Source organism: Dyadobacter sp. SRI_021 (assembly GCF_057586235.1).
In genome coordinates this window covers 1-57,671 of the sequence record NZ_JBYCZM010000015.1, presented here as the reverse complement: position 1 = coordinate 57,671, position 57,671 = coordinate 1, and the positions used below count along the sequence as shown (strand labels likewise).

General features: G+C 48.4%; 53 protein-coding genes and 1 tRNA gene (1 of these 54 running past the window's edge). 14 read left to right on the top strand and 40 right to left on the bottom strand.

The features are described from left to right. From AC2YIT_RS29420 to AC2YIT_RS29410, 3 genes are all read right to left on the bottom strand, one after another. On the bottom strand, nt 1-359 hold the 5' end (the start) of the coding sequence (locus AC2YIT_RS29420; protein WP_309988954.1) for a Glu/Leu/Phe/Val family dehydrogenase. Its footprint begins 916 nt before the window's first position; only the first 359 of its 1,275 coding nucleotides appear in the window; it begins with the start codon at nt 357-359; its stop codon lies off the left edge, out of view. Nucleotides 360-656: 297 nt separating this feature from the next. After that, nucleotides 657-2,471 (bottom strand): translational GTPase TypA, encoded by a 1,815-nt coding sequence (gene typA / locus AC2YIT_RS29415; RefSeq protein ID WP_487281547.1) that lies wholly within the window; start codon nt 2,469-2,471, stop codon nt 657-659. 211 nt (nt 2,472-2,682) lie between these two features. Next, nucleotides 2,683-2,952: a DUF2442 domain-containing protein gene (locus tag AC2YIT_RS29410; RefSeq protein ID WP_487281546.1), complete on the bottom strand. Its 270-nt coding sequence runs from the start codon at nt 2,950-2,952 to the stop codon at nt 2,683-2,685. A 100-nt stretch (nt 2,953-3,052) separates the two neighbouring features. Between AC2YIT_RS29410 and AC2YIT_RS29405 the strand changes: the two genes are divergently transcribed. The 4 genes from AC2YIT_RS29405 to AC2YIT_RS29390 all read left to right on the top strand — a co-directional run bounded on the left by AC2YIT_RS29405 (nt 3,053) and on the right by AC2YIT_RS29390 (nt 6,308). Continuing rightward, entirely contained in the window at nt 3,053-4,678 is a 1,626-nt protein-coding gene (locus tag AC2YIT_RS29405; RefSeq protein WP_487281545.1) for a M28 family peptidase, read from the top strand. 84 nt (nt 4,679-4,762) lie between these two features. Continuing rightward, complete coding sequence (locus tag AC2YIT_RS29400; protein ID WP_487281544.1) at nt 4,763-5,623, top strand: TraB/GumN family protein; 861 nt, start codon at nt 4,763-4,765, stop codon at nt 5,621-5,623. 31 nt (nt 5,624-5,654) lie between these two features. Then, the gene (locus AC2YIT_RS29395) at nt 5,655-6,107 is read left to right on the top strand and encodes a DUF6934 family protein (RefSeq protein ID WP_487281543.1); all 453 of its coding nucleotides are present in this window, start codon (nt 5,655-5,657) and stop codon (nt 6,105-6,107) included. A gap of 21 nt (nt 6,108-6,128) precedes the next feature. Continuing rightward, complete coding sequence (locus AC2YIT_RS29390; RefSeq protein ID WP_430849883.1) at nt 6,129-6,308, top strand: hypothetical protein; 180 nt, start codon at nt 6,129-6,131, stop codon at nt 6,306-6,308. A 2-nt stretch (nt 6,309-6,310) separates the two neighbouring features. Here the strand turns inward: AC2YIT_RS29390 and AC2YIT_RS29385 are convergent, their stop codons facing one another. Next, nucleotides 6,311-7,768 carry an NADH-quinone oxidoreductase subunit N gene (locus AC2YIT_RS29385; RefSeq protein ID WP_487281542.1) on the bottom strand — a complete coding sequence of 486 codons (1,458 nt, stop codon included), beginning with the start codon at nt 7,766-7,768 and terminating at the stop codon, nt 6,311-6,313. Nucleotides 7,769-7,850: 82 nt separating this feature from the next. Between AC2YIT_RS29385 and AC2YIT_RS29380 the strand changes: the two genes are divergently transcribed. Further along, nucleotides 7,851-8,516 (top strand): hypothetical protein, encoded by a 666-nt coding sequence (locus tag AC2YIT_RS29380; protein WP_487281541.1) that lies wholly within the window; start codon nt 7,851-7,853, stop codon nt 8,514-8,516. Between the two features lies 1 nt (nt 8,517). On the opposite strand, the gene AC2YIT_RS29375 is transcribed toward AC2YIT_RS29380, so the two are convergent. The 13 genes from AC2YIT_RS29375 to AC2YIT_RS29315 all read right to left on the bottom strand — a co-directional run bounded on the left by AC2YIT_RS29375 (nt 8,518) and on the right by AC2YIT_RS29315 (nt 21,445). Next, nucleotides 8,518-9,762: an alkaline phosphatase family protein gene (locus tag AC2YIT_RS29375; RefSeq protein WP_487281540.1), complete on the bottom strand. Its 1,245-nt coding sequence runs from the start codon at nt 9,760-9,762 to the stop codon at nt 8,518-8,520. A 112-nt stretch (nt 9,763-9,874) separates the two neighbouring features. Beyond that, a complete protein-coding gene (locus tag AC2YIT_RS29370; protein WP_430849875.1) occupies nt 9,875-10,375 on the bottom strand; it encodes a hypothetical protein in 501 nt (166 codons plus the stop codon). A gap of 13 nt (nt 10,376-10,388) precedes the next feature. Further along, nucleotides 10,389-11,711: a signal recognition particle protein gene (gene ffh, locus AC2YIT_RS29365; protein WP_106595514.1), complete on the bottom strand. Its 1,323-nt coding sequence runs from the start codon at nt 11,709-11,711 to the stop codon at nt 10,389-10,391. A 154-nt stretch (nt 11,712-11,865) separates the two neighbouring features. Then, complete coding sequence (locus AC2YIT_RS29360) at nt 11,866-12,678, bottom strand: mechanosensitive ion channel family protein (protein WP_430849873.1); 813 nt, start codon at nt 12,676-12,678, stop codon at nt 11,866-11,868. 216 nt (nt 12,679-12,894) lie between these two features. Next, nucleotides 12,895-13,224 carry a DUF6787 family protein gene (locus AC2YIT_RS29355; RefSeq protein ID WP_019944969.1) on the bottom strand — a complete coding sequence of 110 codons (330 nt, stop codon included), beginning with the start codon at nt 13,222-13,224 and terminating at the stop codon, nt 12,895-12,897. 110 nt (nt 13,225-13,334) lie between these two features. After that, nucleotides 13,335-14,870, bottom strand: a complete 1,536-nt coding sequence (locus AC2YIT_RS29350; protein ID WP_487281539.1) for a PepSY-associated TM helix domain-containing protein — start codon at nt 14,868-14,870, stop codon at nt 13,335-13,337. A 6-nt stretch (nt 14,871-14,876) separates the two neighbouring features. After that, nucleotides 14,877-17,222, bottom strand: coding sequence for a TonB-dependent receptor (locus tag AC2YIT_RS29345; protein ID WP_487281538.1), 2,346 nt, complete (start codon nt 17,220-17,222; stop codon nt 14,877-14,879). A 35-nt stretch (nt 17,223-17,257) separates the two neighbouring features. Next, nucleotides 17,258-17,644, bottom strand: a complete 387-nt coding sequence (locus AC2YIT_RS29340) for a hypothetical protein (RefSeq protein ID WP_487281537.1) — start codon at nt 17,642-17,644, stop codon at nt 17,258-17,260. A gap of 86 nt (nt 17,645-17,730) precedes the next feature. Then, nucleotides 17,731-18,864: a cytochrome-c peroxidase gene (locus AC2YIT_RS29335; RefSeq protein ID WP_487281536.1), complete on the bottom strand. Its 1,134-nt coding sequence runs from the start codon at nt 18,862-18,864 to the stop codon at nt 17,731-17,733. Nucleotides 18,865-18,884: 20 nt separating this feature from the next. After that, on the bottom strand, nt 18,885-19,715 hold the full coding sequence (locus tag AC2YIT_RS29330) for an MbnP family protein (RefSeq protein ID WP_430849862.1): 831 nt from the start codon (nt 19,713-19,715) through the stop codon (nt 18,885-18,887). A 120-nt stretch (nt 19,716-19,835) separates the two neighbouring features. Then, nucleotides 19,836-20,231: a hypothetical protein gene (locus tag AC2YIT_RS29325; protein ID WP_430849860.1), complete on the bottom strand. Its 396-nt coding sequence runs from the start codon at nt 20,229-20,231 to the stop codon at nt 19,836-19,838. A gap of 99 nt (nt 20,232-20,330) precedes the next feature. Then, nucleotides 20,331-20,996, bottom strand: coding sequence for a hypothetical protein (locus tag AC2YIT_RS29320; protein ID WP_430849858.1), 666 nt, complete (start codon nt 20,994-20,996; stop codon nt 20,331-20,333). Continuing rightward, on the bottom strand, nt 20,993-21,445 hold the full coding sequence (locus AC2YIT_RS29315) for a hypothetical protein (RefSeq protein ID WP_487281535.1): 453 nt from the start codon (nt 21,443-21,445) through the stop codon (nt 20,993-20,995). Before AC2YIT_RS29315 ends, AC2YIT_RS29320 begins: the two co-directional genes overlap by 4 nt. Before the next feature lie 142 nt (nt 21,446-21,587). Between AC2YIT_RS29315 and AC2YIT_RS29310 the strand changes: the two genes are divergently transcribed. The 3 genes from AC2YIT_RS29310 to AC2YIT_RS29300 all read left to right on the top strand — a co-directional run bounded on the left by AC2YIT_RS29310 (nt 21,588) and on the right by AC2YIT_RS29300 (nt 23,481). Next, nucleotides 21,588-22,232 carry a Uma2 family endonuclease gene (locus tag AC2YIT_RS29310; protein ID WP_430849854.1) on the top strand — a complete coding sequence of 215 codons (645 nt, stop codon included), beginning with the start codon at nt 21,588-21,590 and terminating at the stop codon, nt 22,230-22,232. Between the two features lie 120 nt (nt 22,233-22,352). Then, on the top strand, nt 22,353-23,033 hold the full coding sequence (locus tag AC2YIT_RS29305) for a MotA/TolQ/ExbB proton channel family protein (RefSeq protein ID WP_019944977.1): 681 nt from the start codon (nt 22,353-22,355) through the stop codon (nt 23,031-23,033). Nucleotides 23,034-23,088: 55 nt separating this feature from the next. Next, a complete protein-coding gene (locus AC2YIT_RS29300; RefSeq protein WP_106595503.1) occupies nt 23,089-23,481 on the top strand; it encodes an ExbD/TolR family protein in 393 nt (130 codons plus the stop codon). An 80-nt stretch (nt 23,482-23,561) separates the two neighbouring features. Here the strand turns inward: AC2YIT_RS29300 and AC2YIT_RS29295 are convergent, their stop codons facing one another. The 9 genes from AC2YIT_RS29295 to AC2YIT_RS29255 all read right to left on the bottom strand — a co-directional run bounded on the left by AC2YIT_RS29295 (nt 23,562) and on the right by AC2YIT_RS29255 (nt 35,014). Then, the gene (locus tag AC2YIT_RS29295) at nt 23,562-24,590 is read right to left on the bottom strand and encodes a Gfo/Idh/MocA family protein (RefSeq protein ID WP_430849851.1); all 1,029 of its coding nucleotides are present in this window, start codon (nt 24,588-24,590) and stop codon (nt 23,562-23,564) included. A gap of 64 nt (nt 24,591-24,654) precedes the next feature. Beyond that, entirely contained in the window at nt 24,655-26,475 is a 1,821-nt protein-coding gene (locus AC2YIT_RS29290) for a TonB family protein (RefSeq protein WP_487281534.1), read from the bottom strand. A 20-nt stretch (nt 26,476-26,495) separates the two neighbouring features. After that, complete coding sequence (locus AC2YIT_RS29285) at nt 26,496-28,094, bottom strand: TonB family protein (RefSeq protein ID WP_430849847.1); 1,599 nt, start codon at nt 28,092-28,094, stop codon at nt 26,496-26,498. Nucleotides 28,095-28,108: 14 nt separating this feature from the next. Then, nucleotides 28,109-28,483, bottom strand: coding sequence for a BlaI/MecI/CopY family transcriptional regulator (locus AC2YIT_RS29280; RefSeq protein ID WP_430849845.1), 375 nt, complete (start codon nt 28,481-28,483; stop codon nt 28,109-28,111). Between the two features lie 163 nt (nt 28,484-28,646). Continuing rightward, on the bottom strand, nt 28,647-29,270 hold the full coding sequence (locus AC2YIT_RS29275) for a Uma2 family endonuclease (protein ID WP_487281533.1): 624 nt from the start codon (nt 29,268-29,270) through the stop codon (nt 28,647-28,649). Between the two features lie 154 nt (nt 29,271-29,424). Continuing rightward, on the bottom strand, nt 29,425-30,864 hold the full coding sequence (gene pyk, locus AC2YIT_RS29270; RefSeq protein ID WP_430849841.1) for a pyruvate kinase: 1,440 nt from the start codon (nt 30,862-30,864) through the stop codon (nt 29,425-29,427). 27 nt (nt 30,865-30,891) lie between these two features. Continuing rightward, entirely contained in the window at nt 30,892-33,387 is a 2,496-nt protein-coding gene (priA, locus tag AC2YIT_RS29265) for a replication restart helicase PriA (RefSeq protein WP_430849839.1), read from the bottom strand. A gap of 42 nt (nt 33,388-33,429) precedes the next feature. Continuing rightward, nucleotides 33,430-34,023 (bottom strand): aminotransferase class IV, encoded by a 594-nt coding sequence (locus tag AC2YIT_RS29260; RefSeq protein WP_487281532.1) that lies wholly within the window; start codon nt 34,021-34,023, stop codon nt 33,430-33,432. Then, entirely contained in the window at nt 34,010-35,014 is a 1,005-nt protein-coding gene (locus AC2YIT_RS29255; protein ID WP_487281531.1) for an aminodeoxychorismate synthase component I, read from the bottom strand. The genes AC2YIT_RS29260 and AC2YIT_RS29255 overlap by 14 nt, the downstream gene beginning before the upstream one ends. Before the next feature lie 126 nt (nt 35,015-35,140). Between AC2YIT_RS29255 and AC2YIT_RS29250 the strand changes: the two genes are divergently transcribed. Then, a complete protein-coding gene (locus AC2YIT_RS29250) occupies nt 35,141-36,148 on the top strand; it encodes a YpdA family putative bacillithiol disulfide reductase (protein WP_430849833.1) in 1,008 nt (335 codons plus the stop codon). Nucleotides 36,149-36,211: 63 nt separating this feature from the next. Here AC2YIT_RS29250 and AC2YIT_RS29245 read toward each other — a convergent pair whose 3' ends face one another. Further along, a complete protein-coding gene (locus AC2YIT_RS29245; protein WP_487281530.1) occupies nt 36,212-37,363 on the bottom strand; it encodes a WD40/YVTN/BNR-like repeat-containing protein in 1,152 nt (383 codons plus the stop codon). A 55-nt stretch (nt 37,364-37,418) separates the two neighbouring features. On the opposite strand from AC2YIT_RS29245, the gene AC2YIT_RS29240 reads away from it, so the two are divergent. Beyond that, entirely contained in the window at nt 37,419-37,721 is a 303-nt protein-coding gene (locus tag AC2YIT_RS29240; RefSeq protein WP_430849829.1) for a YtxH domain-containing protein, read from the top strand. A 69-nt stretch (nt 37,722-37,790) separates the two neighbouring features. Here the strand turns inward: AC2YIT_RS29240 and AC2YIT_RS29235 are convergent, their stop codons facing one another. The 13 genes from AC2YIT_RS29235 to tgt all read right to left on the bottom strand — a co-directional run bounded on the left by AC2YIT_RS29235 (nt 37,791) and on the right by tgt (nt 54,502). Further along, nucleotides 37,791-38,330 (bottom strand): DUF4136 domain-containing protein, encoded by a 540-nt coding sequence (locus tag AC2YIT_RS29235; protein ID WP_487281529.1) that lies wholly within the window; start codon nt 38,328-38,330, stop codon nt 37,791-37,793. Between the two features lie 21 nt (nt 38,331-38,351). After that, on the bottom strand, nt 38,352-40,391 hold the full coding sequence (gene dnaG, locus AC2YIT_RS29230; protein ID WP_487281528.1) for a DNA primase: 2,040 nt from the start codon (nt 40,389-40,391) through the stop codon (nt 38,352-38,354). A 14-nt stretch (nt 40,392-40,405) separates the two neighbouring features. Beyond that, nucleotides 40,406-41,155, bottom strand: coding sequence for a TerC family protein (locus tag AC2YIT_RS29225; protein WP_430849823.1), 750 nt, complete (start codon nt 41,153-41,155; stop codon nt 40,406-40,408). Between the two features lie 325 nt (nt 41,156-41,480). Further along, nucleotides 41,481-42,452, bottom strand: a complete 972-nt coding sequence (locus AC2YIT_RS29220; RefSeq protein WP_487281527.1) for a glycosyltransferase family protein — start codon at nt 42,450-42,452, stop codon at nt 41,481-41,483. Beyond that, nucleotides 42,445-43,836: an O-antigen ligase family protein gene (locus AC2YIT_RS29215; RefSeq protein WP_487281526.1), complete on the bottom strand. Its 1,392-nt coding sequence runs from the start codon at nt 43,834-43,836 to the stop codon at nt 42,445-42,447. The genes AC2YIT_RS29220 and AC2YIT_RS29215 overlap by 8 nt, the downstream gene beginning before the upstream one ends. Beyond that, complete coding sequence (locus AC2YIT_RS29210) at nt 43,824-45,185, bottom strand: hypothetical protein (protein ID WP_487281525.1); 1,362 nt, start codon at nt 45,183-45,185, stop codon at nt 43,824-43,826. The genes AC2YIT_RS29215 and AC2YIT_RS29210 overlap by 13 nt, the downstream gene beginning before the upstream one ends. Beyond that, on the bottom strand, nt 45,149-45,877 hold the full coding sequence (locus AC2YIT_RS29205; protein WP_487281524.1) for an acylneuraminate cytidylyltransferase family protein: 729 nt from the start codon (nt 45,875-45,877) through the stop codon (nt 45,149-45,151). Before AC2YIT_RS29205 ends, AC2YIT_RS29210 begins: the two co-directional genes overlap by 37 nt. After that, nucleotides 45,877-47,022: a UDP-N-acetylglucosamine 2-epimerase gene (neuC, locus tag AC2YIT_RS29200; protein ID WP_487281523.1), complete on the bottom strand. Its 1,146-nt coding sequence runs from the start codon at nt 47,020-47,022 to the stop codon at nt 45,877-45,879. The genes AC2YIT_RS29205 and neuC overlap by 1 nt, the downstream gene beginning before the upstream one ends. Beyond that, nucleotides 47,015-48,028: an N-acetylneuraminate synthase family protein gene (locus AC2YIT_RS29195; RefSeq protein WP_487281522.1), complete on the bottom strand. Its 1,014-nt coding sequence runs from the start codon at nt 48,026-48,028 to the stop codon at nt 47,015-47,017. Before AC2YIT_RS29195 ends, neuC begins: the two co-directional genes overlap by 8 nt. Nucleotides 48,029-48,055: 27 nt before the next feature. After that, nucleotides 48,056-50,314: a GumC family protein gene (locus tag AC2YIT_RS29190; protein WP_487281521.1), complete on the bottom strand. Its 2,259-nt coding sequence runs from the start codon at nt 50,312-50,314 to the stop codon at nt 48,056-48,058. Between the two features lie 150 nt (nt 50,315-50,464). Then, entirely contained in the window at nt 50,465-51,571 is a 1,107-nt protein-coding gene (gene glf, locus AC2YIT_RS29185; RefSeq protein ID WP_430849807.1) for a UDP-galactopyranose mutase, read from the bottom strand. Nucleotides 51,572-51,683: 112 nt separating this feature from the next. Then, nucleotides 51,684-53,141 carry an OmpA family protein gene (locus AC2YIT_RS29180; protein WP_430849805.1) on the bottom strand — a complete coding sequence of 486 codons (1,458 nt, stop codon included), beginning with the start codon at nt 53,139-53,141 and terminating at the stop codon, nt 51,684-51,686. Nucleotides 53,142-53,368: 227 nt separating this feature from the next. Then, nucleotides 53,369-54,502 (bottom strand): tRNA guanosine(34) transglycosylase Tgt, encoded by a 1,134-nt coding sequence (gene tgt / locus AC2YIT_RS29175; protein ID WP_430849803.1) that lies wholly within the window; start codon nt 54,500-54,502, stop codon nt 53,369-53,371. 60 nt (nt 54,503-54,562) lie between these two features. Between tgt and AC2YIT_RS29170 the strand changes: the two genes are divergently transcribed. The 4 genes from AC2YIT_RS29170 (at nt 54,563) to AC2YIT_RS29155 (ending at nt 56,823) form a co-directional block, all read left to right on the top strand. Beyond that, nucleotides 54,563-55,744, top strand: coding sequence for a glycosyltransferase (locus tag AC2YIT_RS29170; RefSeq protein WP_487281520.1), 1,182 nt, complete (start codon nt 54,563-54,565; stop codon nt 55,742-55,744). Beyond that, entirely contained in the window at nt 55,735-56,355 is a 621-nt protein-coding gene (gene rsmG, locus AC2YIT_RS29165) for a 16S rRNA (guanine(527)-N(7))-methyltransferase RsmG (protein ID WP_430849799.1), read from the top strand. The genes AC2YIT_RS29170 and rsmG overlap by 10 nt, the downstream gene beginning before the upstream one ends. Nucleotides 56,356-56,382: 27 nt before the next feature. After that, nucleotides 56,383-56,664 (top strand): hypothetical protein, encoded by a 282-nt coding sequence (locus tag AC2YIT_RS29160; RefSeq protein WP_090381752.1) that lies wholly within the window; start codon nt 56,383-56,385, stop codon nt 56,662-56,664. An 85-nt stretch (nt 56,665-56,749) separates the two neighbouring features. After that, a tRNA-Asn gene (locus AC2YIT_RS29155) sits at nt 56,750-56,823 on the top strand. Nucleotides 56,824-57,671 lie beyond the last annotated feature (848 nt).

Here is a 57,671-nt window from a genome sequence, read left to right as displayed (position 1 = left end):
TTACACGCGACGCCGCCTTTGGCACCACCATAAGGAATATCGACTACCGCGCATTTCCAGGTCATCCAGGCAGCCAATGCGCGGACTTCGTCGAGGTTTACATCAGGATCGAAGCGGATGCCGCCTTTGCTGGGGCCGAGAATGGTAGAGTGGATCACTCGATAACCTTCGAATGTCCGGATCTCCCCGGAATCCATGGTTACCGGCAGGCCGACCGTCACCTGTTTACGAGGCACTTTGAGGATATAATACATTTCTTCGGATATCCCGAGAAGGTCTACGGCTTTGTCAAATCGCTGCATCATTGACTCCAACGGATTGTCTTTATCCTTAATCGGAGCCGGCTCTATGTAAGACATCATTTGATCTTTAAGGTGTTGATATTAAAATAGTTAGCTCAAATGGACTGAGCTGACGATACAAACTACGCTATTTGTTGTTATAAAAACAAAAAACTAAATTTTCTTGAAATAGTAATAAAATATGAGCGAAGTAGAATGTTTCAGGGGAGTGACAAACATTAAAATTATACCACAGGTTTTGACGGGAATCCCAAATTTTCTGGCGGGATCGGGCGAAATATTGAAATGCAGGAAAAATAAAAAAAAGGAGGCAAAATTTTGCCTCCTTTTCGGGTTTGGAATGCCGGACCTTGACTAGGCCATTTCCAGTTTGGATGCGTAACGCTTGCGATCGTTTTCATCCAGGTATATTTTCCGCATACGCATGTTTTGCGGGGTAACTTCGAGGTACTCGTCTTTCTGGATATATTCCATTGATTCTTCCAGAGAGAAATTGATTTTCGGAGCGATACGCAGACCGTCGTCCGAGCCGGAAGCACGCATGTTGGTCAGTTTTTTCGCTTCTTGCAGGTTTACCACGATGTCGTTAGGACGGTTGTGTTCACCTACTACTTGTCCACCGTAAATTTCATCACCCGGATCTACGAAGAAACGTCCGCGATCTTGCAGTTTATCAAGGGTATAGCCTGTTGCAGGGCCTGTGTTTTTCGAAATGATCGATCCGTTCTGACGGCCTGGTATCGGGCCGCGGAATGGCTCGAAGCTTTTGAAACGGTGCGTCATTACAGCCTCACCTTGTGTTGCAGTGAGAACGTTCGAACGAAGACCGATCAGACCACGTGAAGGGATTTCGAATTCAAGGTGCTGTAAATCGCCTTTCGGTTCCATGATCAACAGCTCGCCTTTACGCTGTGTAGCCAATTCGATCACTTTTCCGGCAGTTTCTTCCGGCACGTCTACTACCAATGTCTCGATTGGTTCGAGGCGCTGGCCGTTTTCGTCTTCTTTGTACAATACCTGTGGCTGACCAACCTGCAATTCGTAACCTTCGCGACGCATGGTTTCAATCAATACCGACAAGTGGAGGATACCACGGCCATAAACCAGGAATTTGTCCTCAGTATCAGTTGGTTCTACGCGCAATGCGAGGTTTTTCTCAGTTTCTTTCAACAACCTGTCGCGGATGTGGCGTGAGGTAACGAATTTGCCTTCCTTACCGAAGAATGGCGAGTTGTTGATTGTGAAGAGCATGTTCATCGTAGGCTCATCCACCGCGATGCGTGGCAATGCTTCAGGGTTTTCAGCATCAGCGATCGTATCGCCGATTTCGAAATCTTCGATACCGGTTACCGCACAAATATCCCCAGCGCTTACTTCGCTTACTTTGGATTTACCCAAGCCTTCGAACAGCTGTACTTCTTTGATTTTCACTTTCTTGTTCACACCGCCGGCTTTGCAAAGCGTTACAGTCGATCCTTCTTTGATTGTTCCGCGGTGTACACGTCCGATAGCGATACGACCTACGAATGCATTGTAATCGAGCGAAGTGATTTGCATTTGCAGGGTACCTTCTGTTACAACCGGAGCAGGGATTTGCTCAATGATCGTGTCGAGAAGGAAAGTAATATCTTCGGTTGGTTTCTGCCAATCCGGGCCCATCCAGCCTTGTTTCGACGATCCATACACGGTCACGAAGTCGAGCTGGTCTTCGGTAGCGCCAAGGTTGAACATCAGGTCGAATACGTTTTCCTGAACTTCTTCCGGGCGGCAATTTTCTTTATCTACCTTATTAACAACCACGATCGGTTTCAGGCCGAGGCCGATGGCTTTGCCCAACACGAAGCGGGTTTGTGGCATCGGGCCTTCGAATGCATCGACCAGCAACAATACGCCATCCGCCATTTTAAGTACGCGTTCCACCTCACCACCGAAGTCTGCGTGACCTGGTGTGTCAATTACATTGATTTTCACATCTTTGTAACGCACCGATACGTTTTTGGAAACAATTGTAATCCCACGCTCACGTTCCAGATCGTTGTTGTCGAGGATCAGGTCGTCGAACTCCTGATTGTCGCGAAACAGCTTTGACGCGTGGATGATTTTGTCGACCAAAGTCGTTTTACCGTGGTCAACGTGCGCAATAATTGCGATGTTACGAATGGCTTGCATTGTTTTATGGATCAGTTGTTTACGGTGCTGCTACGAAATGCTCTGAATGCGTGTCAGGACCGATTTGGCTTTTGTCTGGATGTAATTAGGCCAAACAGGGTGCAAAGGTACGTAGTTTTCCTCTGAATAACAGTATTTTACAATTAATTTATTGTTATCCCGTGAAAAACAGCCTTTAAACTAAAAGAAGTGCAAAAAGGGGCTTAAAATGTCAAAGGGTTGAGATTTCTTTTTCCGACATCCGGTAGAGGTTATCCGGATCAAAGTCGACGCCATTGTCCCAGGTAAGCGTCCCGTAGGAATCAAGTTTAACGGTTTTGAAGTAATTCGGATCTGAGAGTTTGCTGATCAAACCATCATTTATCCTTTGGTATTTTTCAATGACTTCTTTTAGATCCACGCTACGTATTTCACCTGTGTTGAACTCGCATGTCACGGCGTGATCATGTATCTGTATGATGTTTTTGATGTAGTGCAGCATAGTCTAGATTTCCGTTATACCGAAATTAGTGAAAGCGTTAGGTTTTGCATTCGCCCACACGTTTCGTTAATTTGTAAGGATTGAAATACCATTAAACCTCATGATGAACAAGAACCTATTGGCTGGATTATTCCTGTCTATCAGTACTTTGGCAGTGGCGCAGGGTCGCCTGCCGCAGGACCGCCTGCCGCAAGACGATGCAGCCAAATATGCGGCAAGCATAACCCCCTCCGATCTCAAAAAACATCTCGTTATTATTGCTTCCGATAGCCTGGAAGGCCGGGACACCGGTTCGCCCGGCCAGAAAAAGGCGGCGGAATACGTCTCAAAGTACTATAAGCAATACGGATTGCAGCCTATTGTCATCGATGCCGATGGTTCCAAAAGCTACTTGCAGAAATACAAGCTTTATAAGCGCAGCTGGGGAGAAGTGTATGTAACGGCGCATGGCAAGAAGTATGAATTCAATAAGGACTTTTACCTGAACGGATTACTGGACGTTCCTGAGGAGGTTACGACCGACCTGGTTTCGGTAGGTTACGGAATTGAAGACGGAAATTATAGTGATTATGCCAATATCAATATAAAAGGGCAATCCGTGATCATGTTCGATGGCGAGCCCCAAACTTCGGGCGGTAAATACGTGATCAGCGGTAATTCGGAGAAGAGTAAATGGAGCGGCCCCGTTTCGTGGCAGGTTAAAGCGAAACTGGCGAGGGAAAAAGGGGCTAAATATGTTTTCATTATTACCGACAAAACCGGTGAAGACCTGGACAAGGAAATCCGTCAGCGTGCGGTAATGGCCCGGCGGTTCAGTGCACCCACGTTGAAACCGGTACAGGAAAACCCTTCCGGGACAGCGGCGTTTGTGTTTTCAGCGAAAGGAGCGGCAGAAATGCTGGGAACTTCGGTTACGAAGCTCATGAAATTGAAATCCGCGATCGATAAGTCGGGTAAACCTGCTTCGGAAAACTTCGCGAATACGGTTTCATTGAAGGTCGGCCGGGTGAGCGAAACGATCGATACCGAGAATGTGGCGGCATTTATGGAGGGTTCCGACAAAAAGGATGAGGTGCTGGTGATCAGTGCGCATTTGGACCATATTGGTATTTCCGAAAATGGGGAGATCAATAACGGCGCCGACGACGACGGATCGGGAACGGTGTCGCTGCTGGAATTGGCGGAAGCATTCAGTAAAGCCAAAGCCGAAGGTAAAGGACCGAGGAGGAGTATTCTCTTTCTGAATGTTACGGGGGAAGAAAAGGGGCTTTTTGGTTCGGAATATTATTCTGAACATCCACTGCTGCCGCTCAAAAGCACAATCGCAGACCTGAATATCGATATGATCGGCCGTGTGGACGAAGCGCATAAGAACGATCCGAGGTATGTTTACCTTATCGGTTCGGATAAGCTTTCTTCCAAGCTGCATGAGATCAGCGAGGAGGCCAACAAAAAATACGTCAATTTTAAACTCGATTATACGTTCAACGATCCGAAAGATCCTAACCGCTTCTACTACCGCTCCGACCACTACAATTTTGCCAAAATGGGCGTTCCGGTGATTTTCTATTTCACAGGCGTTCATGAAGACTATCACCGCCCGGGCGACGACGTGGAGAAAATCCTGTTCGACAAGCAATCCGAGATCGTCAAACTTGTCTTCTACACGGCTTGGGAGCTCGTGAACCGTGACGAGCGCATTGTGGTGGATAGTCATAAGGAGTGAATTTTGGGACAATGGAGGAAAGGGAGGAAGGAGGAAAGGGCGGGCCCGCGTAGGGGTAAGGTTGTTTTAAACTAATTATCGAATATGAAACGGGTTTTGTTGCTGCTGGTTTTTTGTATGTTAAGCATCGCCTCATGGGCGCAGGTGCCGGTGGAGAATTCGCTGCTTTGGGAAATCAGCGGTCGTGGGTTGGCGAAACCTTCCTATTTGTTTGGTACCATTCACCTTATTTGTCCAACCGATTTCTCCCTGAGTGATTCCCTGAAAAGTACACTCTCGCGTACGCAGCAAGTGGCGCTTGAAATGGATATGGACGACCCGGGCATGATGGCCGGGATGATGAAAACAATGAATATGGCTGCCGGTAACGAGTTGAAAAAGCTCGTTACCGAGCAGGAATACCAGCGGCTCGACCGTTTTTTTAAGGATTCCGTACATGTAGGCCTGGCCATGTTCGAGCGGGCGAAGCCGTTCGTGCTGATGGGGCCGCTATTCAACACTGTGCTGGATTGCCAGCCGCAATCTTATGAAATGGCGCTGATGGAACTTGCCGGCAAGCAAAAATCGGAAGTGATCGGGATTGAGACATTGGAAGAGCAAATGGCTATTTTTGATACAATCCCTTATAAGGATCAGGCAAAAATGCTTCTTAACCTGATAGACAGCCTGCCCTCCGCCCGTAAGGAATTCAAAAGCCTGGTTGCTTTATACAAGGCGCAAAACATCAACGAACTCTACGGAATGACGCTGAAAAGCGAATTCGGGATGGAAGGTAATGAAGAAGTGATGCTCTTCGATCGGAACCAGAGATGGATTCCCCGCATACGCAGGATCGCGAGCGCGAAGCCGACGTTTTTCGCTGTTGGCGCTGCGCATTTGGGCGGGGAGAAGGGGGTGATTGCTTTGCTGAGGAAGGAAGGGTTTGTGGTTAGGGCGGTGAAGTAGTTATTTATGATAAAAATTTTTATACACCACTATGCAATTAAATACTTATCCTTTGTTGAAAAACGAAGATCTGAAATCCTATTACTTTTGGAGTACAGGTCCCAACGGTACGATTAAAAAAGTTATTGTTTTTCAGTTGGTTGATCCGGAACAGGCACTGTACAATCTTGCATTCGGAGATCTTTTCGAAGGTGCTGAGATTTTAAATGATCTTGTTATAACCAATAATGGAGATACACGGGTGGTTCTTGCGACCGTAGGAAAGGCAGTGGTCGAATTTTTGGAAGATTTTCCAAATGCTACAATTGTGGCGGTAGGCAGTACGCCAGCGAGAACCCGATTATATCAAATCAATATTTCCCGGTTCATAAATGAAATTTTGCAAGAGTTTGTTGTAGAAGGGTATTTCGATGGTAGTTGGGAGTTGTTTGAAGGCAACACCAATTACGATGCTTTCATGTTAAAAAAGAAAAGATTAAATTAGAGGTAAACAAACTGCACCACTATGGAAACGAAGCAAAAAAGTATCTTTGGCAATGGAGAGGAAATTAAGATAGATCCGGATATGCCCGATTATTCAAATCATCCATTTTTTTTGGAAAAGAAGAGGAGGGCGATAGAATTCTTAGAGAAGCACCCCATCCCGAAAGAGCTTCTAAGTAACTACAAAAAGCCACAAGAGTAATTCTAAAACGCCGAAATCCACCGCGTCAGCCACTCCGGGCTGAAAAACAGCATTAATAACGCCACTAGCAACACGCCGGCAACCAACTTGCCGGAAGCACTGTTATTGGTGCTAACCGCCTCAGCTCTCACGGTTTTGAAAAAGAGGAGGTAGGGTAATCGCATATAATAGGCCAGGGAAATGGCTGCATTCAGAATGCCGCCAACGAGCAGCCATAGCATCCAGGTCAGTTCCTGGTCATGGTAGCTTTCCCAAAGCGCCGAGAATACCAGTAATTTGGAAGTGAAACCACCGGTAGGAGGCAAGCCTGCCAATGCGACCATCACAACGGTCAGAATGCCGGAAATCCAGACGTAGTTGCGGCCGAGGCCTTCGTAATCTTTGAGTTCGGTTTCTTGCCTTGGCTGCAAGAGGTCGACGAGGAAGAAGGCAGCGAGGTTGATGACCAGATAGGCTGCGGTGTAAAACACAGCAGCTTCGAACCCGAAACGACTGTATGCAGCAATACCGACGAGGAGGTAACCAGCCTGCGCGATAGATGAATACGCCAACAGGCGGCGTGCATTGCTTTGCCAAAGGGCTGCCACATTGCCGATGGTCATGCTGATCAACGCGATTCCCCCTAAAACCGGGAAATATTGCGCCGGTAAAATGCCTGCCAGGCGCATTAACACGAGGATAACTGCGGCTTTGGGCGCCACGGAAAGGAACGATACCAACGGTGTGGGTGCGGCTTCGTAAACATCTGGCGTCCAGATGTGAAATGGAACAAGTGAAAGTTTGAAAAGCAGGCCGGCAAGCGTTAGTACAATGGTAACCGTTACGACGAGGTCGGAGTTATTGCTGAGGCCGACGGTCAGGGCGTCGTTGGTGATGTCGAGCGTGCCCGTGAGACCGTAAATGAGCGAAATGCCATAAAGCATGACAGCCGAACTGGCGGTTCCGAAAAGCAGGTATTTAATGCCGCCCTCGGCTGCTTTTTTGTAAGGGGACAATGCTACTAGCAGGTATGAACTAATAGAAATCAGTTCCAGCGAGAGGTAGATCGACAGCAGGTGTGTGGACATTGTCAGCAAATGCATGCCCGCCACGGCGGCGATCAGTAATGCGTGGTATTCGGCCGGGAAGTCGTATTTCAGAATGCGGACGTGCAGTAATGTGAATATCCAGGCAAGTGTGATCAGAATTTTGAAGAACACTGCCTGCCTGTCGAGGAATAGCAACGGTTGGAACCTGAATGACGGCTCCGCATTCCATTGACCGATAACTAGCAATAAGGTGATTAAACTCCCTGCAAGCGCTACATTTAGCAAATAGGATGGTGATTTTTCTTTACCGAAACGCTTGGTGAAAATCAGTTCGGTGAGTAGAAACAGGCAAAAGAATACGGCCAGAAAAATTTCAGGGATGATTCCGCCGAGGCTCTGGCGTATATGTATGAGCTGGTCGTTGATATCCAAGAGAGCAGGTACAATTTTTGTGCAAAAGTACGGAAACAACGGCTTCCAAACCTCGAACTTATCAAATTAACCAACTTAAATCATGAAATATCTGCTAAGAATTTTCTCGCTGGTATTCTGCACCATGAGCATTCAGGCGCATGCACAGGATTCGACGGGACTGGCGGGAACGCCTTATCAGGAAACACAACTAGCGACAGGAGAAAAGTCTCCTTACCTTTTAAAAGAATGGTATTCAGGGGCGGTCCGTACCAGTGACGACCGCGTTCATGACGGTGTCCAGCTCCGGTATGATTATCAGAAAGACGAAATAGAATACAAAGCGGGCTCAGGCCTGTACCGCGTTTCGTCCGGCGTAACGGAATTCACCATTCCGAGTGGGGTCGAGTTGTATACTTTCAAAAGTGGTTATCCTGCCACTGGCAATTACACCGAAAAGAGTTTTTACCGAGTACTGTACGATGGAAATACGAAACTTTTGAAAAAATACACGAATCCCATTAAAGTGGAAAAAGCCAGCGCCACAAGGGAAATGGACGCCGGCGCAAAATTATTTCTGTTGAAAGATGGCAAAATGAATCCGGTGCAGCTCAATAACCGCAACAGCTTCCTGAAATTGCTTACAGATGAGCGCAATAAGCTGAACTATGTTATCAAAGAGCAGCAACTGGATTTTGCCGGTGAAGACGACCTGGTCCGCCTCCTCGAAGAATACGATTCTTATAAAGCCGGACGAGGCGGTAACTAGCCTAGTTTTCCACAATCCAGCGGTTCACACTATTATATTTCCCTTCAAGCACGATCTTGAAAAAGCCGGAAGGATATTTTGAGATATCTATTTCGGCTTTTTCATTGGTCACATCCACCTCGTCCATCAGGTAGTAAAGGTCGCGGCCGCCCTTCTCGAAATGGTTTGTAGTGGAAAGCCAAACCTTCACTTTTCCCTCTTTTTCAACGGCTTTCCAGGTAATGCTGACTTTGCCACCTGATTTTTGCAGCACCGGCGCTGTGACCGAAAGCTTGCCGGTAAACGCCACGCCATCCACTTCAAATGCCTGTTCTTTTGGAATATTGATGTCCATATGCCGCGCCACAGTTGGGAAAATGTCGACAATGCCCGGTGTGGCATTGAAGCTTGCGTTCAAACCTTTCGCATTGGTGACGATCCAGGTGCTGCGTTCTCGGTCGCTCTGGCCGCCGTGGCCCTTGCCGCCCTTGGCGTCGCGGCCATGGTCGGTGGTGACCACCATTAGCCAGTCTTCATTGAAGCTTTTTTCGCGGTAATTAATGGATTTCCAAATGCGGCCCATCTGGTCGTCCATCATCTGAATAGCTTTATGAAACTGCTCGCTATCGCCATACTTGTGCCCCATGTCGTCGGTGTATTCGAGGTACACCCACGACATATCCGGCCCGTTGTCGTGAATGTAGGAGGCGGCTTCGTCTACGACTTTTTCATCGATTTTGTGAATGTATTCGCTCTGTTTGTCGTGTCTGAAATGCACGGTATCGAGCTCAAAACCGTCGAATGAGTAATCGATTTGCAGTTTGCCGGTCTGCGGCAGATTGGTACCTACGAGTTTGGTGCGATTATCAAGCCAGGTCGAGAAAATGGCGCTGCGTTTTTGCGGATATTGCTCTTCCAGGAACCGGAAAAGCGTCCAGTAATTGTAGTTCGGGTCTTTAATATCGTTATCCCAAACATTGTGCTTGTTTACCCACGTGCCTGTGAGCAGGCTGTTGTAGCCCACGGCGGAGATAGTCGGCGTTTGCGAGTACGTGCCTTTACCCCCGCCTACATGTGCGCGCGTATACCCGCCCACCTCCGCGATCGCGTCCAGGTGCGGCGTCGCGATCTTTTCCTTACTGTCGCTGGAAATGCCGTCTACGATCACAAACACGACCTTTTTAGTTTTACTAACCTGGGAGAAGGCGTCAGGGGCAATGAGGGCGGCCGACATTAGCCATAGCAGAAAGGAAAAACGGGTTTTCATAAATTGAATGACTGTTTAATAAAAAATCCCTCAAATTAACGGCTAATTCGCCGAATTTGAGGGATTTTCAGACTAAGAAATTGTTATTAATTCAAAATTTCTTATTCGTTTTTTAGGGACTTACCGGCTGTTCCGGCGCTGCGTCTGTTTTCTTCTTTTTACCAAATGCATACACGATCCCGAAGTGGCTTTTGAGCACACCGCTATCGAATTTGTCCTTCACATACGGATTCAGTTCCAATGCAAGCATAATGCGACGATTCATCGGAAGCGGCGCAATGCGCACACCCACGTTCACTGAGTAGCCATCGATGGTGATCAGGTCTGCGTCGGCATCCGCAATGCGATACAACGGATTTAGCCTGAGGCCACCACCGATGTACCATTGCGCTACCTCGCCCCTTTTGAGGTTAATCATCGGAAGCAAATCGATGCTCAGGCTGCTGAACAGCGAATTGGTTTGCAAGCGGGTGTCCAGCCAGATCGCCTTTTTCGCATTCGTGCTGACGGTCAGCAGGCTGCTCCAAGGGTAGTAACCCACCGTTGCCTGCGCCCGCAGTTTTCCGAAACTTGCGATCAGCATCAACGTCAGCACAAAAAGAACTCGTTTCATCGAGGAGTGTTTATTAACGGCGCATTGCTTTTCCAAGTTTGCCTGCCGCCTGCATGGTATTCATTTTTTTCATCATTTTCCGCATTTCATCAAACTGTTTGATCAGGTTGTTGACTTGCAGAATGGTGGTGCCGCTACCATTGGCAATGCGTTTTTTACGGCTTCCGTCGATAATATCCGGGTTTTCACGCTCCTTTTTGGTCATCGACTGGATGATCGCCTCGATAGGCTTGAACGATTCGTTATCGATATCGAGGTTCTTAATTGCCGAGCCCATTCCGGGGATCATTCCGATGAGGTCTTTTACATTACCCATCTTCTTGATTTGCTGCAATTGGCCGAGGAAATCGTCAAAATCGAATTTATTCTGACGCATTTTGGCGTTAATGCGTTTCGCCTCGTCTTCGTCGAATGCTTGCTGCGCACGCTCAACGAGGGAGATCACGTCACCCATGCCGAGGATCCGGCTTGCCATACGATCGGGGTAGAAGGAGTCGAGCGCCTCCATTTTTTCCCCGGTACTGATGTATTTGATCGGTTTCTCCACCACCTGACGGATCGAAAGCGCCGCACCACCGCGGGCATCACCGTCGAGTTTGGTTAGAACGACACCGTCGAAGTCGAGTCTTTCATTAAAGGTCTTGGCCGTGTTCACCGCATCCTGACCCGTCATCGAGTCGACCACGAAGAGGATTTCGGAAGGTTTTACGGAAGTTTTAATGTCTTCCACCTCCTTCATCATCACCTCGTCCACCGCCAAACGGCCCGCTGTATCGACGATCACTATCTTCTTGCCGGACTTTTTCGCGTGAGCCACCGCATTCTGTGCAATGCTTACTGCATTTTTGTTCTCAGGCTCTGAGTACACTTCTACGCCGATCTGCTCACCGAGCACTTTCAGCTGGTCGATCGCCGCGGGGCGGTACACGTCGCAGGCAGTAAGAAGCACCTGGCGACCTTGTTTTTTAAGCAACGAGGCGAGTTTTCCGGAGAAAGTCGTTTTACCCGAACCTTGCAAACCTGCGATGAGGATTACCGCCGGGTCGCCTTTGATATTGATCCCCTCTGCATTGCCCCCCATCAATTCGGTGAGCTCTTCCTGCACGATTTTGACGAACATCTGCCCTGGTTCAACAGAAATCAGGATTTTTCTGTCGATAGCCTTTTCGCGGATGCGGTCGGTAATTTCTTTGGCTACTTTAAAGTTTACATCGGCATCGACCAATGCTTTGCGGACTTCCTTGGTAGTAGCGGCAACATTTATATCTGATATGCGATCCTTTCCTTTTAGTGTGCGAAAGGCGTTATTAAGCTTGTCCTGTAAGTTTTCAAACATGGAATAATATCTATGAATCTGAACCTGAATTTGAAATAAAACACAAAGGTATAAATAAAATGAGGAGTACGGGAAGGTTACCTCCTGTACTCCTCAATATTCGGTTGGTTCGAAGCTCCCGCTCCCGCTCGTTCGAAGCTCCGCTTCGGACTCGTTACTGCTTCACCGCAACACTCAATTCGGCCGGTTTGGGTGCCTGAATGCCGTCGATCGCGAACTGGCGGCTGATGCCCTCGTGTACGTCGTAATAAGTTTCCCAGTAGGTCGCGCTGGGCGTCCATACACGTACATCGAAGAAAATGGCGTTTTCGGTAAGCTTGGTTACCAGGATATCATGCTGCACATCTTTCAATGCGGTAGGGCAGGCGTCGACTACCTTTTGTACCGATGCTCTAATCTTATCGACTCCATTCTGGCTTCCCGCAGCGAACACCATATCGACGCGGATCTTGCCTTTTCCTGAGATATTAGTGATCGGCGAGGTCGATAATGCGCCGTTCGGGAGGATAATGGTCTTGTTATCCGGTGTTACCAGGATAGTATTGAAAATCTGCACACCTTCTACCGTTCCGGTAAATCCCTGGGCATTAATGAGATCACCGACGCGGTAAGGCTTGAAGATGAGGATCAGCACCCCTCCCGCAAAATTGGCCAGGCTGCCTTGCAATGCCAAACCTACTGCCAAACCGGCCGCACCGAGTACCGCAACGAATGAGGAAGTTTCGATGCCTACAATGCCTGCAATACTCAATAGCAGCATTACATTGAGCAAAACGACGATTAGTGAGCTCAGGAACGGCTGTACGTCACGGTCGACCTTGCGTTTTTCCATTACATTGCTGAGCATCGTGCTGATTTTGCCCACAATGAAACGGCCGATGATAAATGCCAGCAGAGCGAGCAAAATTTTGCCGCCATAGAGTGTCGCCAGCGTCCAGATCTGCGCTTTGATAATGTCAAAATTCATGTTGTAGAGATTTTGTTGATAAGATGTGATGTGTGAAACGTTTGTGACTTCAAATTGCATTCAATTGCAAAGTCACTCATTCCGCAGACATTAGCAATGGGGTGGGTAAAATCTTCGAGTAGAATTTGTTCTATTTGAGGTAGTAATATCATGAAAAAAGGGCGAGCAATGGCTGATTACCACTTGCCCGCCCTTTGGGGTTACTTTGTATTGCGCTTATTTCTTGAATTTGGCGGCGATCCAGCGGAACATTTTCTTTTCCTTTTCCCAGAAAAATGAGAACTGGCCTAAGAGAAAACCGTACAACAGCAGCAAGCTTTGGTAAGTCGGGAAAATGAACAGAATGTAGGTAATCGTTTTGAGCCACATTGGCGTCGTGTCGTCATACCCCAGCAAATAAAAGAGCCCTTTGCGGAGCCATACGACCGACGAACCCGACAAACTGAAAACTGCAAGTACCAATAAAACCTGCCTGGTTGTTTCCAATCCCCATTTTTCCTGCATTTTACCCAACCAGGGCTGTGCATTCTTTTCTCCGCTTTGCATATGTTACTGTATTGACTGCGACTGAATTTCCTGCAAAGAAACAATGCGAATCGCAAAAATCCTTGGTTTTAATGAAGGTTTAATAGTTGAGTTCGTGAAAGGCGGGTCGTTTATTTAATCTTCAAAAACACCAGTAACCCCAGCACACTCACCACCAAAACACTTGCAGCCGCGGCCGTCATCACACCGTCGCGCACATTCTTGCCGAGGAAGTCCAGCCCGCTGTATTTGTGCAGGAATGCGAAGCTGAAACCTTCACGGCGATCGCGATCTTCCACTTTCGTTGAAAGGCGACTGGTAGTGGTTTCGATATAATACGTCGTATGATCGGGTGTATCGTAGGCCAGTTTTACCACCGGCAGCCGTTTGTTCACAAAACCATATTCACCGGCGAAACTGGTTACGAGTGAAGCTTTATCTACTTCTGCATCCGAAATGGGCGAAGAAATCTGGGCTTCCATCAGGTCGCAGCAACTTTCGGCGTTGCGCTCCTCCTGCGCGGCGAACTTGCGCGCAAGGTATTTCGCGAAACGGATATTGCCGTCTTCCAGCTTTTTACCATCTTGGATGTTAGTGTAATCCACCACTGTTTTGTCGGTTTCCCAATCCTTTCGAACGGTTTGCCAGAAAATGTTCTCTCCCCATTTGATCAGCCCGATGTTGGTAACGCCTTTGAGATCGATCATCGACGCCTGGGCTATTTCCTCCGTTTTGATGACCGGGTCGTACACATATTTCTGCCGCTGGTCGGGATCGAGTTTCTGGATGGCGTGGTAGGCGCCCGAGAATGCGAACGTGAATGTGAAAATGCTGCACCAGATGCCGATCGAACGGTGGTACTTACGTAGAATGCCCCGCTGGTTGCCCGAACGGCCGGTTTTGAACTTTTTCCACATTAACCCATACACCAGCACTCCTGCGACTGCCGAAAGAATAATGAGGCTCAGGAAAGTCACCATTACCGTAATGCGGATGGTATTGTTGGTGATCATGTCCATAAAACCCCAGTTATGAAACGTGCTGAATATCCAGATGAACGCTTTACGCCCGCTATCGTTAAATGTAGCAAAGCGGCTCTGGCCGGTTTCGACATAAATATCCATCTTCCGGCTGTCGTCGAAACTGATTTTCCACACGGGCAGAAACCGGTTCACATACTTGTATTGATCGGTAAATTCGGTCAGCAACGTGCTGGAAATAATCTTCGATTTCGGCTCGCCAAGCATGGAGCGTGCCATGTGTTCGGCATATTTCTGGTCGCCGTCAGGGAGTTCAGAGCCGTTGGTGGTGCTGAAATACCTCAATTTATTATCGACGCCCTTCACCTGGTACCATGCATTCCCGTCAAATTTGATCAGCCGGAAATTTTTGAATTCCGCGATTTTGTTTTGGGTTAAAACCTGCCCGAGCTGTAATGTTACGTCGGCGGGCGCCACTGGTTCGGCTTTGTAAAACTCATGGGCAATGGTGGTTTTGAACCAATGCGACATGAACGGGTGCATGACGCCCGATGCGGTCCAGAAAATAGTGGGAACAAGTGCCAGCAGCCCCAATATCCGGTGCCAGCGATAGATGTTTCTGCGGATCGTCTTTTCGGCCTTTGCCTTGAATGACTCTTTGGGTTGAATAGCAATATCCTCGATCATAACCTGTTATTTTTTGCCGGTGAAAGTGTATTGCACGCCGAAAACGAATGTACGCGGTGCCGCAGCATTGTAAGTCGTGCGGTCGGTAGCGTTGTTGCCGCGGGTTGCATTGGTGGCGTAAAGCACATCGGTCAGGTTGAGCACATTCGTGAAGAGCTCAATGCCTTTCCAGTTATATCCCAGTCTCAGATTCAGGATGTCATAACCTTCGTATCGGACGGAATTGATCTGATTCTGATAATAGGAAGCCACATGCTGCCATTCCACCGACGACCGGAGATTTTTAAACCATTTGGGATAATAGCTGAACTCTGTGTTCCAAAGCCAGCGCGGCGAGGAAGGCATATCCTTGCCATTGACATTCTTCACGGCGTCGGACTCGCGGTTGCTCAAAATGAACTCCTCGTACCTGTGAATGGCCGTAGTACCGCCAAAACGGAGGAAAAACTCCTTCGTCGGTTTGTAGGTTACTCCGAATTCCGCGCCGCGGTGCAAAGTCTTTCCGGCCGATTGGTAATCGTACGAGTTGTCCGGCAGCCGCACATTCAGCAGCTCGTTGCGGCCATTCATTTGGTAGAATGCCAGGTCGATGTAAACCTTGTTATCGACCAGGGATGCCCAGCCGCCGATTTCTGCATTGTTGAATTCAGCTGGTTTCAGATTGTAGTAGAACAAATCACCGTTTTCCACCGGTATGGTACGTTTGCGGAACACCGACGTCAGTCCAGGAGGAGAAAACCCTCTCGAATAATTGGCATAAATCCCTTTTCCTTTACCTAAATCATAAGTAGCCCCGATTTTTGGCGTAACCTTACTGTACGATTTGCTGCCCGAAGTATTATCGAGGAAATTGGCGTAGGTAAACGACATCCGGTCATAGCGTACCCCTGCCGATACACGAAGTTTCGGCAAGAGTTCGAAATCATATTGTGTGTATGCCGCTGTGTTCTTGATATCCGCATCATAATCCGCATTTCGAATGTCCGGCCGCTCTTGTACGATGGTATATTTCTCCACCGACTTTCCGTCCGGGCGCAGTTGGGCTGCCAGGTCGATCTGATAGGACCAGTAGTTGGATGGTGAGAAATCGAAAACGGCACCTGTGATCAGTTTGGAATTAAGGAACCTAAACCGCTGGCTGTGCTGGGCGAGTATGCCAATGCTTTTGAAGTCGCTCGAATTGATTTCGCCCCTGGCTGTTGTTTGCCCGGAGGTCCAGCGAATGCCGTAATTCGGGTTCTGGCCGTGTTCATTTTTTCTTGCAAAAGCGGTCACGAATGTCTGTGAGCCATTTTTCCAATCTTTTTCAAGGGTAAGCCGGCTGCGCAGCGAGCTCACTTTACGGTAGGTAAAGTCGGTAGTACTCACATACTGGCGGGAATAAAATGCAAGGCTGTCCACGCTGCCGCTCGTTTGCGAATCATATTTGCTGTAAGCCAGCGTGTAAATCAGGCGCGTCGACGGTGTGAAATGATATTCCAGCCGTGCATTGATCGCGTTTTTGTCATAATCCGAGCTTTTCATCCAAGCGTCGCGCTGATTGGCGACGAATCCGCCCACGTAAACGCCGAATTTCCCGATCATGCCGCCCGCGCCATACTGAATGCGCTTATAGCCCCATTGATCAGCCTGCACGCCGATTTTGGCAGTCGGTAATATCGTAGGTCGCTGCGTGATAAAGTTGATCGCACCACCCACGGCTTCCGGGCCGTATATAGAGGAAACGGGGCCTTTCACCACTTCCACCGAGCTGATTGCAAACTGGTTGAATTCCAGAATGGAGTTATGGTTGAAAACGCCCATCGGCCGGATCGGCACGCCGTCTTCCATGTAAAGGAAATAGGCATTGGTGGTAAATGGCTGGCGGATCGCCATCGAATGCTGCTCGTTGCCGAGGTTCACCATCATCACGCCGGGTACTTTGTTCACGATTTCGTACATGGCCGTAGGTTTGGCCTCGTCGATCATCCGTGGGGTCAGTTTGGAAATAGCGATGGGGCTCTCGGTACGCAAAGTTGCCTCGCGGTTGCCCGTCACAACGACCGATTGCAGGTTTTCCGCAGCCGCGTCAAGCCCGATCTTAACGCTTTTACCATTTTCGATCTGGACTTCTCTGGCAGAGAACCCGATGCTGGAAATGCGGAGTATTGCATTGGAAACCGGACTGTTGAATGCAAAATGGCCGTTGTTGTCAGTGGTGGTACCGAGGTTGGCCGAGACGATCTGCACCGTGGCTCCGGGAATGGGCTCTTTGGTCTGGGTATCGAATACACTGCCTTCGATGCCCTGCGCGACAGCCGCGTGCGCGCATACATACAGGAATAGCGCCTGTAAAAATATTTTCAGGTTCATTATAATGGCTTAAGAGATTAAAATTCAGTTAGGTATCATGAATTTGATCTCCTGGGCGGGCGCAGCAATTTGCCGATTGGCGCAGAGTAAAAAAGTAACTGGTGGAAGAAACGAACCGGTTCCCGGAATTCTGTGGTCCCCGGTTCAAAGTTGTAAGAATAGGGTTGTGGGGTAAATAGTTGGATGACTGGGATGTTGTGAACTTTCTCCGAAGTCTCCTTGTCCTGCTTTTCCTTTTGCTGTTTGAGCTTTTTCGCCAGGTAACATTTGCCGTCGCAATGCAGCTCGGGACGTTTTCGGTTTTCGCAAAGTACCTTGGCGATGTATTCCCGGTTCAGTTTAAAATAGGCGATCGTTCCCCACGGACTGAGCGTGGGTAGCATAATAGCTGCGAGCAGTATGTAGGCTATAACGGAGCGCATATTTTACTTCGGCTTTCGGCTTTCGGCTGTCGGCTTTTTTGTCCAAACGAAAGTTCGAAAGCCGATAGCCGACGGCCGAAATACATTTAAAACGATGTCCCTACGCCGGGATCGGAAAAACGTTTGTCTTTGATGAAATCATCGTCATTCAGTGTTTTCAGAAATGCGATAATCGATTGCTTTTCGGCGCTTGTCAGGCTAATCCCGCGTTTTTGGCCCGCTATATTCAGCAATGGGTCTAATGTGGGCGAAACATAAATACTATCCTTGTTGCCGGGTTTGTCGTTCGCGTAATGATCGAGTACCTGTTCCAGCGTTGTAAAACGGCCGTCGTGCATGTAAGGCGCGGTCAGGCCCACATTCCGCAGGCTCGGTACCTTGAATTTCAGCCGGTCGCCGTCATTCAAAGTAATGGCATACCTGCCCTGGTCGTTGATCCGGTTGGGTACCAGTCCATTGTTTCTGAATTTCTGATCCGTAAAAAGCTCACCGGCGTGGCAGGAAGCACATTTTTGTTTAAAAACAGATAAACCATCCTTCTCCTGCGCGGTGAGCGCGGAAGCGTCGCCTTTTAGGAAATAATCGTACCGGGACGTAGCCGAAACCATGGTCATCATAAACTGCGACAGCGCCTTCATCATCCGGTCGGCGGTAATGCTATCGCTACCGAACGCCGCTTTGAACATTTTGGGATAATCCACCTGCTTGGCGGCACCCGTTACCGGCGTTTTTTTCAACTTCTCAATCACATTACCGACCCGCTCGTCCATCTCCACCTTATTTTGAATGGGTACCGGCGGCACCATATCCATATCATGTACGCCGCCATCCCAAAAGAATGAAGTATTCCAGGCCATATTCTGCACCGACGGCGCATTACGCGTGCCGATCTTATCATCCACGCCGTGGCTGAGGTCGTGGCCATGGTGCGTAAATGCAGCCTGTTGCTGGTGGCACGTCCCGCAGCCGATATTGTCGGTCCGTGAAAGGATGCCATCGTAAAACAGGAATTTTCCCAATTCGACGCCTTCGACGGTCAGTGGATTTTTAGATAAATCATAAACCGGATCAGGGAAATAGGAAGGCTTTGTCCATTGCAGTGGCGTAGGCGTATTGTCTGTTGGCTTAGGTCCCGGCTCGTCGGTGCTGCTTTTTTTGCAAGAAACAGCCAACGCCAGCAGCGCCGCCAAAAAAACCAATATGCCCGTAACCTTCCTCATTTTGTTTGTTAGCGCGCTGTTTAGTTGATCTTTATTTCCTTGACATTAAACATTCCGGCATAATTGTCGGCGACATACTTCGAAGAATCGGTAAACATCAGTGATGAGCTTTTTTTGATGCTCAACTGTGTGGAACCATTGAAAATTTTCTGAATATCGGCCTGGATCAGCACATTGGAGACAATGCTTGTCGTAACGATTGCCTTTTGGCCAGGGAAAGCCAGTTTGACAGTCCTGAGATTGTTGATGGTCTTTTCCGTTCTGCCCCCGAAAAAACCAATGTGGTAGTAGTACTTGCCATTGGCAGTCGTTGCGGAATCGGAAGAACCTTCCAGTTTCAGGAAAATGTAGCCCGGGTTCCAGTCCCAGTACATGGCCTCTTCATTGGTAGGGCCTGTATATATGTCGAGAATACCCTTTCGCCCAGGCGAATCCGGTTCCATTACGCTACGTACGCTATCGACTCCTACCATAAACTCGATGCCGGTATAATCACCAGTCAGCACATTCCGGATCGTAAGTTTTTGCGACTCCTTATTCGCCTCGCGGATCAGGAAGTAGCTCGAATCCTGAGGCACCGCGAATATGCTGCCATCCAATTTGATGAGTTTGATATTTGAAATGTAGTAGTTGAGCTTGCTGACTGTGAAATCCTCGCCCACCGCATTTATATATCGTGTGCTGTCGAGCTGCAAATCCTTGTCACCTACGATGTTATCGAATTGCAGCTGAATGGTGCCGGTTTCAATCGGATCGGTATCGTCGTCTTCGTCCGGGAAAGAGCAGGAAAACATCAGTAACCCCGAGGCCAGTGCCCAGGCAGACAGCCATGAAAATGTTCTTTTCATCATGTAGTTTTTGTAAAATGAAGTTTGCACACAGCCCATAGGCGTGCTTTAAGCCGGCAAAATGGCAAACAGAATTTGTTCCAGCTAATGATAGAACTGTAAACGGGGTGATTTTATGCTAAATCAGATGAGCGGGGGATGAAAAATATCGTCCGCCGCAATGCGGGGTGTGAAGGAAGAGGTAAGAGAGAAAACCGCCTGTGGCAGCAGTTCGACGACAACGGGTTGTTGCGCAAAGGAAAAATCCGCACGCTGGTCCATTACCTGGTCGATCAGTCGCGACATATAAGTTTTTTCGGCCTGGCGTTTTTCCTGTTCATCCAGCGCGGCAATGCGTTTGGCGAGGTAGCATTTACCATCGCAATGCATTTGCGGCCGGTTCCTGTTTTCGCAGAGATTCGCAACGATGTATTCGCGCCGGATCTCAAAATCGAGGTACAACAACGGAATCACCCATACTTTGACCAGCAGAAGGCCAAGCAGGCTGAGGGATATCCATTGTTTTGCAGAATTTCTCACGATATCAAAAACGAACAAACCGGTTGAAATGGTGTTTGCGCACAAAGGTAATGATGAATGCACAGAAACGATCGAATTATTGAATGATCCTGCCTCCCGTTAGCGGATTTTATAATGAATTTGTAGCGATAATCCACCGGAATAGAGAAATCGGTTATTGAATCCCTCAGGGGTGTAACCAAACCCGGGGAAGTACTGAACATAAGTATCTGCCTTTGTCCGCCGCCCCATTACATTTCTGAAGGTTAAACGCAGGAGCCAGTTGCTTGCCAGGTTGAAATCAAACCCGAAATAACCTTCGAATCCCAATGCGACATTGTTTGTTTCCTTGAACCGGCCTTCATAATCACCGAATGTGGGGCCCTTAAAGCGGTAGCTCCCTTTATACCCAGCAATGGAAATGACCGGACCATAGCCGGCGTAGAGGATCCTGCGCGTACTGCGCATTCGCCTCACCTCATATGCGGCGCGCAGATATGTGCCTTTGAATGCCTGCGAAGGATTGAAGTCGTTGTATTGTCGCGTGTCGCCACTGGCAAAACCTGCTCCAAAGTACAAGCGCCGGCCGGGCTTCTTCAAATCGAGCAGGTAATAGGGTTCTGCAATGAAAGTATTGCGGATGTAATACTTGTTTGAAAAAATGAATGAGGGCACGCTATTGATTACGTCGAGGCCCATGTAGGAAGATCTTTTGACTAGCGTGTCCTGCGCTTGCGAAACGAACGACACGCTTACAAAGATCATTAATATTGAAAATCGTTTCATGGCTTGATCCGTATTGTGATTCCTGCACCGGGTTCAGCATTTAACCAGGGTTGCGGGCCGGGGTTAACATAGGGGTCGAAGTAAATATTCGTTTCAGTGAAAGTGGAATAGTATTTGTTGACCGTGGTTGGCTCTTGCGCATCGGTGATAAAACCGCAGCCTCCTTTGTATCGGAATACGCGTTGATAGTAGATAGCAAGTGTATCGGTGCGTTCGGAAAACTGGAACACGTAAGTAGTGGTGTCGGAAACGAGTGAAATGGGTAGAGAGATGGAGTAGTAATGTTGGGGTGTAAAGTTGTCTGTTTGCTGCCTGATGGCCTCCTGGCTCACCGCATTCAGAGCGTAAATCGAATCTAATATCAGGGAATCTTCTCCAAAATAGATTCTTGCGGACAGTTCCGCTTGCGGCCCGCAGTCGATGCAGCTTTGGACGCCGACTGCTGACAATATGAAGATGATGAAGATGCTTCATCAAAACGGTCCGGAAGGTTTTAGCTAACCGGTGAGACACATTTTCCTAAAACATCGTTGCCGCCGCAGGATAATCGCACTTTAAATCAGTACTTAGTGTGGGACATTAAAAGTATATTTGAGAAAAAAGGCACACTATACCATGGCAGCACAGGCATTAGCAATTTCACAACCGACCATGTATTCAGAAGAGGAATATCTCCGCATTGAAAACGACGCGTTTGAAAAGAGCGAGTATTTTCAGGGGCAGATTATCAAAATGGCCGGAGCTACACCGAATCACAATCGTGTGAAGGAGAATATAGTTGGGGAACTCTATTCGGTTCTGAAAAAGGGGAAATCGTGCCGAAGTTCTTCAAGTGATCAACGGATTCACATTCCGGCCAATTCGCTTTACACCTATCCTGACATTGTTATCGTCTGCGGGCCGAACAAATTTTCAAAACTGGATCGCATTACAATCACCAATCCATCAGTGATCATCGAAATCCTTTCTCTTTCCACGAGTGAGTACGACCGAGGTGAGAAATTCAAATTGTATCGTGACATTGAAACTTTACAGGAATATGTGTTGGTAGATTCCCGCAAACCCTACGCGCAGGTTTTCCGCCGGATGCCCGATAATCAATGGATATTAGCCGACGACGCATTCTCCCTTAGCGAATCAATTACGATTCAAACAATCGGTGCTGCGCTGCAAATGGCCGATCTTTATGATGGTATCGAGAATGTAAGCAGCCTCTTATCCCCGCCCGAAGAGTAATTTTCCTATATTTGCCCTTTAAACAATAAGGGGCTTTTTGCTCCGTTTAAGATCAAAATTGTTTTTGAATAGAATCGACCTCTGTTTCATTCGCTTAACCATTCACTTTTTATTTCTGATATGATGCTTCTGCAAGCACTTACTGACTCTACTGCGGCTGCACCCGTCGCTGAGCAGGGCCTTTCTGTAATCGATTTGCTCGCCAAAGGGGGGTGGGTAATGTTGCCACTGGGATTGTTGTTCCTGGCGACGCTATTCCTCATTATCGAACGTTTCCTGGGTATCGGCGCCAATGGTAAGATCGAGCCGCAATTTGTCGACAATGTGAAGGATTTTATTCAACAGGGAAATTTGAAATCGGCGGAGTCGCTTTGCAGAAACCAGCGTAACGCCGCCGGCCGCATTCTGGAAAGGGCGATCGGCCGCATTGGTTACCCGATCAAAGACATTGAAACAACGATTGAAAATGCCAGCCAGATCGAGATCCAGCGTATGGAAGGAAATCTGCCTTACCTGGGGGTGATCGCGGGTATCGCGCCGATGCTCGGGTTCGTGGGTACGATTTCCGGTATCATCCGTATTTTTTACGATATTTCGATCTCCAACGACTTTAATATCAGCACTATCGCAGGGGGTATGTATGAGAAAATGATCACTTCCGGTTCGGGTCTGATCATTGGTCTGATCGCCTACGCGGGTTACCACTTGCTGAACATGAAAATCGACCGTTTTGCATTGCGCCTGCAAATGGCCGCATCCGACTTCCTGGATGTGCTTTCAAAGCCGGTTGCTGCAAAATAGCTATTGATAACCAGGCAGGGTTTCAAAGTTGCCCGGTTTAAACCTCATTATAGATATGAAAATACGTCGGAAGAGCCGGTTTGCCCCGGAGGTGTTCACGCACTCGCTCAACGATATCATGTTCTTCCTGTTGCTGTTCTTTTTGATCATCTCCACGATGTCCAATCCGAACGTAATCAAACTGATGCTGCCCAAAGCATCGGCGACGCAACAGATGTACAAAAAACAGATTACGCTCTCGGTCGATGAGCATAAGGCCTATTTTATTGATAAAGAGCCTGTTCCTTTTGATAATCTGGAAACGCAATTGCAAAGTATTTTTGCCGGTGTGGAAGAACGAACGGTGGTGCTGCGGGTAGATAAGAACCTCGCCGTGCAGGATCTCGTGGACGTGCTCGAAATCGGGGCCAAGAACGATATCAAGATGGTAATGGCTACGGCTAAATAGATTTTTAGGGAGAAAGGAGGAGGGAGAGAGGAGAATGGAAAGGGTTTGAAGGTTTTGATCTTCAAACCCTTTTGCTATTTCTAATGGTTAGCAGCGCTTTGATAGATTTGCTCCACGATGGATTGCAGGATAGCTCCTTGCGCTCCGTCGCAAATGTTGGCAGGTTTGCCGTCGCAGAGATCCATGAATGCGAGGGTGTTCCGCAATTGAGTGTCGATAGCACCCAAATGTGGGAAGCGGATATCGGCCAGCTCGCCGGCGATTTCGGTGTATACCGACAGCGGAAATAATTTGGCACCGCCTTTTGTCCCGAAAACTTCCAGATTGATCGTCTCCTCCTGCTCCATATTCAGAGCAAATGAGGTAGATAGCGCAATGCTGACATTGCCGGGAAATGACAGATGTGCAAAGCAGGCATCCTCCACTTCGAATGTAGCAGGGTTCCAGGCGCCTTTCAGGCCTTTTCCACCGGTTTTACCGATGAAATCGTACGTATTGGCTACAATGCGCGTGGGAAGCTGGTAGCCTGTCAGGCCAAGGGCTAAATCGAGAATATGGACGCCTAGGTCGATCAATGCGCCGCCCCCCTGGATCGTTTTGTTGGTGAAATTACCCCAGCCCGGAATGCCACGGCGACGCAGATAGCTGGCCTTGATGTGGTAAATATCACCCAGGTTGCCGAGTGCATGATAATTTCTCAGCGTCGAATATTCCGGCGCATGACGGCGCTGGAAGTTGTAGGCCAGGGTTAATCCCTTCTTTTGAGCCAGATCGGCCATTTCGCGCGCCTCGCGGGCATGCATGGCCGGCGGCTTTTCACAAAATACATGACAGCCATTTTCAAGCGCCTGCATGGTAAACGGGTAATGCAGGTTATTGGCCGTGCAATTGATCACAATATCCGGCTTGCCTTCACTGCGGTACATTTCGTCGGGGTTGTCGTACGCAAACGGCACACCGTGCTTGTCGGCCAGGGTCTGGGCTTTATGGATGTCACGGCTGCATATCGATACGACCTTGACGCGATCGGGCAATAGGGCTAATGCCGGAAGGTGGTTTTGGTCGGCAATGTGCCCGCCGCCGATGATAGCGGCTTTCAGGATTGACATGAATCGGAAGAATAAGTTAATTATTCTTCCAAATATCCGGATTTAGGACAAGAAAACAGGTAAGTCAGGGTTCAATTGGTTTTTGATACTTCCAAACAGCCTTCTTGATTTTCAGGTCTGGGTCGCTGTAATTGAGATGTCGGTATTTGCCGGCCTGTTCGTCGTCGGTAGCGTTCATCGAAGGTGTTCTCGGAAGAAGATTCCATGACCAGCCATAGGCAATATCCGGAACTCTTCCGGATTTAGACAAGTTGAGCGTTCCATGGAGAAAAGAACCGATTTCTTCCATTGTGGGAGTAGCAAGGAGGTTTTTAGAGCCAAAATTCAGAAACCCCTGCCGTTTGTCCTGATCCTCTTTGTCCAGCTTAAAATTGACTTCCAAAGTATATTCCATTTCAACCGGCTTGCCGTTCTGTACTGCGGGACTCCATTTCGGCATTTCATTTACGACGCGCAATGCTTCCTTATCGATGCCGTAACCAATGTTTTTCAGACTTTTCGCATTGCGGATATCGCCATTTTTATCCACAGTAAAAGACACCAGTGCGATCGCTTCCACGTTCGTTTTGCGAGCAGCTTCCGGATATTGCAGGTTTTGAAGAAGGTATCGCATCAATGCCTCGTTACCGCCAGGAAATGAGGGCCGTTGCTCAGCTATTTTCATATTATCGCTGACCGGCGAAGAAGTAGCAGCCGTATCGCCGTCGGTGATCGGTTGACCGACAACTACCGGGCCGGTAATTTGATTTACAGCCTTTTTGACGATCACTCCGAGCTCCTGATTATTATCCGTCAACTTAAATTCCTGTGTTTCATATGCAACGTGTGTGATAACGAGCCTGGAATTGGCGGGTACATTTTGCAGCTCAAACCGGCCATTGTGATCAGTAGTTGTGCCACGGGTGGTTCCGGCTATGATGATGGTTGCATCTTCGACCGGTCCGTCGGTTTCGTCCACGATGAGTCCTCTTACACGTATCGTCTTTTCAGCCTCCGTTTTAAGCCGATCGATAGCCTGCAGCGGCGACCGGGAGGCTGAGATGCTAACCGAACATGCGGCTGCCGGCAGGATCATCAAGTATTTGGCCAGTAGCCATCTCGAACTGCGTTGTTTGTAAATCATCTGAATCCGGCGTTTTAGCAATGATGCATTGAAAAAATGGTTGGCAATCGTAATGTCAGGGCTGCGCATCGCGTAGGCGACCAGGAATGAGGCGTAACCGTTCCGGTTTGGCACCGACTCGTCGGCCAGGTATTCGTGGACGGTTTCCATAGAGCGCTTGTAGAGCCAGACAACGGGGTTAATCCAGAAACCTATTTTCAGCAGTTCGATCAAAAGGATATCTGCGGTGTGCCATTGCCGGATATGCTCATACTCGTGCCGGATGATCGTGTCGGAATTATGGCGGTAGTTATGAGGACTTAAAAAGAGCCAGCGAAAGAATGAAAATGAGCTCCCGTTCCGACTACCGGTGTTTTCGGGCAACATCACCAATGAATAGTTGCCCATTTCGATCCTTTCGTTCCGACTGGCCATTTTGAAAAGCCTGAAAAGATTCGAAATGAATTTACAGGCCAGGATCAATACGCCGGTTGCATACAGCCCGAAAATCCAGCGCCATAGGTCAATCCGTTTTTCAGGTGTTTGATCGGCGATTACGGCAACGGAGATCGTTGCCTTCTGGTAGACGGTCTCCGGGACGTGGATTGTCGTGACCGGCTCCGCAAAATGGATGGCAGGCAATGCAAATGCGATCAGTAACGTGCCCAGCAGATAGAAGCGGTTCCAGTAAAAAAAGGTATGTTTTCGAAGTAAAAGCCAATAGCAGGCATAAAATAGCAGCCAGTATGCATTGACTTTTGCCAGATAGAGGAGTGTTTCCATGCAGGGCAGCGTTACGCTTGTTATTTGCTTTTGGTGATGATCGAAACGACACCGTTCGCACCACGAGAGCCATAAATTTTCGTCGATTCAGGGGCTTTGAGTACGTTGATACTTTCGATGGTATTGGGATCCATTGTTTTGATCAGGCTGCCATCTTCCAATGCTTCACCGTTCAGTATGTACAAAGGCTGGCTGCCGGCGCGAGTTGATTCCTCCCGCCCACGGATCTGTATTTTTGACTCAAATTTATCGCCTGTGCGCATTTCGGGTTGTGCTTCGAAAGTTTCACCTTGCAGTATGGTTCCCTCTTTCGGTTTTTGAATAACTGGTTGTGCGGCAGGTTTGAATCCGACAACTGTTGTCTCTTTCGCTTTGTCGGCGCCGACAGTCGTATCGTCGCCTATTTCCGCTAGCATGAAGTTGATAGGCACTGTGAATTTCGTACTGACTGCTTTCCCGTCTTGTTTGCCAGGTGTCCATTTGGGAAATTTAGAAACGACGCGGGCCGCTTCTTCATCGCAGCCATAGCCGATGCCTTTCAGAATTTTTACATCTTCAATATCACCGGTAGAAGTTACCACGAAGCTGACGAATACCTTGCCTCCTACATCAGCTTTGGAAGCTCGCGTGGGATACTTGATATTCCGGGCCAAAAACTTGAACATTTCAGCATTTCCACCCGGGTACTCCGGTGCAACTTCGACGGCCTCCAAAACGGGGCTGGCTTCCAAACGTTCCCCCGATTTTATTGCCTCATTTTCCTTTGAAACCTGACTCTCGCAGCCGGCCACAAGCAATGCGCTGGTTCCGATCATCGTTGCGGCAACCACGTAGGTGCCCAGCATCCATTTGGATGTGCGGTTCTTATAGATCATCTGAATACGGTTTTTTAATTGAGATGGTTTGAAAAAGTGATTGGTCAGCGAGGCAACAGGCGCATTAAGCGCATACGCGACGAGGAACTGAGCGTAATAATCACGGTTCGGGGCTTGCGCATCGGCCAGGTACTCGTGAATTTCTTGCAGTGACCGCTTGTACAACAGCAGCACCGGGTTGAACCAGAAAACGGTCCTTATGATTTCAATCAAAAGAATATCGAGGCTATGCCGCTGTTCGGTATGCACCATTTCATGCCGCAAAATGGCATCGAAATGGTTTTCATAGTCGTTGCGGTTGATGACGATCCATTTCAGGAATGAAAAGGAGCCTACCTGGTTGGAGTCGATCAGGATCACCGTGCAATCTTCCAACTTAATGCGCTCGCCCGAACGTAGGTATTGCTCCAGCTGGACGATGTTCCTGGCCAGTTGCGTAGCGGTGATAGTCAACCCCGCGATGTAGATCACCGTCAGGACTTGCATCCACGTCCACGCTTCCGGCTCTTCGCGTGCCTTACTGATCACCGAGAATGCCGAAGCATTCACTTCGTATATCACAGGCAGTTCGGGCGCCGAGGCCGGATAAATGATCTCCGGCAACGCGAACGCGATAAGCAGCGAGCCCAGCAGGTACCAGCGGTTCCATTGGAAGAATGTATGCTTGCGAAGCATCGACCAGTAACAGAAATATAGCAACACCCAATAAAGGCTAACCTTGCCGATGTATATGAAATTTTCCATGGCTAACAGACGGTTTACTGGTCGTTTTTGTGTTGGTTGATCAGCTTCATGATCTCATCCAGATCTTTGGTATTCAGATCGTTATCCTTCACAAAAAAGGAAACCAGGTTGGGTAGCGAATTGTCGAAGTAGTTGACCATCAACTGCTTCATTTCGTGCCGCTTATATTCTTCTTCCGAAATGAGCGGGTAGTATTCGTGTGTTTTCCCGTACGCGTTGTAGCCTACCACCTCTTTCTTTTCGAGAATACGGATGATAGTAGATACGGTGTTGTAGGCTGGTTTGGGCTCGGGCATTTCCGCCAGAATGTCTTTCACAAAAGCCTTTTTCAGTTGCCAGAGAATTCTCATGACCTCTTCCTCTGCCCTCGTCAGGTTACGCATTTCCATAATGTTTCTTTCTTTAAAATGGGTTATAAGTAATGGGTAATTCAAATATATGACTATTTAATTAGTTTTAAAACTATTTTATTAGTTATAATGAAAAAATAAAAAACCGACACTGGAAATGTGACGGTTCATGCTTGATTATCAGTGCTGGAAAAGGAGGTTGCTAGGCGAATCTTGAACCTTTACTGCGAAGAAACTGGCCCACATTACATAGCGCGCCGGGCATTAACACAACCTCATGATCCCAGCCGAACGTTGTCCAGTTACCGGGCGTGGCGATCATGATTTGTTTTGTTTCAGTAAAAAACCAAATAACTTTCTCTACACCGAATTCGAGGAGCTTCATCGTTTTCAATGCCACATACTTGCTCTCGGTGACGTCTTCCAACTCAATCCGCGTGTCCACTTCGACGGATATTACGGGAGGAACTCGTGCGTAATTCAGATTGATCTGATCGATTGTCAATACATTATAGTCAAAAACCAGAATGTCAGAAGCCAGATTGTTTCTTTTATCGACGTGGAGACCGGGTTCATTAGTAGCTACGAGACATCTGCTTTCGTCAATCGAACGAAGAAGAACACGTACCAGATAACTGACGATGAATGACTGTAAACTACTGCAACCCATGACACCCTCTTCATTGACATTGCCCGCAAGCACTTCCTGGTAGCCTTTATAGTAATAAGGCTTCCCATCGATAATCTCACGGATGAGCGATGTCGGAATGCTTTTTTCCAATGCACTTTCAGGAATGTCGAAGCCAGGTTTTGGTGAAGCTATCATAGGTTGAATCGTTTAGCTCATAACCCAATATACAAAAAATTTCTGCTGATATTCAAAACGATGTACAACATAACAGGCTCGATGAGCCATCGGGAAAAACAAAGGGCGACGGAATCAAATCCCGTCGCCCTTGCGATATGAATGTCCGCAATGTTTACTCCACCACGCTCAACTTCACCGTATTCGTCTTGCGCTGTCTTGAAACCGGCATGCTCAATGTGTTGATGAACACGTCGCCTTTCTGCAATTCGCCTTTTTCAACGAGAAAAGTTTTGATGTCCTCGATGAGGTCGTCGGTTGAAACGCCCTGGTCGCGGTCGTAATAGAAGACCTTCGTACCCCAGTACAATGCCAGCTGGTTCATCAGCATTCTGTTGGATGTGAAGATCAGTAAGTTGGCTTTTGGGCGGTGGTGCGACAGGCGGAAAGAAGTGTAGCCCGAACGGGTAATGCCGATGATCGCCGCAGCTTGTGTGTCACGTGCGAGACGGCATGCGCTCATTACCACGTTGTCATTCAGTTTATATGCACCAGGTGCGTCGTTAACGGCTGCGTGATGTCTGAAATAGATGCTATTCGTGCTGGCTTCTACTTTTTCAATGGTGCGGCTCATGCTTTCTACGGCCAGAATCGGGTACTTACCGGAAGCAGTTTCAGCTGAAAGCATTACGGCGTCCGCACCGTCGAGTACTGAGTTCGCCACGTCGTTCAGCTCGGCGCGGGTTGCGCGCGGGCTCTCGATCATGGATTCCAGCATCTGCGTAGCCACGATTACAGGCTTGCCGGCACGGTTACATTTCTCAACGATCATTTTCTGGATCATCGGAACCTCTTCGGCAGGAAGTTCAACCCCGAGGTCACCGCGTGCTACCATGATAGCGTCCGTTGCTTCGATGATCTCGTCGATATTCAGAATAGCCTCAGGCTTCTCGATTTTCGCTACAACGCGGGCTTGTTTGCCTTTGTTGGCGATGTATTCTTTCACTTTTGCGATTTCCTCAGCCGTGCGTACGAACGACAATGCGATCCATTCTACATTGTTTTCCAGCCCGAAGTCCAGGTCCTCGTAGTCTTTTGGCGTTACCGAAGGCATCGAAACCTTTGTATTAGGCAGGTTAACGCCTTTTTTTGATTTTAGGTAGCCTCCATAAATAACCTCGGTAATCACATCCGTACCTTCAATACCTGTTACCAGTACTTCCAGTTTACCATCATCCATCAACACGCGGTCACCGATCTTCACATCATTGTACATTCCGTCGTAAGGCGTGCTCACTTTCTCGGCGGTACCGAGTACTTCAGTGTTGGAAAGGATGAGTTTTTTGCCAGGTTCGATCAGAACACCGTCTTTTTCAGCCACCAGACCAATACGGATTTTAGGCCCTTGCAAGTCTTGCAGAATAGCGAGGTTCAGGCCGTGCTCTTCGTTGATCTCGCGGATGTTGGTAAGTCTTTGCAGGTGGTCGGCGTGGGTGCCGTGGGAGAAGTTGAGCCGGAATACGTTCACTCCTGCTTTGGCCAATGCATATAATGTTTCTTTCGATTCCGAGGCAGGGCCTACGGTTGCAACAATTCTGGTTTTTTTGGAAGACATAAAGTTAATGTGCAGTAAATGATGTTTTTATAAACAATCCACGTCGATCACGACCTGGATGCTTTTTAGCGTCTTGTCAGTCAGAGTGTCAATTACTTTTTCCTGTATAAATGACTTTGCCGCCTTAAAATTAATCTTTTCTCGTTCAAGTTTGATGAGAATATCGAACAAAAACTGATTTCTTACTCTTTCGACCAGCGGCGGCTGCGGCCCCAGAACCCGGCTGGCCCCCAAATGCGCGGTCAATTTTTCGGCCAGCGCTTTCGCGGCCCTCGCGGCGGTACCCTCGTCGATATGCTTTACAGTAACCTTAATGAGCCGTGTAAATGGCGGATAACTGAACCGCTCGCGCTCCGCAATTTCGGTCTCATACATTCCCTGGTAGTCATTATTGATGATCTTTTCGAGCAACGGCTGCGACGGGTTAGCCGTTTGTATCAAAACCTTCCCGGGCTTGTCCGCGCGCCTCCCTGCGCGCCCGCTCACCTGCGTAAGCATCTGGAATGCCCGTTCCGAAGCGCGGAACTCGGGGAAGTGGATAATACGGTCGGCATCGAAAATGCCCACCACGCTCACATTGTCGAAGTCGAGGCCTTTACTGACCATCTGCGTTCCTACCAATATGTCAATGCCTCCCTCTTCAAAATCCGAGATGATTTGCTGATAGGCGTTTTTTGCACGCGTTGTATCGAGGTCCATGCGCTGCACGCGGGCCTCCGGGTACATCACATTGATTTCCTCTTCGATTTTTTCTGTTCCATATCCCATCGTTTTGACTTTGGGCGAGCCGCAATGCGGGCAAGTCCGCGGCACTTCCTCCTTATGACCGCAATAATGGCAGCGCAGCTCGCGCGCCTTCATGTGGTAGGTGAGGCTCACGTCGCAGTTGGCGCATTCCGAAATCCAGTTGCATTCCTCGCATTGCAAATAGGGCGAGTAACCGCGGCGGTTCTGGAAGAGAATGGTCTGCTCCTTATTTTTAAGATTGTATTCCAAATGGCTGAGCAACACGGAAGAAAACTCGTTCTTCATCTGCTTCTGGCGCTTTTCCTTTTTGGTATCGATTAGTTCAAAGCGCGGTAGTGCGGCATTCCCGAACCGTTGTTTCATTTCTACCAGCCCGTACCGACCACTTTGTGCGTGGAAATAGCTTTCCAGTGAAGGTGTCGCCGAGCCGAGCAGCGTTTTACCCTTGTGCATGTACGACATGATCACGGCCACGTCGCGCGCATTGTAACGCGGTGCGGGATCGTGCTGCTTGTAAGAAGTTTCGTGCTCTTCGTCCACGATAATTAAACCGAGGTTATCGAATGGCAGGAAAATGGCAGAGCGCACGCCGACTACAAATTGAAACTTGCCATCCAGAATGCCTTTCCAAACTTCTACCCGCTCATTATCTGAGAATTTGGAATGGTAAATCCCCATTACATCGCCGAAAACTTTCCGGAGCCGGACCACAATCTGCGTCGTCAACGCGATTTCAGGAAGCAGGAACAATACCTGCGACCCGCTTTCAAGAGCCTGTTTGATCAGCTCAATGTAAACTTCGGTTTTGCCGCTGCCGGTAATGCCATGCAGGAGCACCACTTCTTTTTCGAGGAACAGTTCATGTATTTGCCGTGAAGCTTCTTTCTGTGTTTCAGTGAGCGTAATGGTGCCCATATTACCCGTAGGAATATCGTCGAAACGCGAAACGAATATTTCGAACTGTTCGAAAATGCCTTTTTTTATAAGCGTATTCAGGGAAGCATCCGAAATGGTATCGTCCTGGCTGAACACCGATTTATCCAAACCCTTGTAATTCAAATCCGGATTGTTGTAAACCGGAATGAAACTGAGGTATTTTAATAGGATTTCCTGCTGTTTGGGCGTTTTGTCGAGGTCCGCAGCCAGCTTTGAAAGCGCTTCATTGGTCGTATAGGCAGCCGTCAGCCTGATTTTCTTGACGACTTTCGGCTTATAGCGCTCTTTTACTTCTTCATACAAAATCACCGCCCGTTTCCCGACCAGCGATTTGATAATCGAGGTTATATTGGATTTTTGCAAAAGCCTTTCCACTTCTTCGTAGGAAAGCGTCTGGTGCTTTTTGATTTCTTCGATAACAAGAATCTCCTGGTCAGTCAGGAGCTCTTCGTGTTCAAATTCAGGATTTAACTGAATTCTCGACTGGCTGGTAATTTTCAACCCCGCGGGTAACGCCACATTCATCACCTCACCGATATTGCACAAGTAATATTCAGCCACCCAGGCGAAAAGTTCGAGTTGTTGCTGGGTAACGATAGGCTGTTCGTCGAGCAATTCCAGGATATACTTTGCCTGGTATTTCACAGGAGGATTGGAATGCAGCTGGGCCACCACGGCCGTAATGACCCTTTTCTGACCAAATTGCACGATTACTCTCGCCCCGACCCTGATCAGCGAGGCCATTTCCCGCGGGACCCGGTATGTAAACAGGTTCGGAATCGGTACCGGAAGGATCAGATCGGCAAATAAGGTGATTTCTTCCTCAAAAAGGGAGGTCATTGGTTCAATGCTTTAATTCGGGCGCAAGTTCGGAATTTGTGGTCAAGCAATCAACGAAACATCAAGCGCGGCGGCGTGCGCCCAGTCGACCATTGCATTGAAAAGCCGTATCTGGCTGAATGATCCGAGGTCGCTTTCATGGATGTCCGCAGTTTCAATAATGCCCTGGTCGAGCAGCAACGCACGTTGGGTGCCGGGCAGGAGCGGACTCGCGGGCGTGAGCCAGCGAGTGCCGTCGAGGAATGCGACATTGCAAAAGTTTGAGTCGGTTACCAGTCCTTTCCTGATGATTAATATTTCGTCTGCGTCCCCGCGTTGCGCATAGAGCGTATTCAGGGTATCGCGGTCATCGTATTTGTACCGGTAGTCGATTTCATCGTGATAAACCCGTCTGATTTTGCGGATTATACGGCGGGAGTAAGGTTCCCACCTAACATTGTCGACCGTTTTATTGTAGGCAATGCGGCATTTGTACATTGTGTCGTCGATGAGATCGGGAATATGAAGCAATTCCGCTAAATTCCAGTTATCATCGTAACCCCATAATTCCCGGCGGGTTTTGTTCAGGCGTGCTTCGTGGTACGACAGGTTTTTCAATTGCCGGTTTTCGACGCAAATGGTTTCAAAGCACAGCATGCGGGGTGTGGCTAAATGGGAGATAAACTTTGTCAATTACTTCCTGGTACTCACTTTTTGCATTGCTCAATGCCGTTATTCCGCCGCCGCTTTTGAAAACCAGTTGTTGTCCCTGTTCTTCGATAAAACGGATCATTACCGCGCTTTCAAAGTTTTCCCCATCAAAATATCCCATTACGCCGGTGTAATAACCACGGTTATATTCTTCGGCCTCCTGAATGATTGCCAGCGTACGCGGTTTCGGCGCGCCGGTAATGGAGCCGGCAGGTAGCAGCTTTTTCAAAAGATCGCCATATTGGCCATCGAAACCTGCCGGTAATATGCCTGCAATTTCAGAACTAACCTGCAAAAGGGTTTTATCAGAAGCCTGAATGCGATCAATATAGCGATAGCGCTCCACCCACACCTTTTCGGCCACCATACTCAAGTCGTTTCTAATCAAATCCACGATCGTAGCATGCTCGGCAGCTTCCTTGTAATCGGAAAGTATGACTTGCTCCGCATGGGGTACCGAGGCGTTGATAGTGCCTTTCATTGGGAACGAAGCAATGCGATTGCCCTGGATGCGCACGAAAATTTCCGGAGAGAAGCAAACGAACCGGTTTTTGAACAAGAGCCGGTAAGGCGCTTCACTGTGCCGGAATATCTGTTCCAGCGTGAGGTTGGTGTCAACTGGCGTCGGTACTGAAAGATTGACGAGGAACGAGTTGCCGGCATTCAAATGACGCAGTACACAGTCGAATTTGGGCTGGTAATCTTTAAAAGCGAGCGGATGTTTATCGAACTGAATATGCTCGGGAAGATCGTCGCTGAACCCGGTAACGTCGTTGGTAAAACCATTCAAATTGAAGAGGATCTCGTTCGGATCGACGTCATCGAGCTTCCAGGCAAGCGGTTTTTGGAATTGGTAGTCCACCAAAAAAAAGAACGGGGTTTTGTTTTTGCCCCATTCATTCAGTTTCTCCGTAAAGTCCCCGGCCGCGTTTTCCAAGCTAAAAAGTGGTATTATCAGACTTTCTGAACAGTTAGCTAATTTACAAAGTTCAGAAACCAATAGCTAAATTAGAGGGTTAAAAGACTAAGGGCGGCCGCAAGCAAAAGGCCGACAGACCATACAATGCACATTTACGACGCAATCATTATCGGCGGTGGCCCTTGTGGCCTCGCAATGGGTATAGAGCTGGCCAAAAGCGGTCTCGACTACCTGATCCTCGAAAAAGGCAACCTCACCGAATCCATTCGCCGGTATCCGCGACGGATGAAGTTTTTCTCTACCGCCGAAAATATCGAGATAGGCGGCATTCCTTTTGCGATTTCGGACGTAAAGGCAAACCGCAATGAGGCTTTACAGTATTATCGGAAGGTAGCGGGGTATTATCACTTGAACTTCAGGCTTTTTGTGGATGTGGATCGGACTGAAAAGCAGGCAGACGGCACTTTTCTGACTTATTCGAATGATGGTCAGGTATTTCAATCCAAAAATGTGGTCCTGGCGACGGGCTATTTCGATGTGCCGCGTATGTTGAATGTGCCGGGAGAGAACCTGCCGCATGTTTCACATTATTATGATGAGCCGTTTAAATACTCTTACACCAATGTCGTGCTGGTGGGTGGGTCCAATTCCTCGGTGGAGGCTGCTTTGGAGCTGTATCGCCATGACGCGAAAGTGACGATCGTGCATAAGGACGCCGACTTCCGCACAAAAGTGAAGTACTGGCTGGTACCGGATGTGAAGAACAGGGTGAAGGAAGGAAAGATCCACACACGTTTCAATTCGGTGACGCGGGCGATCGAGCCGGGACGTCTTTTGATCGAAAATCTCGAAACGGGCGAACAGGAATGGCTACCGGCCGATTTCGTTTTTCTATTGGTAGGTTATCTGCCCGATGAGCATTTACTCGCGCGTTGCGGCGTGACGCTCGATCCGGTTACTAAGGTGCCGGAGTACGATAAGGAAACATTTGAGACAAATGTGGCAGGGTTGTATTTGTGCGGGACTGTACTCGCAGGAGTATTTACAGAAAAGGTATTTATAGAAAACGGCCGCGAGCATGCGGCAGCTATCGCTGATCATTTGGCTGGCCGCGAAGTCCGGAAAGTAAAGGAGTTGATTGACCGGATTTGATGCTACAAAGGCACGGCTGCGGCCGACCGAGAATGAACACGAATTAAACTGCAAGAGAAGAAGCTACTGCTCCACCAGCACCAGCTTCTTCTTTTTCTTTTTGGAGGAGATCTTCTCGATTTTACCAATTAAACCATTGGCTCCAACTCCGTAGCCCACATTTCCAGCGAAACTTAGTGCATGAAAACCCTCTGTGCCGAGCGAAATCCAGCTTTTCCCTCGGTCCAGGGAGACGCTGTTGCCGGAAGGGCCGGAGGCCACCAGTGCATAGTTGTCCGAGCGGATTTGTGTGTCGCCGTTCCAGGTCGCGTTGGTTTTGTGGTAAATGGCTACTGATTCTTTCAGGCCGGTGGGTTTGGTCATGCCTGATAGTGTCCATGTAACGCCACCGTCCGCCGTGAGAAGTACGTTTTGCGTAGAGTCGGTGGTCTTTTTATAATCTCCGCCTACGGCTATTCCATTTTTTTTAGACCAAAATCTCAATCCGAAAATGCCGCTTGTCGGTCCGGCGGGTAGTGGCGTGGAGGATACTTGCCAGCTCTGGCCGTAATCTTCTGTTCTGAAGACCCGCGCCATTTTGCTGCCGCCGGTGCCTATGAAGGCCACGCCTTTGCCGTTGGTAAGGATGGATGTACCGCTCGCCGCAAAGCATGCTTCGCCGGCCTCGGCTACCGGGCGTTTGTCGAGCGGGAGTTCCTGCCAGTTGTTACCGCCGTCTTCAGTTGTGAGAATGAACAGTCTGCCCTGAGTCGGGTCGCCGAGGCAAATGCCTTTATTTTTATCCCAAAAGTCGATTCCATCCAGAAAAACCCCATTCTGTGTAGTTTGGTACACAAGCTTCCAGCTTTCTCCGCCATCCTCTGTTTTGTAGATTTTCGCTTTGTCTTTTTCCGATTCACCGGCGCTCATTGCGATCGCGACCTGCTTATCGAATGCGTGGATGTCGCGGAAGTCGAGCGAGTCGGCGCCGGAAACTTTGTAGGTTGTCCAGGTATGCCCGCCGTTGGTAGTCTTCAAAACAGTGCCCCGTGTGCCGCCAATCCAGCAGACGGTAGGCGATACCGCGTGTACTGCACGCATATGGATCTTCGTTTTGATATCGATGACCTTCCATTGCGCCGTGCTCTCACCCGCCGTAATCAGTAATAGGGACGAAAGCAGGAATGTGAAAATGCCGTTTGTGGAAAATCGGCGCGCTGACTTGCGAAGTGGCACAGTATTTTGTTATTTTCAGTTCTAATGTTTTATCAACACAAAATAGGGAATTCGTATGAACAAGAACCAAAAATTTTTGATTGGCTCGATCGGAGCACTGTTGACAGGCATCGCGATTGGCCTTTTGGTAGCTCCTAAAAACGGAAAAGAAACCCGCAAATTGATCAAGAATAAGGCAAATGACCTGGGCGGAAACGCGAAGGATAAATATGAGAAAAGCCTTGAAGAACTGTCTCACCTTGCCGACAGACTTAAAGACGGGTTCCTGAAAAACGTAAGCAGCGCGAAAGAAAAAGCAAATGGTGTGGCCGATAGCGTAAGTGAAAAAGCGCGCGGTGTAGTCAACAACAATGCTTAGTAACTCCGATATTCACGACATTGAAAGGGTTGTTTCCGATAATGAAGCGACCCTTTTTATTGCCCTTAATTAAGGTATTTTGGCTATTATTTCGCTGACTACCTGGTTGATATCCTGAGCAAAGCTCTTCGTCTTTTCAGGAATAATGCCGCTCGCTCCTCCTTGCCATACCATCCGGTTATTCGCAGCGTCCACCAGGTCGATCACAATGGTACCTTCACGGTATTTGCCGGTTACGACTTCTTCGCTCTTCCAGGAATAGCGTCGTTGGCCCATGTAGCGCGGCAGGCCGTCGGTGCGGAAATCTGTTTGCCGGGTTTGCAATTGTTCTTGCACATTCAATGCAATATTGATTTTCAGGCTGGGGTCACGGGCCTCGTCGAGTCCGCGGGCTTGCAGGTTTTTGGCAATGGCTTCCTTGATAATGTTCACGTTTTTTTCAAAGTTTTGGGAAACCGTATCGCCTTTGGCTTCGATATCATAGAAGCCGTAAGTAGGGAAGTCAGAGAGCTTGAAGGAGTCTTCTTTTTTTACTTTCAGTAATTTATAGGATGGACTGCACGCGGTAATCAGCAAAAAAAGGCACAAGAAGGCCAGGGTATTTTTCATGACAGCGAATATTTAGGTTGATTATCCGATTACGCTTCCCAATTCCTTGGCGGCTGCCATGCTAATGCCTTTGTAGAACATAAATTCCGTCATAATGGCATGTTGTTCCTCTTCCGTCTGCGCGTGTACCGCTTGTTGCAGGCAAACCTTCATTTTCTCTTCAACGAATGCTTTTTTTAGCCTGAGAATATTATTGAATGCCGTTTTGTCCAGCACGTCTGTCTCAAACGGCACGTAAATCTCGTATTTCTCCTGCCACAGTTCGCTGAGTTCGTGTTTCTGAGTCAGCCACTCGATGGTCAGGTTCCTGATATCCGCTTCGTGGTGTTGCAGGAAGTAGTCGGTGGTCAGGACATGGTTCCGGGTGAAATTTTCACGGAACAGGGTCAGCAAGTGGCTGAAAACAGGGTCTTTCAGCTCGATTCCCTCGATTTGACCTAGCACATACTGACAAACTGTAATGCTCGGCTCCAACTCGCGCGCGCCGTGCACGACGAGCAGGCGCACGAAGGCTTCCTCCTGGTAATGCAGCTTCGTCCGCTGGAATGTTTCGGGAGCAGTTTCTTCCGGCACGAACGGATTGGCATCCGGCTCGCCCGCAAACGGCCCGAATCCATCGCTGAACAATGCGTCCAGGTCGTTCGGCCCTTCCGGGACGGACCGTTCCGGAGGTGCAAACCCCGGACTGGCAAGCCCTGAACCTGTATTGCTTTGCCGGGGTTGCCGTTCGGTTGATTTGGCAGTCTGCTGCTTTCGCATCAGCTTATTGCCTTCGGTGATCAGCATTTGCTCGTCCACCCGCATCATTTCCGATGTGCGGTGGAAAAACACCTGCCTTTTTATCGCATCGGGGATTTTGACGATGCTGTTGACGACTTCCTGGATCACCGCTGCCAGCCGGAAAGGATCGTTGCCTGCGTCCTGCAACAGAATTTCCGTTTTAAAAGTGATGAAGTCCTTCGAGGCTTTTTTCAAATGCGCTTTGAATGCCTCGGCGCCAACTCTGCGGACGTAGCTGTCGGGATCCTCATTGTCAGGAAAAAGGACGACATTTACATTCAAACCTTCTTCCAAAACCAGGTCCAGACCACGCAGAGCCGCTTTGATACCCGCCATATCGCCATCATACAAAATGGTGATGTTGGGCGTAAAACGACCGATCAGCCGGATTTGCTCGACAGTGAGCGAAGTTCCGGATGAAGCGACGACGTTCTCGATCCCCGCCTGGTGCAGGGAGATAACATCCGTGTATCCCTCGACCAGATAACAATGTTCCAGGCTGCGGATGGCGTTCTTAGCCTGGTAAATGCCGTAAAGGACTTCGCTTTTGTGGTAAACTTCCGTTTCGGGCGAGTTGAGGTATTTCGGCTGATTTTTATCAGTCTTTAATATCCTTGCGCCGAATGCGATCGTCTTACCCGCGATGTTATGGATCGGGAAAATAACCCTGCCGCGGAAGCGGTCGTAACCGGCCGTTTGGCTACCTTCCTTATGGATTAAGAGGCCCGCTTTTTCAAGAATTTCGGCCGAGTAACCCTTTTCTAATGCTTCTTTGGAGAAAGAATCCCAGTTATCAAGACTGTAACCCAGCTCGAATTTCTTACGGATTTCATTCGTAAAACCGCGCTCCCGGAAATAGCTCAGGCCGATCGCCTGGCCTTCCTCGCTGTTGTGGAGCTGGTGCTGGTAATAGTTTTTGGCATAATTGAGGATGATGTACAAACTCTCCCGCACATTCTGCCGGATAGTTTCTTCGTCGGTCAGTTCCTCTTCCTCAATTTCGATATTGTACTTACCGGCCAGGTATCGCAATGCTTCGCCATAGCCGATACCGTCGATGTCCATCACGAATTTAATGGAATCGCCAGCAGCCCCACAGCCAAAACACTTATAGATCTGCCTTACAGGGTTGACGTTAAAGGATGGCGTTTTCTCATTGTGAAACGGGCAGCAAGCCGAATAGTTGGCGCCCTTTTTTTTTAAGGACACAAAATCCCCTACCACTTCCACAATATCCGCAGCGTGCTTGATCCTCTCTACCGTTTCGGGGTTAATGCGCATAATTTTATAAATGGTCAGTTCACGCGATCGCGCAGCTTCACCGGATTTTTCTTCTTATCCAGCCTCATATTGAGCAATTCTACGAAGAACGAGAATGCCATCGCGAAATAGGCGTAGCCTTTCGGAATTTCGTAATGAAATGCTTCTGCCACGAGCAGCGTGCCAATCATCAACAAAAATGACAGCGCTAAAATTTTGATGGAAGGGTGATTATTTACAAAATCTCCGATTTTGGCTGCAAAAGCAATCATAATGAACGTGGATGCAATCACGGCAATGATCATAATCGGAACCTCTTTCACCAGACCGACGGCCGTCAACACGGAGTCGAACGAGAAGATAATGTTCAGCAATGCGATCTGAACGAGGGCGCTGCCAAACGACATCGATTTTTTATCCGAAATATCGCCCGATGGCAGGTCTTCCGGCTCACCTTCGAGTTTGTGGTGAATTTCCTTGGTGGTGCTGTAAAGCAGGAAAAGCCCGCCGCCGAGCAGGATCAGGTCACGTCCGCTAAAACCATGGCCAAACAGGGTTAGAACGTCCTCTTTGAGCCCGATGACCCACGAAATGGCAAATAAAAGCGCGATCCGCAGCACCAGTGCGATGAGCAAACCATTGTTTTGTGCTTTTTTTCTTTGATTGACAGGCAGTTTACCCGAAACGATTGTGATGAAAATTACGTTGTCTATCCCAAGGACGACTTCCAGCAACGTCAAGGTTAGTAAACTGATGAGTGCGTCGGTGGTAAAAAGTGATTCCATGAATGAGTCGGTGAGTGTTAATTGTACGAAAGTAATCAGGCAGAGTAGTTTGAGCAATAATTACGCCAATTTTCCGTAATTTTGAGGTACAAGGCATTCAGTGAGAAAATTTTTAAGGAAATGTCCATTATTTTCTGAGGAGAATTTAGAAATTCGCATTCTAAAGTTTTTTTCTGATTACTTTAGTTTGTTATTTTGCGGTAATGAAATTCAATTTGAAATTTATCTGAGCGATATATAGATATTAAAAATATAGTGTGTGTATAGTGTGAAACAGGGCATGGAAATTTTTCTATGCCTTTGTTTTTTATAGGCTGTTTATCAGTTAATTAGTATCACTTCCCTCAATTTCGCGATACAACTCAACAAGCGTGGCTACTACGTCGGGTGATTCGCAGGGTACGGCAATCAGCCGTTTTGCTTCTTCCAGTTTTGCTTCCAAATCGGTTCTCGAAAAGTTATTGAAAACACTGCAAAATGGTGGCCTCTGTACTGCCGCCGATGCCAGGACGGGTATTCCCAGTTCGCGGGCCTCGTGAACCGACAAGGATACGCCGTCGGTAGTAGTATTTCGGATAAATGCCTCGGAGAGCAGCAAAATACTTTTGAAATCGTGTAAGTGGTTGATAAAAAACACATTGCTTGGAATGTGTGTAGCGCATTGTTCGATATACGATCGGTATCGGCCGGATGGATCGGATACGAGAAGTTGATACGCTGGGCAACGTGTGAAGCGTTTGACCATTTCGGAAATGCCGTAGATCTCCCGGTCGTTTTTATCAAATGTCACATTCCAGGCATTCGTGCAGAAGGTCGCGCGGTAATACTTGCGACGGGATGTTAGTATTGCTTGCAAGGGGCCGGGTAGCGGTTGTATTTCGTGGTCAGCGATGTAAGTTGAAATCTCGCGTGTGCGAGGGTTGTAGCGTAACGCGTGAAGCAGGCTCATGCGCTCCTGTACAATCGGCACATGCGCGAGGCGTACTGATAATTTGACTGCCCAGTTTCCGGGAGCCCGGTATCTGTCCCAGCATCCGTGATAGGTGATGATCAGTTTTTTGCCTGTGAGCCGGCACAAAACGGCCAACACCGCTTGCGCCGCGGGGTTCGAAAAATGGATGTGAATGGTCCTATGTGTGGCTATTTTGAAGAGAATTTTCAGTGCCGAGGTCCTTCCGCAGTCGCAAAATTCGAAGTTGAATCCCATTTGCCGCAGACGCCGTATAAGTCGCTGCACGTGTATACTCACGCCTCCGATCGGCGGTGGTGTTTTTCCGATAATCAACAGTTTAGCCATCGGTAGGAACAGATTTGTTTTTGATGCTTTTGGAATAATAATAAATGCAGACAAGCAGTATAGGTGCAATGCAATTGATTGTGAGGCTTTTGGCGGGTATGATTACAAAGACATATCCAACCGAATGGACAAACCCCAGGTAGACACTCAAGGCCATAGGTAGTATCCGGTATGGGCCCGCTGTCGCTTTGACCAGATAATAGCCCAATGCCGAGAACAGCCCATACAGATACAATATCCCGATTAGCCCTTGCTCCGCCAGAATCGTGAAAAACATTGAATGCGCTTCGCGGTAGCCTGGGCCGAGCAGCTCGAAACTCCCTGTCCCATGCCCAAAAAGCGGACTTTCTAGAAACAGGTCGTATGCCAGCCGTCGGATCTCGGCTCTTCCGCTAACCTCCTGAATCTTTTGCAAATCGGGCCCAACAGTTCGAAAGTCCGCAAAACGCAATTGCCATGAATACGCCAGATCCGAATTAATAAGATGAATCAGATTATTGAAACCTGCGCTGATTACAACAACTAGCGTCACAAACCGAAGCTTGTGCTTCCAATCACTCACAGCCCAAATTGAAGCGAGGAGATAAGGCAGCACAATAAAGACCGCGCCGCGTGAAAAGGACAATATAACCACCAGCAGAAAAAGAAGAATCAATAGTGGTGCTGCGAGCCAGGAATGTGCCGAGCGCATAGCGTAACCTATCGCAAATGGCCAAAGAAGTATGAAATAGGCCATTGTTACGTTGGTATCTGAAATGTTACGGGTTACCAAAAGGTTGCTCGCGCCTTTGTATTGTGCACCGAAATACACGAGGCCCAATGTCCCGATAGCCAGCACGATGAAGGTGAGACAAAGCGATCGTTCCAGATTGACCGGAAACGCCGGATGCCGCGAAATAATGCTGAGATATAGGAAATACAAGGGAATGGTGACGAGGAGCAAAGTAAAAGCGCCGGTGATGATTCCTGCGAGGTTCGGAGAAATAGCGACAGACAGGAAATTAAATGCCACCCACGATGCTGTCAGGCTCTTTTCAGCCCTCGTAAGGTTCGCTTTAAACCGGATCAGGACGGATAAGATGTAGAGGTCAGCCACTAGAAAAGGAAGCAGCCGCCATAGTGAATTGGCTCCGGCAGGGAAGTCATATTTCTGAAACAGGTGTAAAAACTGGCTCAGAACCGGGATGCTTAGCACATAAAAAAGTTTGTGTTCCGATGGGACGATCAGTACGGCAATGCAATAAGTATAGAAACCGAAGACGAATACAGTTTGAAATGTACTTCCACCGAAAATGCGCAATGAATCGAACAGCAATAGGATAATCCATCCAATGCCGATGGATAGCAAGCCTATGGTTCCCGCCGCGATGATCATCCTAACCATTCCCGGATGCATTGGGTGGTTATTTGCACAGCATCGGGTGTAGCTTGGTGAATCGCTGGTTTTACCACATTTCTGAGGTTGCCGCGAACATTGTGGCCCAGTGATATTTCATCCAGTTTCTTAAACAGCTCCCGACGATGGTAAACGGTTTGCGCTTTCAGATGATCAGGAAGCAGCTGTTGATGGGAATAATCGTAAAACCGTTTCACCGATCTCGCATAATGCACGCCTGTATGTGCATCATAGGCGATGCTGATGCTGGGTTTGTTACAGGCCAGGGCGTCCAGCAACATAGTGGATGCGACCTGCACGCATACCGCGCAGCTTGCCAATTGCGAGTACAGTATTTCAAGGAAATCGGTGGGCGGTATCTGATTTTTATGATGACCAAATGGTTGGAAAAAGCGAACGTTTTCAATATCGCGGAAGTGATCGTACCGCCTCGGATCGTCACCCGGATGGCATCTTACCAGAATCACAATGTCGGCGTGCTTTTCCGCGTAGTCGAGAAGGTCGTGGATAATGTAGTTTTGACAGGAATGGTGTTTGGTAGCGCCTGTCGCGAAAAGGATGACTCGTGTCGGCAGCCCGATCGCTGATATATCGACGGAGCGCTGACTTCGATACGATACTTCCCGAAAGTAGGTGTCGAATCTCGGGACGCCGGTAATGCGTATCAGCGTACGATCTCCCAAAGTGGTGTAGAACCGGTCATATTCGAAAGCGATCTGTTTGTTCCAAACCAGTACCATGTCAGATTTAGCATTGATGACGCCTTTGGAAGTCAGGTTATCCCAACTGATGATGATCGATATGCAGGGGATTCCATGCGCTTGGAGCGAATTGGTCACAGTATTCTCGCGCAGATCGAGTGGGGAAGTTGAGATCAATGCCTGGAAGTGATATTCGGCAGCCAAGGTACCAACACCCGGCAACGTGGTGCGACGAATGAGCCAGTTCCTGATAAAGCTCAATAGCGAGCCGCTGAGAAATGTGAGTGTGAGGCTCCTTTGGGAAATGCAGAAAAGCCGATGAGCGACCAGACTCCGTTCCATGAGTTTGATACGGATGGTTTCCAGATTAAAATAATGGCCAAAAAGCAGCATCTGGATGCTCCTAAGCCATTTTAGAGGCTTTGAAACGGTCGGGACCGGCAACGGCAGCAGGTTCATATTTAACCGGAAATGCCTATTGAACCGCTCGATATCGGCGGTTGTCAGTAAATCCGACATAATGGAAATCCTGTAATGCTCTTCAAGCGCGGCCAACAGCCCGGAATGAATTACATTGATGATCGCAAAAGGGTTGGTTATTAGTACGAGAATATGTTTTTGGTTAGCTCTTTCCATTGTTGAACAAGGTTTTCTGCCAGTGTCCAGTCGACTGGCGTGTCGATATTGATCCCAAATGCATGATTATTCAACCAGGTCGCTGTTTTACCACCGGTAATCAGCCCCTCGCAAATGAGTGACGTGCGCGTAATGTAGATCTCACCGTCGCGGTGATAGGTCGCGGGGAGATCCTGCCGTCGGGTAAATGTTGGATGTTCGGATACTCTTTCAAGCCCGTTTTCCCCGAAAGCATACGCCCAGTAGGGGTTGAAGGCATCGGGGATTTTTCGCAAGGTGACGAGGCTGTCCGCATTTTGCTGGACGATGTAGCGGACAGTGTCGTCGATAATGCCTGGTGCGCGGAACGGGCAGGTGGGTTGGAGTAATACGATGTATTCAAAGCAGCCTCCATGCTCTTCCGCATAATTCAGCGCATGGGTAATCACATCGATCATAGGCGAGTAGTCCGTCGCCAGGTTCGCCGGTCGTAAAAACGGCGCGGTTATTTTGGCAAAACAATTGGCAAAGAATGCGGTTTCCGGGCAATCTGTTGAAACCAGGATCGTATCCAGCAATTGCGACCGCTCCGCTGCTTCAAAAGTGTACTGGATCAGCGGCATTCCGTCAAGCAACTTCATATTCTTGCCGGGAACGCCTTTGGACCCCATTCTCGCCGGAATGAGGCCCAGGACTTTTTGAAATGCCGTCATTAGGTAGTGAGAAGGTGTTTTTTGAGGATAAATGGAATCGTCGCGAGCTGCCGGGCAATCTGCTCTCCGGCGTTGCCTTTCCCATATAGCGTTACAGGCGCGAAAGGCCCATGCGCAAGCTGGCGCCGGACGGCGGATATAATAATCTCGGTTTCCGGTATGCAATCCGTAACATTCGGGCCGCGTTCGCGGCCGTTTTGCCTGCTTCCGATGTTCACCGCCGGCACACCCAATGCGCTGCATTCTCGTATCCCGACACTGGAATTACCAACAAAGCATGCACATTTTCTGAGCAATTGCATGAAGTGAGCAGATTCCATGTTTTTGAAAAAATGAAAGGGAAGACCGGGATACTGCTCTCGAAATGCCCGTATGCCCCGGGCGGTACCAGCGGTTCCAGAGTCGGCATTGGGCCAGAACCAAAGGACGGGCATATTCAGAGCTGCCATAGCATGTAAGGTATTGTCGATCTGCCATTTGGAATGTGCTGCTTCTGTGGTTACGGGATGTTGCAGGACCATCAGATACGGGGCACTCAAATCCGGTTTTGATCCCACACCTCCATAGGTTGCGTACGGGTTGAAATCAAGATTTTTATGTTGATATACCAGGTCTATTGATGGGCAGCCGGTGTGGTAAACCTTGTGCGGTAAAAGCCCCATGTGAATGAGACGTGCCCGCGCACTTTCGGTCGCTGTAAAATGCAGGTCGGCCAGTTGGGAAATGCTGTTTCTGATCCGATCGTCGATGTTGCCGGTAATTTCGCCGCCCTGAATGTGAGCGAGCGGGATGTTCATATTGACAGCCGCAATAGCCGTTGCGATGGTTTCGAACCGGTCGGCGACGGTAACCACCACATCCGGACGATGATTGGCAAAAAACGTAGCCAGTTCGACGACAGCCAGTCCGGTTGTTTTGGCGGAGGCGGTGTCGCTTTCCACATCCAGCAGGTTTGGTATAATGGCTGAAACCGGTAAGTTCTCCGCTTCCAGTTGCGGAAGAATGTTTCCAAACCTATCTATTAAAGCACTGCCGGTTACAACAATCTGTAATAAAAGGTTAGGATGGGCGTGGATGGCCGTCAGTACGGTTTTAACCCGGCTGTAACTGGCCCGGGCGGTGAGTACAACGCAGATTTTACGCATGGCAAAGATGGTTTTCGGTGAGGAACTCCCATTTCGCGATATCCTTCACGAGTGTTTTACCCAAAACCTCCTGGTACCTTGCTGCCGGCATTCCGAAGCCAGCCGGCTTTTTAGTTTCGAGATCCGAGCATTGAATTTGCTCGCCCTTCCGCAAATCTCGGTTAACGGCCAGTGACTTGCCAAACATGCTCTTCATCCTTGAAAAAGCGGCATTTGCATCCTTATTTACGGGAAAGTTCAAGGCAGTTTCGATTTTACGGACGCCCGCGATCAGGGTGGCTGCTTGTCGCAAAGTCAGTGACGAAGAGGCATCGGGATTGCTCATTCGCTTATCGAACGTAACGTGGAATTCGAGCAGGCGCGCGCCGAGAGCAGCCGCGGCGAGGCATGCGAAAATATCGCCTGAGTGGTCGGAGAAGCCCACCGCAACCTGGTAGCGCTGGCTCATTTCAAACATGACGTTCAGCCCCCATTGATGTGGCTTGGTGGGATAAGCCGTTGTGCATTGAAGGATGGAAACCGGCGTTCCGCGCGATTGCAGAAAATCAACGGCCTGGTCCAGCTCTTTCCATGAGCTAAGCCCCGACGATAATATGACGGGCTTTCCGGTGCCTGCTACCTTATCGAGCATGGGTAGATTATCCACTTCCCCGGAGCCGATTTTAAAACCGAACACTCCGATTTCGTTGAGTAATTGTACTGCGGCCAGCGAGAACGGACTTGCGAGAAAGTCCAGCCCTGCTTTTTCGCAGTGTTTTTTGAGTCCGTCCCATTCATCCGGGCTGAATTCCATGCTTTTCCAGTAGTCGAAACGCGAGCCGTTTTGGTAGGGCATTTTGACCCGGAAATCTTCGTAAATACTGCTCTCCGCGTCGGCAATGTGGACCTGGAACTTAGCGGCATTGGCTCCTGCGTGGGCGAGCGCGTCAACGTACGCATGTGCGAGACCGATGCTGCCTTCGTGCGCCTGGCCAACTTCGCCGATAACATAAATGTGTTGTTTCATAGGTGTGTTTAGTTGATTAAATGGATATTAATAGTAATTGTATTGATATGGAGGCAAGCTGCGGGCGCCATTAAGAACGATATGTACATCAGGTAGAAGCGACTGATTACGAGTCCTTTGTATTTCAGCGAGTTGACGAATGAAGGTGAAATGCTGCCGGACGATGTATAATGTCATATCGGCATGTGCGCCGAGGAGACGGGCATCGGCTACCAGGCCGACAGGCGGGCTATCCAATAGTACATAATCATAGGCGATTTTAAATGTTGAAATAAGGTCGGAGATTTTGGGCGATAGCATTATTTCGCCCGTTCCCGGATGTTGCTGCCCGGCTGCGAGGAAGTCAAAAGGTGCTCCGGGCGCGTTTCGTTGAATGAGCGGCTCGTCTCCCAATGCGATACATTCTGCAACGCCTTCGGGTTGTAAGTTTAACAGAATAGCCAGGGACGGTTTTCTTAGGTCGAAATCGACGAGGAGTACCTTCTTGCCTGTGAGTGCGAGTGAATGCGCGAGGTGCATGGCAACGAACGATTTTCCCTCGTTGGCCATGGCGGAGGTCAGCAATAGTACCTTATGTTGCTTTGCGCCTGCCACAAACTGGATATTTGTACGTAAGGAACGGAACTGCTCCCTGACAAGACTGCGATTGCCCTCTATTTTTAGCAAAGTAGCCCGGCTTTGATGGCTGATTTCCCCGAGTATCGTCACATCGCATTGCCGTAGAATATCCTCCTGCGAAGTGATCTTATTATTGAAGATTTGCCTGGTATACAGTATGCCGGCAGGCGCCAGGATGCCTGCGAACACTGCTACAAGAATGGTCAACTGGCGGTTAGGATAGGCGGGAAGCCGGCTGGCCTTTGGAGGATCGATAATCCTTGCATTAGCAATGTTTGCCGAGCGGGAGATCGCCGTTTCCATGCGTTTTTTGAGCAGGAACAAATACAGCTCTTGCTGAATACCCTGCTCGCGCGATTGTGAGAGAAATGCGCGTTGACGTCCAGGTAGTTGGTATACCCCGGCCTCCGAATTTTGGGCATATTTGCGGATAGCGGCAGCGCTCAATGTGAGTTCCTGTATTTGATGCTGAATTGCGTTGAATAGGTAGCTTCTCAAGACATCTATTTGCCTTTCGAGCGATCTCAACTGAGGATGCTCCGGTGCCAGTGTGGCGAGCGCCCTGATCCTTGCCAGCTGCATCTCATTGTATTGTCCTGCTAATGCTTCAAAATTGCTTTCCTGTGGGTACAATGCGGAAGGAATAACGACAGCCGGCTTTTCGCGCAAATGCGTTTCCAGCAATTGAACGATTTTCAAGCGGATAGCCAACTCTTTTTCCTCCGTTGCGTTAACAGCGGCTGTTTGAAGCGCCTGGCGGCTGTCTTCCGCCATGTCGATAACCCTGTGACGTTTGCGAAAGCGTTCGATGTCTGTCTCAACCTGGGTTAGTTCGTGCGACACGCGAGCGAGGTTGGTATTAATGAAGGCAATGGTGTTATCGGCTACTTTGTTCTTATCCCCGATACTTGCCTTTTGGTACCGTGCAATGAGTTGCTTCAAAATGGCTTCGCCTTTCACAGGCAAGACGTCCTGCACTGTCAGATTGACCAGACTAGCCGTTTTGTTGGGCGCCTGAATGCTCAAAACGCGGGAATAATGATCGAGTACCGCTTCGGTTCCTAATATTTTGAAAGAATATCGATAATCCGAAGCGGGTTCGAAGCCGGTGATATCGACGACCGCGGTCCCGTGCGGGAGTTCTAACTTCCTGCCAAAATACCCTTTGTAACTACCGTCAGGCGTTTGAAGCGTAAATGTGTTGCCGGCTTGTCGGTTGAGGTAATAGGTTTCTGGCTTTGACGGGCGAAATTTGATAAACCTGATTCTGTAAGGTGTTTTCTCGTACAATTCGGTTGTTTTGAGATGACCGGAAGCGAAATATTGAGTGGTTAAGTGCAGGTCCGCGATAACTTGGTTCAGCAGGGTCCGGCTTTTGAGTATTTCAATTTCGTTTTCCACACTGCTGGTAGCGGTGAGTAACCCGAGTTCTTCCAATAGGGCAGTTTCATGAAAATCACTGCCTCGAGAGTCGTCCTGGACTAATAAGGACGCGGTGATAGTATAATGCGGCGTTTTGTATCGCAGGAAAGTTAATCCGACGAGTACTGACAGCGTCGGTGAAATGAGGAACCAGTACCAACGGAATCGGATCGCCTTCCAGAGTGGGTGGTCCGCCCAATCCTGAAATGCTGCGAAATCTGCAATTTGAATTGTGGATGCCAACATTGCCTGCACGTTTTAGGTGATAGCATTTAGACGCTGGCTTGTAATTTTGGTAACGCGACTTCTACAAAAAATTTTTTAGAATTTTCCTGGAAAAACAAAAAAAACCTGTTTCAGAGGCTTGAAACAGGTTTTTGTTAGTGAAAATATTTTTCAGGAATCGAAGTGTACCTTCACTTTTTTTAGCGCTGACGCTACCACCTGGTGCATATCGTAGTACCGGTATTCGGCAAGCCTTCCACCAAAAATGACGTTTGGCTCTTCGGCTGCCAGGGCCTTATATTGATTGAATACCGCCGTGTTCTTATCGTCGTTTACTGGGTAATAGGGCTCGGCGCCCTTCACCCATTCCTGTGGGTACTCGTGGGTAATCACAGTCTTAGGCTGTGTGCCGAATTCAAAGTGCTTATGTTCGATAATACGGGTGAAAGGCGTTTCGCCATCTGTATAGTTCACCACTGCATTTCCCTGATAATTGTCTTGATCCAGTAGTTGGTTTTCAAAACGAAGGCTGCGGTATTCGAGCTGGCCGAAACGGAAATCGAAATACTCGTCGATAGGACCGGTGTAAACGACGGTTTCTGCGAGGGCAGTTAAGGCTTCTCTTTCTTTAAAGAAATCCACACCGAGGCGAACGTCGACGCCTTTTAACAGTCCTTCGGTGAGCTTATTGTAACCGCCGATCGGGATACCTTGGTAGCGGTCGTTAAAATAGTTGTTGTCGAATGTAAACCGTACGGGGAGCCGTTTGATAATGAACGCTGGAAGTTCGGTCGCTTTTCTTCCCCACTGTTTCTCGGTGTAAGCTTTGATCAGCTTTTCGTAAATGTCCGTCCCGACCAGCGAGATCGCCTGCTCTTCCAGGTTTTGAGGGTCTTTTATACCGGCCTCTTCCACCTGCTGACGGATCTTCTCCTTCGCTTCCTCCGGTGTACGCACCTTCCATAGCTGGTAGAAAGTGTTCATGTTGAACGGAAGGTTGTAGAGTTCACCGTTGAAGTTGGCCACCGGAGAATTGGTATACCGGTTGAATTCCACGAAGGAATTTACGTAGTCCCAGATGTCCTTGTCGTTGGTGTGAAATATATGGGCGCCGTACTTATGCACATTAATGCCTTCGACATTCTCGCAATACACATTGCCGCCGATATGATCGCGTCGGTCGATTACCAGACATTTCTTTCCGCGTTTGGTTGCCTCATGGGCAAATACCGATCCCCACAAACCTGCTCCTACTACCAGATAATCATATTGTTTCATTAATTCCCTGTTGCGTTGTTATGATGTGGCTAATTGATTTGGCGTGTGAATATATTAAAAAGAGAAAGGCTCCCGACGGGAGCCTTTCTCTTTAAGTCGTTTCCTTCAACTATTAGGGAAGAAGTTTCAATTCTACGCGACGGTTTTTCTGCAAACCTGCGCGGGTTGCGCTGTCGGCGATAGGTTTGAATGATCCGAAGTAATCTACGATCACTTTGCTTGGGTCTTGCAGACCAGCTTCGTTGATCAGGAAGTTTTTCACTGCATCTACGCGGCGTTTTGAAAGCGCGATGTTGTAGCGGTCAGATGCACGACGGTCGGTGTGACCAGCCAGCTGCAAGCGGCATCCGTTTTTGTTCATCAACGCTGCTACGTTTTTCAGCAATTCCTGGAATTCAGGTTTCAATACGTTTTTGTCGGTATCGAATGTTACGTTAGCAAAGATCTCGGAGCAAGCTGCGCCTGTTGCCAATGCGTTTTTCACGTAAGAATCGAAGTCTAGCACGCGACCAGCACCGTCAACAATGCTTCCTGCCGGTGAGTTTGGCTCTTTATCGAAGAAGTCGGATACACCGTCACCGTCGGTATCAAGCAACAAACGTGGGTCGATATCTTTTGGACGGTTTGCTTTTGCAACGGAGTCCATTTCTTCGAGTGTAAGGATTTTCGGAGGCTTAACCAGTACACGTGGATCTGTGTAACGCAGGTGGTAATAACCGCCTTCTTCTGGTTTGTAATCCCATTTGCCATCCACTTTCTGGACTTTCAAAGGCTTTTTACCCAATTTATAAGTTACCTGGATCGCACCGTATCCGTAGCTGTCAAGTTCAGAATTTCCTTTGTGGGAAGTTTTAACCTGATCTTTAATCTCTACCTTGTTTTGAGTTCTGTCGTAGTCGCCACCGTAAGTAGCGTCGAGGTAGTCAGAGTTGGTGTGAGTCAAACGGAAGTCAAGACCGATGTCGATTCTTGGAGTTACTTCGTAGTTGATGTTCAAGCCGGTTGGAACGATCCAGTCGTTCATTTTGCCTGTTTTACGAAGTTCTACACCACCTGCCAGGTCGTATGCCGTAGCATCGTAAAACACCTGACCGATACCTGCATACGCATCGATTTTCCAGCGCTTCATTTTGTTAGGACCCATCAGAAGCCCTTTCAGGTTCACGGTTCCGGAAAGCGAAACATCAAAGTAATTGCCTTCGAAGTAACGGTTATAACTACGACGTTTCATCCCTCTCAGGTTACCCAGAGATGCGTCCAGGCGAGCGCCGAACAGGTAAGAAAGTTGTTTGTTCAGTGTGAGGCCTCCTTGAAAAGTTCCGGATTCCTTGTGGCTGTCAGAGTTGGTTTTGGTAACAGGCCAGAAGTCATATTCTCTTAAATCGCCAAAAAAGAGCGTCGGGCCAAAGTGTGCGGAAATTGACCAGGTGTTCAATTTGTAGGGGCCATCGTACGTCGCTTTTGGATTGTAATCCGGAGAATTCGGTTGCACCAGTGGCTGTGCGAATGAAGGCAGCGCCATCATTGCTCCCAAGGCAAACGAACCAATCAACTGGGATACTTTTTTCATACTATTCAAGTTAGCGTTATTAAGATTAACTAGGATTGATCTATATCCAATTTTATGAGTAAAGTTATATATTGTTTTCACGGCTAATCGTAACATTAACCAAATGCCTAGTGCGCACAAAAATAGGTTAACAATATCACTTAATCAACCGCAAGTTGATACAAATGGAAAAGTTTCCTGATATTTAATTCAAATTTTACCCGAAAGAAACCTCCTTTTTTGAACTTTCAAAGCCGTTGATTCAATTTTTTTTCCATTTCCCGCTTCCAGGAAGCGAAAGTTCCGTCGATAATTTTCTCTCTCGCACTGTTAACCAGCCACAAATAGAACGTCAGGTTATGGATGCTAGCGATCTGCGCTCCCAGCATTTCGCCGGATTTTACAAGATGCCTCAGATAAGCCTTACTGTAAAATGTACTAACGTACCCGCCAAGAGCTCCGTCGATCGGTGACAAGTCATCCTTCCACTTTTCGTTGCGAATGTTAATAATTCCTTCCGTTGTAAAAATCATGCCATTGCGTGCGTTCCGGGTCGGCATGACGCAATCGAACATGTCCACGCCCAGCGAAATGCATTCGAGGATGTTTGCAGGCGTGCCTACGCCCATGAGGTAGCGTGGTTTATCTTTTGGCAGAATATCACAAACTACCTCCGTAAGTTCGTACATGATCTCCGCCGGCTCTCCTACCGAAAGACCGCCAATTGCATTGCCCTCGCGGCCCGCTGATGCAATAAATTCTGCGGATTGTTTCCGCAGATCTTTATAAACACTTCCCTGGACGATTGGGAATAATGTCTGGCTGTGGCCATAGCGCGGTTCGGTATTGTCGAACCGGTTGCAGCAGCGCGTGAGCCAGCGGTGGGTCATCTCCATAGACTTTCGTGCGTACCCGAAATCGCAGGGGTAAGGAGTGCACTCGTCAAACGCCATAATAATGTCTGCGCCGATCGTACGCTGGATGTCCATTACATTTTCGGGTGTGAAGGTGTGTACCCCACCGTCAATGTGTGACTTAAATACCACACCCTCTTCGTTTATTTTGCGACCTGTTCCAGCCAGCGAATAAACCTGGTAACCGCCGCTATCGGTTAATATCGGCCGGTCCCAGCCGTTGAATGCATGCAATCCGCCGGCTTTCTCGAGAATGTCAAGTCCGGGGCGGAGATATAGGTGATAGGTGTTTCCTAATATGATTTGTGCCTTGACATCCTCCTTCAGTTCACGTTGGTGAACCGCCTTCACAGTTCCTGCCGTACCCACAGGCATGAAGATGGGCGTCTGAATTACCCCATGATCCGTCTCGATCAATCCGGCCCTGGCTTTCGAATGGGGATCCTCAACTTGTAATGTAAACTTCATTAAAAGGTTTTAAATTGCTGGTGTGCAAAAATAGAAGGAACGTCTCGAACATTCCTGTCAATGACAGTATATTTGCATGAATATGGTAAAATTTTACATCTCTCTTCTGTTGTGGCCGATTCTTTACTCTATGCGCTGGGAGCGTTCGTAGCTGTTCAGTTATTCTATTATCTTTTCTTCTTTACACGGCTGGCATTTTACGGAAAGGGCGCTAATTATGGCAATGCCATGCCCGGAGTAACCGTATTGGTGTGCGCCTGGAATGAAAGAGAGAACCTGACGGAGCTCATCCCGCTGCTGGACGCGCAGGAGTATCCCGAATACGAGGTGATCCTGCTCGACGACCGGTCCGACGACGGGAGTGAAGAGTATATCCGGGAGAATATCAACCGCTGGAAGAACATCCGTTATATCCGCATCAACGACCAGTTTGATCACGTCACGCCGAAGAAATACGCGTTGACTGTCGGAATGAAACAGGCCAAATATCCGATCGCCCTCATGACCGATGCCGATTGCCGACCAGCTTCAAACCACTGGATAACCGCCATGACCTCCCGGGTAACCGAAAACAAGGATATTGTTCTGGGTTTTTCTCCTTATTTCAAACAGAAGGGCTTGCTCAATTGGTTTATTAGGTGTGAAACCTTCTATGCGGCCGTTCAATACCTGTCTTTTACGCTGGCTGGAATGACGTACATGGGCGTCGGCCGTAACATATTATATAAGCGCTCCGTATTTTTTGCCAACAAGGGCTTTTACACGCACAAACATGTATTCGGGGGGGATGATGATATTTTCCTGAACGAAGTAGCAACCAGCTCGAACACCACGATTTCCATCGAAGAGGACTCGTTTGTCTATTCCATTCCTAAAACCAACTGGAAAGACTGGTTCCGCCAGAAGCGTCGGCATATTTCCGTTAGCCGGTTCTACAAACCCCGGAACAAGATATTGCTCGGAATGCTTTCAGGTGCGCACATTGCTACCTGGATGCTTGGATTGCTGACGCTGGCCTGGGGGCTGATCACGAAGGATATGCTGTTGCTGGAATACCTCGGTATCGTTTTTGGAGTAAGATGGGCTATCCAGTGGTTCCTGCTTATCACGATTAATGTAAAGCTGGATAAAACCGTGGAATGGTTCAGCTTTTTACTGATGGACTTTGCACTTTTTGTTTATTATCTCGTTTTCGGGTTTTTGACCATGACGAGCAGAAAACCCCGTAAATCATGGAATTGATTGATAGATATTTCCCGAATCTCACCGCTGATCAACGCGACAAGTTCGGGCAAATGGGCGAGTTGTACGAATATTGGAACGCCCGAGTAAATGTGATTTCGCGGCAGGACATCGACACACTATACGAACGTCACGTGCTGCATTCGCTGGGTATTGCCAAAGTGCAGGAGTTCCGTCCGGGCACGGCTATTCTCGATGTAGGCACAGGCGGCGGCTTCCCCGGCGTTCCGCTGGCTATTATGTTTCCCGAAGCGCAGTTTCACCTCGTCGATAGCATCGGCAAGAAGATCCGAGTGGTACAGGAAGTCGTCAACGCATTGAAGCTCGACAACGTACGCGCGGACCAGGTGCGCGCCGAAAAGCTCGACGACAGTTACGAATTCGTGGTAAGCCGCGCCGTGACGCGTATGGCGCCTTTTGTGGGTTGGGTGAAAAAGAACATCAGCCGCAATTCCTTTCACGACCGTAGGAACGGAATTTTATATCTCAAAGGCGGCGACCTCGCCGAAGAGCTCTCGGAAATCAAAGAAAGGCCGCAGGTTTACGCGCTTTCCGACTTTTTCGGGGAGGAATTCTTTGAAACTAAGAAAGTCGTATACGTACCTTTGTAAGCATTCATTTAATAACCTATCCACAATATGAACGAGCGATTCAGCGCCAGCGGGCTCATGAACCCATTTTTTCCGGACGAAATTACGTTCGGAGAGAAGGGGGTAACCTTCAAAGTCAGAAAACTTTTCAGAAGTAACGATAATTTCGTGTTTTACTCAGATATCTCCGGCGTAGAGATTGACAGCGGCATGTTTTTTTCGACGATCAGGGTCATCCCGCGCATGCGTCCCGAAATAATTATCAATAATTTTACGAAGGGAGATGCCAAGAAAGTCAAGGAGTTAATCCTCGCGAAGGTTCAGGCGTAATAATTTTTTAAAGCCGACACTTGCGCCGTATAACTTGAATTGCTAGATTTGCACCACAATTCGAGTACAACAACCGGATAATGATTCCCGAATAGCTCAGCCGGTTAGAGCATCTGACTGTTAATCAGAGGGTCGCTGGTTCGAGCCCAGCTTCGGGAGCTTGAAAATGAAGCACTTACGAGATAAAACTTGTAGGTGCTTTTTTATTTGCAAACAATTTCACAAACATCCTCCTTTCTAGTCCTTGGCATGCCTTCTCTTTGAGCTGACTACTGTTAACGCAAGACTTGTGCTGCCGCTGATTGTACGTTGAATTTAAGAATTTTCTGCTGACTCCTGACACTTGTAGTGAAAGAGTTGATCCGATTACTAATACAACCTCCATTTAGCGCCTCAAATTTGCGTTCTAAAGGGACTTCTTGTATACGCGGGCAACCCTCTTTATTTGTGTTGCAAAGCGCTTCAGGTGTGAGAATTTGAGTGCTTAACGGTGTTCTTAACTTCTTGTGCAGAATTATTATGCTATAAATGCTTATAGATTCGCGGGTTTTCGGCCGTTGTCACTTTGCTCAGAATGATAGATTCAGAAACACGCAAGCTCTTTCACATATAAACTCCGTCTGTCGGAGCCGGGTATACTCCAACCTGTAAATACTAGTGGGGGCTTGTTCAATAAGGAGTGCTGTCTTCCATCTGTATGCGTTTTTGGGTTTGCCCCGATTCGCGTCACAGTAGAAGAAGACTAGCAAACACTCAACATGCTTGTCAAGGCTTTGCATCAACGGATTGGTAGAATTGGTTGATTTTCTAAAAAACACCTCCTTTCTGTAAACGAACTACCTTACGAGCTATTTATGCACCTTACGAGTGGAGTCGACGGTTAAACAAACCTATTTATCACAATTGCCTGGTCATTTGTGAGGATACAAACGGCAGTAGCCATTCTTCAAATTGGCGTTCTGAGGAGACTTCTTGGTAATGTGGGAGTTTCGTCCGTATACTAGGTG

Coding starts and splice junctions, on each gene's coding strand:
- typA (WP_487281547.1), bottom strand. CDS start 2,471: ATGCAAGCCATTCGTAACATCGCAATTATTGCGCACGTTGACCACGGT.
- AC2YIT_RS29410 (WP_487281546.1), bottom strand. CDS start 2,952: ATGCTGCACTACATCAAAAACATCATACAGATACATGATCACGCCGTG.
- AC2YIT_RS29405 (WP_487281545.1), top strand. CDS start 3,053: ATGATGAACAAGAACCTATTGGCTGGATTATTCCTGTCTATCAGTACT.
- AC2YIT_RS29400 (WP_487281544.1), top strand. CDS start 4,763: ATGAAACGGGTTTTGTTGCTGCTGGTTTTTTGTATGTTAAGCATCGCC.
- AC2YIT_RS29395 (WP_487281543.1), top strand. CDS start 5,655: ATGCAATTAAATACTTATCCTTTGTTGAAAAACGAAGATCTGAAATCC.
- AC2YIT_RS29390 (WP_430849883.1), top strand. CDS start 6,129: ATGGAAACGAAGCAAAAAAGTATCTTTGGCAATGGAGAGGAAATTAAG.
- AC2YIT_RS29380 (WP_487281541.1), top strand. CDS start 7,851: ATGAAATATCTGCTAAGAATTTTCTCGCTGGTATTCTGCACCATGAGC.
- AC2YIT_RS29375 (WP_487281540.1), bottom strand. CDS start 9,762: ATGAAAACCCGTTTTTCCTTTCTGCTATGGCTAATGTCGGCCGCCCTC.
- AC2YIT_RS29370 (WP_430849875.1), bottom strand. CDS start 10,375: ATGAAACGAGTTCTTTTTGTGCTGACGTTGATGCTGATCGCAAGTTTC.
- ffh (WP_106595514.1), bottom strand. CDS start 11,711: ATGTTTGAAAACTTACAGGACAAGCTTAATAACGCCTTTCGCACACTA.
- AC2YIT_RS29360 (WP_430849873.1), bottom strand. CDS start 12,678: ATGAATTTTGACATTATCAAAGCGCAGATCTGGACGCTGGCGACACTC.
- AC2YIT_RS29355 (WP_019944969.1), bottom strand. CDS start 13,224: ATGCAAAGCGGAGAAAAGAATGCACAGCCCTGGTTGGGTAAAATGCAG.
- AC2YIT_RS29350 (WP_487281539.1), bottom strand. CDS start 14,870: ATGATCGAGGATATTGCTATTCAACCCAAAGAGTCATTCAAGGCAAAG.
- AC2YIT_RS29345 (WP_487281538.1), bottom strand. CDS start 17,222: ATGAACCTGAAAATATTTTTACAGGCGCTATTCCTGTATGTATGCGCG.
- AC2YIT_RS29340 (WP_487281537.1), bottom strand. CDS start 17,644: ATGCGCTCCGTTATAGCCTACATACTGCTCGCAGCTATTATGCTACCC.
- AC2YIT_RS29335 (WP_487281536.1), bottom strand. CDS start 18,864: ATGAGGAAGGTTACGGGCATATTGGTTTTTTTGGCGGCGCTGCTGGCG.
- AC2YIT_RS29330 (WP_430849862.1), bottom strand. CDS start 19,715: ATGATGAAAAGAACATTTTCATGGCTGTCTGCCTGGGCACTGGCCTCG.
- AC2YIT_RS29320 (WP_430849858.1), bottom strand. CDS start 20,996: ATGAAACGATTTTCAATATTAATGATCTTTGTAAGCGTGTCGTTCGTT.
- AC2YIT_RS29305 (WP_019944977.1), top strand. CDS start 22,353: ATGATGCTTCTGCAAGCACTTACTGACTCTACTGCGGCTGCACCCGTC.
- AC2YIT_RS29300 (WP_106595503.1), top strand. CDS start 23,089: ATGAAAATACGTCGGAAGAGCCGGTTTGCCCCGGAGGTGTTCACGCAC.
- AC2YIT_RS29295 (WP_430849851.1), bottom strand. CDS start 24,590: ATGTCAATCCTGAAAGCCGCTATCATCGGCGGCGGGCACATTGCCGAC.
- AC2YIT_RS29290 (WP_487281534.1), bottom strand. CDS start 26,475: ATGGAAACACTCCTCTATCTGGCAAAAGTCAATGCATACTGGCTGCTA.
- AC2YIT_RS29285 (WP_430849847.1), bottom strand. CDS start 28,094: ATGGAAAATTTCATATACATCGGCAAGGTTAGCCTTTATTGGGTGTTG.
- AC2YIT_RS29280 (WP_430849845.1), bottom strand. CDS start 28,483: ATGGAAATGCGTAACCTGACGAGGGCAGAGGAAGAGGTCATGAGAATT.
- AC2YIT_RS29275 (WP_487281533.1), bottom strand. CDS start 29,270: ATGATAGCTTCACCAAAACCTGGCTTCGACATTCCTGAAAGTGCATTG.
- pyk (WP_430849841.1), bottom strand. CDS start 30,864: ATGTCTTCCAAAAAAACCAGAATTGTTGCAACCGTAGGCCCTGCCTCG.
- priA (WP_430849839.1), bottom strand. CDS start 33,387: ATGACCTCCCTTTTTGAGGAAGAAATCACCTTATTTGCCGATCTGATC.
- AC2YIT_RS29260 (WP_487281532.1), bottom strand. CDS start 34,023: ATGCTGTGCTTTGAAACCATTTGCGTCGAAAACCGGCAATTGAAAAAC.
- AC2YIT_RS29250 (WP_430849833.1), top strand. CDS start 35,141: ATGCACATTTACGACGCAATCATTATCGGCGGTGGCCCTTGTGGCCTC.
- AC2YIT_RS29240 (WP_430849829.1), top strand. CDS start 37,419: ATGAACAAGAACCAAAAATTTTTGATTGGCTCGATCGGAGCACTGTTG.
- AC2YIT_RS29235 (WP_487281529.1), bottom strand. CDS start 38,330: ATGAAAAATACCCTGGCCTTCTTGTGCCTTTTTTTGCTGATTACCGCG.
- dnaG (WP_487281528.1), bottom strand. CDS start 40,391: ATGCGCATTAACCCCGAAACGGTAGAGAGGATCAAGCACGCTGCGGAT.
- AC2YIT_RS29225 (WP_430849823.1), bottom strand. CDS start 41,155: ATGGAATCACTTTTTACCACCGACGCACTCATCAGTTTACTAACCTTG.
- AC2YIT_RS29220 (WP_487281527.1), bottom strand. CDS start 42,452: ATGGCTAAACTGTTGATTATCGGAAAAACACCACCGCCGATCGGAGGC.
- AC2YIT_RS29215 (WP_487281526.1), bottom strand. CDS start 43,836: ATGGTTAGGATGATCATCGCGGCGGGAACCATAGGCTTGCTATCCATC.
- AC2YIT_RS29210 (WP_487281525.1), bottom strand. CDS start 45,185: ATGGAAAGAGCTAACCAAAAACATATTCTCGTACTAATAACCAACCCT.
- AC2YIT_RS29205 (WP_487281524.1), bottom strand. CDS start 45,877: ATGACGGCATTTCAAAAAGTCCTGGGCCTCATTCCGGCGAGAATGGGG.
- neuC (WP_487281523.1), bottom strand. CDS start 47,022: ATGCGTAAAATCTGCGTTGTACTCACCGCCCGGGCCAGTTACAGCCGG.
- AC2YIT_RS29195 (WP_487281522.1), bottom strand. CDS start 48,028: ATGAAACAACACATTTATGTTATCGGCGAAGTTGGCCAGGCGCACGAA.
- AC2YIT_RS29190 (WP_487281521.1), bottom strand. CDS start 50,314: ATGTTGGCATCCACAATTCAAATTGCAGATTTCGCAGCATTTCAGGAT.
- glf (WP_430849807.1), bottom strand. CDS start 51,571: ATGAAACAATATGATTATCTGGTAGTAGGAGCAGGTTTGTGGGGATCG.
- AC2YIT_RS29180 (WP_430849805.1), bottom strand. CDS start 53,141: ATGAAAAAAGTATCCCAGTTGATTGGTTCGTTTGCCTTGGGAGCAATG.
- tgt (WP_430849803.1), bottom strand. CDS start 54,502: ATGAAGTTTACATTACAAGTTGAGGATCCCCATTCGAAAGCCAGGGCC.
- AC2YIT_RS29170 (WP_487281520.1), top strand. CDS start 54,563: ATGACAGTATATTTGCATGAATATGGTAAAATTTTACATCTCTCTTCT.
- rsmG (WP_430849799.1), top strand. CDS start 55,735: ATGGAATTGATTGATAGATATTTCCCGAATCTCACCGCTGATCAACGC.
- AC2YIT_RS29160 (WP_090381752.1), top strand. CDS start 56,383: ATGAACGAGCGATTCAGCGCCAGCGGGCTCATGAACCCATTTTTTCCG.